The sequence below is a fragment of the Sporolactobacillus nakayamae genome, from assembly GCF_900113325.1.
Taxonomy (GTDB): Bacteria; Bacillota; Bacilli; order Bacillales; family Sporolactobacillaceae; genus Sporolactobacillus; species Sporolactobacillus nakayamae.
In genome coordinates this window covers 1-57,671 of sequence record NZ_FOOY01000022.1, presented here as the reverse complement: position 1 = coordinate 57,671, position 57,671 = coordinate 1, and the positions used below count along the sequence as shown (strand labels likewise).

General features: G+C 42.8%; 58 protein-coding genes, 2 pseudogenes and 1 riboswitch (1 of these 61 running past the window's edge). Of the genes and pseudogenes, 16 read left to right on the top strand and 44 right to left on the bottom strand.

Features of this window, described 5'->3' with window-relative positions:
• From BM003_RS13705 to BM003_RS13655, 11 genes are all read right to left on the bottom strand, one after another.
• A protein-coding gene (locus tag BM003_RS13705) for a methionine ABC transporter permease (RefSeq protein ID WP_177184800.1) crosses the window boundary here: on the bottom strand, positions 1–650 show its 5' portion. 31 nt of this gene lie to the left of the window's left edge; only the first 650 of its 681 coding nucleotides appear in the window; its start codon is at positions 648–650; its stop codon lies beyond the left edge, outside the window.
• Positions 643–1,689: a methionine ABC transporter ATP-binding protein gene (locus tag BM003_RS13700; protein ID WP_425441052.1), complete on the bottom strand. Its 1,047-nt coding sequence runs from the start codon at positions 1,687–1,689 to the stop codon at positions 643–645. Before BM003_RS13700 ends, BM003_RS13705 begins: the two co-directional genes overlap by 8 nt.
• Positions 1,690–1,742: 53 nt before the next feature.
• The gene (locus tag BM003_RS13695; RefSeq protein ID WP_093674029.1) at positions 1,743–2,858 is read right to left on the bottom strand and encodes an iron-containing alcohol dehydrogenase family protein; all 1,116 of its coding nucleotides are present in this window, start codon (positions 2,856–2,858) and stop codon (positions 1,743–1,745) included.
• Positions 2,859–2,899: 41 nt separating this feature from the next.
• On the bottom strand, positions 2,900–3,673 hold the full coding sequence (locus BM003_RS13690) for an SDR family NAD(P)-dependent oxidoreductase (protein ID WP_093674027.1): 774 nt from the start codon (positions 3,671–3,673) through the stop codon (positions 2,900–2,902).
• Between the two features lie 25 nt (positions 3,674–3,698).
• Positions 3,699–4,871, bottom strand: a complete 1,173-nt coding sequence (locus BM003_RS13685) for an aminotransferase class I/II-fold pyridoxal phosphate-dependent enzyme (RefSeq protein ID WP_093674025.1) — start codon at positions 4,869–4,871, stop codon at positions 3,699–3,701.
• A gap of 27 nt (positions 4,872–4,898) precedes the next feature.
• On the bottom strand, positions 4,899–5,375 hold the full coding sequence (locus BM003_RS13680) for a GAF domain-containing protein (RefSeq protein ID WP_093674023.1): 477 nt from the start codon (positions 5,373–5,375) through the stop codon (positions 4,899–4,901).
• Positions 5,376–5,622: 247 nt separating this feature from the next.
• A riboswitch (SAM riboswitch) is annotated at positions 5,623–5,723 on the bottom strand.
• A gap of 396 nt (positions 5,724–6,119) precedes the next feature.
• Positions 6,120–7,028, bottom strand: coding sequence for a class I mannose-6-phosphate isomerase (locus tag BM003_RS13675; RefSeq protein ID WP_093674021.1), 909 nt, complete (start codon positions 7,026–7,028; stop codon positions 6,120–6,122).
• Between the two features lie 67 nt (positions 7,029–7,095).
• Positions 7,096–7,920: a PTS system mannose/fructose/sorbose family transporter subunit IID gene (locus BM003_RS13670; protein WP_093674019.1), complete on the bottom strand. Its 825-nt coding sequence runs from the start codon at positions 7,918–7,920 to the stop codon at positions 7,096–7,098.
• 24 nt (positions 7,921–7,944) lie between these two features.
• A complete protein-coding gene (locus tag BM003_RS13665; RefSeq protein WP_093674017.1) occupies positions 7,945–8,796 on the bottom strand; it encodes a PTS mannose/fructose/sorbose/N-acetylgalactosamine transporter subunit IIC in 852 nt (283 codons plus the stop codon).
• A 28-nt stretch (positions 8,797–8,824) separates the two neighbouring features.
• Positions 8,825–9,319 carry a PTS sugar transporter subunit IIB gene (locus BM003_RS13660; RefSeq protein ID WP_093674015.1) on the bottom strand — a complete coding sequence of 165 codons (495 nt, stop codon included), beginning with the start codon at positions 9,317–9,319 and terminating at the stop codon, positions 8,825–8,827.
• A 24-nt stretch (positions 9,320–9,343) separates the two neighbouring features.
• Positions 9,344–9,763, bottom strand: a complete 420-nt coding sequence (locus tag BM003_RS13655) for a PTS sugar transporter subunit IIA (protein WP_093674013.1) — start codon at positions 9,761–9,763, stop codon at positions 9,344–9,346.
• Between the two features lie 204 nt (positions 9,764–9,967).
• Between BM003_RS13655 and deoC the strand changes: the two genes are divergently transcribed.
• The gene (deoC, locus tag BM003_RS13650) at positions 9,968–10,678 is read left to right on the top strand and encodes a deoxyribose-phosphate aldolase (RefSeq protein WP_093674012.1); all 711 of its coding nucleotides are present in this window, start codon (positions 9,968–9,970) and stop codon (positions 10,676–10,678) included.
• 69 nt (positions 10,679–10,747) lie between these two features.
• Here the strand turns inward: deoC and BM003_RS13645 are convergent, their stop codons facing one another.
• Entirely contained in the window at positions 10,748–11,494 is a 747-nt protein-coding gene (locus BM003_RS13645; RefSeq protein WP_093674010.1) for a GntR family transcriptional regulator, read from the bottom strand.
• Between the two features lie 310 nt (positions 11,495–11,804).
• Between BM003_RS13645 and BM003_RS13640 the strand changes: the two genes are divergently transcribed.
• Positions 11,805–12,107, top strand: coding sequence for a hypothetical protein (locus BM003_RS13640; protein ID WP_093674008.1), 303 nt, complete (start codon positions 11,805–11,807; stop codon positions 12,105–12,107).
• 225 nt (positions 12,108–12,332) lie between these two features.
• Here the strand turns inward: BM003_RS13640 and BM003_RS13635 are convergent, their stop codons facing one another.
• Positions 12,333–12,602 carry a hypothetical protein gene (locus BM003_RS13635; protein ID WP_177184799.1) on the bottom strand — a complete coding sequence of 90 codons (270 nt, stop codon included), beginning with the start codon at positions 12,600–12,602 and terminating at the stop codon, positions 12,333–12,335.
• Positions 12,603–13,010: 408 nt separating this feature from the next.
• On the opposite strand from BM003_RS13635, the gene BM003_RS13630 reads away from it, so the two are divergent.
• On the top strand, positions 13,011–13,364 hold the full coding sequence (locus BM003_RS13630; RefSeq protein ID WP_177184798.1) for a calcium-binding protein: 354 nt from the start codon (positions 13,011–13,013) through the stop codon (positions 13,362–13,364).
• 35 nt (positions 13,365–13,399) lie between these two features.
• Complete coding sequence (locus tag BM003_RS13625) at positions 13,400–14,032, top strand: DUF7986 domain-containing protein (RefSeq protein ID WP_093674002.1); 633 nt, start codon at positions 13,400–13,402, stop codon at positions 14,030–14,032.
• 125 nt (positions 14,033–14,157) lie between these two features.
• Here the strand turns inward: BM003_RS13625 and BM003_RS13620 are convergent, their stop codons facing one another.
• Both BM003_RS13620 and scrK read right to left on the bottom strand, forming a co-directional pair.
• Entirely contained in the window at positions 14,158–14,373 is a 216-nt protein-coding gene (locus tag BM003_RS13620) for a hypothetical protein (protein WP_093674000.1), read from the bottom strand.
• Between the two features lie 378 nt (positions 14,374–14,751).
• Positions 14,752–15,627 carry a fructokinase ScrK gene (gene scrK / locus BM003_RS13610; RefSeq protein ID WP_093673996.1) on the bottom strand — a complete coding sequence of 292 codons (876 nt, stop codon included), beginning with the start codon at positions 15,625–15,627 and terminating at the stop codon, positions 14,752–14,754.
• Between the two features lie 455 nt (positions 15,628–16,082).
• Between scrK and BM003_RS13605 the strand changes: the two genes are divergently transcribed.
• Both BM003_RS13605 and BM003_RS13600 read left to right on the top strand, forming a co-directional pair.
• Positions 16,083–16,580 (top strand): hypothetical protein, encoded by a 498-nt coding sequence (locus BM003_RS13605; protein WP_093673994.1) that lies wholly within the window; start codon positions 16,083–16,085, stop codon positions 16,578–16,580.
• Entirely contained in the window at positions 16,580–17,935 is a 1,356-nt protein-coding gene (locus BM003_RS13600; protein ID WP_093673992.1) for a DUF6056 family protein, read from the top strand. Before BM003_RS13605 ends, BM003_RS13600 begins: the two co-directional genes overlap by 1 nt.
• Positions 17,936–18,428: 493 nt before the next feature.
• Here the strand turns inward: BM003_RS13600 and BM003_RS13595 are convergent, their stop codons facing one another.
• The 5 genes from BM003_RS13595 to nadB form a co-directional block, all read right to left on the bottom strand.
• Positions 18,429–19,334, bottom strand: coding sequence for an ROK family protein (locus BM003_RS13595; protein ID WP_093673990.1), 906 nt, complete (start codon positions 19,332–19,334; stop codon positions 18,429–18,431).
• A 22-nt stretch (positions 19,335–19,356) separates the two neighbouring features.
• Positions 19,357–20,460: an APC family permease gene (locus BM003_RS13590; RefSeq protein WP_218143270.1), complete on the bottom strand. Its 1,104-nt coding sequence runs from the start codon at positions 20,458–20,460 to the stop codon at positions 19,357–19,359.
• Positions 20,461–20,916: 456 nt separating this feature from the next.
• Positions 20,917–22,017 carry a quinolinate synthase NadA gene (gene nadA, locus BM003_RS13585; RefSeq protein ID WP_093673988.1) on the bottom strand — a complete coding sequence of 367 codons (1,101 nt, stop codon included), beginning with the start codon at positions 22,015–22,017 and terminating at the stop codon, positions 20,917–20,919.
• A 25-nt stretch (positions 22,018–22,042) separates the two neighbouring features.
• Complete coding sequence (gene nadC, locus BM003_RS13580; RefSeq protein WP_093673986.1) at positions 22,043–22,885, bottom strand: carboxylating nicotinate-nucleotide diphosphorylase; 843 nt, start codon at positions 22,883–22,885, stop codon at positions 22,043–22,045.
• Positions 22,872–24,416: an L-aspartate oxidase gene (gene nadB, locus BM003_RS13575; protein ID WP_245734284.1), complete on the bottom strand. Its 1,545-nt coding sequence runs from the start codon at positions 24,414–24,416 to the stop codon at positions 22,872–22,874. Before nadB ends, nadC begins: the two co-directional genes overlap by 14 nt.
• Before the next feature lie 232 nt (positions 24,417–24,648).
• Between nadB and BM003_RS13570 the strand changes: the two genes are divergently transcribed.
• Positions 24,649–25,791 carry a cysteine desulfurase family protein gene (locus BM003_RS13570; protein ID WP_093673984.1) on the top strand — a complete coding sequence of 381 codons (1,143 nt, stop codon included), beginning with the start codon at positions 24,649–24,651 and terminating at the stop codon, positions 25,789–25,791.
• 63 nt (positions 25,792–25,854) lie between these two features.
• Here the strand turns inward: BM003_RS13570 and BM003_RS13565 are convergent, their stop codons facing one another.
• Positions 25,855–26,310: an Lrp/AsnC family transcriptional regulator gene (locus BM003_RS13565; RefSeq protein ID WP_093673982.1), complete on the bottom strand. Its 456-nt coding sequence runs from the start codon at positions 26,308–26,310 to the stop codon at positions 25,855–25,857.
• A gap of 249 nt (positions 26,311–26,559) precedes the next feature.
• Between BM003_RS13565 and BM003_RS13560 the strand changes: the two genes are divergently transcribed.
• From BM003_RS13560 to BM003_RS18270, 4 genes are all read left to right on the top strand, one after another.
• Entirely contained in the window at positions 26,560–27,960 is a 1,401-nt protein-coding gene (locus BM003_RS13560; protein WP_093673980.1) for an aspartate ammonia-lyase, read from the top strand.
• A 705-nt stretch (positions 27,961–28,665) separates the two neighbouring features.
• Positions 28,666–29,145, top strand: a complete 480-nt coding sequence (locus tag BM003_RS17975; protein ID WP_342742021.1) for a MarR family winged helix-turn-helix transcriptional regulator — start codon at positions 28,666–28,668, stop codon at positions 29,143–29,145.
• A 43-nt stretch (positions 29,146–29,188) separates the two neighbouring features.
• Positions 29,189–29,680: a glutathione peroxidase gene (locus BM003_RS13545; RefSeq protein WP_093673974.1), complete on the top strand. Its 492-nt coding sequence runs from the start codon at positions 29,189–29,191 to the stop codon at positions 29,678–29,680.
• A 40-nt stretch (positions 29,681–29,720) separates the two neighbouring features.
• Positions 29,721–30,053 carry an alpha/beta hydrolase gene (locus BM003_RS18270; RefSeq protein ID WP_425441053.1) on the top strand — a complete coding sequence of 111 codons (333 nt, stop codon included), beginning with the start codon at positions 29,721–29,723 and terminating at the stop codon, positions 30,051–30,053.
• 566 nt (positions 30,054–30,619) lie between these two features.
• Here BM003_RS18270 and BM003_RS13535 read toward each other — a convergent pair.
• The 6 genes from BM003_RS13535 to BM003_RS13510 form a co-directional block, all read right to left on the bottom strand.
• A complete protein-coding gene (locus BM003_RS13535; protein ID WP_093673970.1) occupies positions 30,620–31,384 on the bottom strand; it encodes a GntR family transcriptional regulator in 765 nt (254 codons plus the stop codon).
• Between the two features lie 103 nt (positions 31,385–31,487).
• Positions 31,488–32,393 carry an ABC transporter ATP-binding protein gene (locus tag BM003_RS13530; protein WP_093673968.1) on the bottom strand — a complete coding sequence of 302 codons (906 nt, stop codon included), beginning with the start codon at positions 32,391–32,393 and terminating at the stop codon, positions 31,488–31,490.
• Positions 32,386–33,462: an ABC transporter ATP-binding protein gene (locus BM003_RS13525; RefSeq protein ID WP_093673966.1), complete on the bottom strand. Its 1,077-nt coding sequence runs from the start codon at positions 33,460–33,462 to the stop codon at positions 32,386–32,388. Before BM003_RS13525 ends, BM003_RS13530 begins: the two co-directional genes overlap by 8 nt.
• 18 nt (positions 33,463–33,480) lie before the next feature.
• On the bottom strand, positions 33,481–34,467 hold the full coding sequence (locus BM003_RS13520; protein WP_177184797.1) for an ABC transporter permease: 987 nt from the start codon (positions 34,465–34,467) through the stop codon (positions 33,481–33,483).
• Positions 34,468–34,472: 5 nt separating this feature from the next.
• Positions 34,473–35,423, bottom strand: coding sequence for an ABC transporter permease (locus BM003_RS13515; RefSeq protein WP_218143269.1), 951 nt, complete (start codon positions 35,421–35,423; stop codon positions 34,473–34,475).
• A gap of 86 nt (positions 35,424–35,509) precedes the next feature.
• Positions 35,510–37,153, bottom strand: coding sequence for a peptide ABC transporter substrate-binding protein (locus BM003_RS13510; protein ID WP_093673963.1), 1,644 nt, complete (start codon positions 37,151–37,153; stop codon positions 35,510–35,512).
• Positions 37,154–37,453: 300 nt separating this feature from the next.
• On the opposite strand from BM003_RS13510, the gene BM003_RS13505 reads away from it, so the two are divergent.
• Positions 37,454–38,431 carry an SIS domain-containing protein gene (locus BM003_RS13505; protein WP_093673961.1) on the top strand — a complete coding sequence of 326 codons (978 nt, stop codon included), beginning with the start codon at positions 37,454–37,456 and terminating at the stop codon, positions 38,429–38,431.
• Positions 38,432–38,524: 93 nt separating this feature from the next.
• Positions 38,525–39,370, top strand: coding sequence for a PfkB family carbohydrate kinase (locus BM003_RS13500; protein ID WP_093673959.1), 846 nt, complete (start codon positions 38,525–38,527; stop codon positions 39,368–39,370).
• A gap of 276 nt (positions 39,371–39,646) precedes the next feature.
• On the opposite strand, the gene BM003_RS13495 is transcribed toward BM003_RS13500, so the two are convergent.
• The 6 genes from BM003_RS13495 to BM003_RS13470 all read right to left on the bottom strand — a co-directional run bounded on the left by BM003_RS13495 (position 39,647) and on the right by BM003_RS13470 (position 44,779).
• The gene (locus tag BM003_RS13495) at positions 39,647–40,498 is read right to left on the bottom strand and encodes a PfkB family carbohydrate kinase (protein ID WP_093673957.1); all 852 of its coding nucleotides are present in this window, start codon (positions 40,496–40,498) and stop codon (positions 39,647–39,649) included.
• A 47-nt stretch (positions 40,499–40,545) separates the two neighbouring features.
• Positions 40,546–41,277 (bottom strand): UTRA domain-containing protein, encoded by a 732-nt coding sequence (locus tag BM003_RS13490; RefSeq protein WP_093673955.1) that lies wholly within the window; start codon positions 41,275–41,277, stop codon positions 40,546–40,548.
• Positions 41,278–41,507: 230 nt separating this feature from the next.
• Complete coding sequence (locus tag BM003_RS13485; protein WP_093673953.1) at positions 41,508–42,476, bottom strand: SIS domain-containing protein; 969 nt, start codon at positions 42,474–42,476, stop codon at positions 41,508–41,510.
• A gap of 29 nt (positions 42,477–42,505) precedes the next feature.
• Complete coding sequence (locus tag BM003_RS13480; RefSeq protein ID WP_093673951.1) at positions 42,506–43,231, bottom strand: amino acid ABC transporter ATP-binding protein; 726 nt, start codon at positions 43,229–43,231, stop codon at positions 42,506–42,508.
• Complete coding sequence (locus BM003_RS13475; RefSeq protein WP_093673949.1) at positions 43,218–43,877, bottom strand: amino acid ABC transporter permease; 660 nt, start codon at positions 43,875–43,877, stop codon at positions 43,218–43,220. Before BM003_RS13475 ends, BM003_RS13480 begins: the two co-directional genes overlap by 14 nt.
• A gap of 92 nt (positions 43,878–43,969) precedes the next feature.
• Positions 43,970–44,779 carry a transporter substrate-binding domain-containing protein gene (locus BM003_RS13470; RefSeq protein WP_093673947.1) on the bottom strand — a complete coding sequence of 270 codons (810 nt, stop codon included), beginning with the start codon at positions 44,777–44,779 and terminating at the stop codon, positions 43,970–43,972.
• A gap of 273 nt (positions 44,780–45,052) precedes the next feature.
• On the opposite strand from BM003_RS13470, the pseudogene BM003_RS18265 reads away from it, so the two are divergent.
• Positions 45,053–45,229: pseudogene (locus BM003_RS18265) on the top strand (oligopeptide/dipeptide ABC transporter ATP-binding protein); the annotation flags it as partial.
• Positions 45,230–45,465: 236 nt separating this feature from the next.
• On the opposite strand, the gene BM003_RS13460 reads toward BM003_RS18265, so the two are convergent.
• The 10 genes from BM003_RS13460 to BM003_RS13410 all read right to left on the bottom strand — a co-directional run bounded on the left by BM003_RS13460 (position 45,466) and on the right by BM003_RS13410 (position 54,673).
• A complete protein-coding gene (locus BM003_RS13460) occupies positions 45,466–46,104 on the bottom strand; it encodes an HIRAN domain-containing protein (protein ID WP_093673945.1) in 639 nt (212 codons plus the stop codon).
• Between the two features lie 195 nt (positions 46,105–46,299).
• Positions 46,300–47,535 carry a YecA family protein gene (locus tag BM003_RS13455; protein WP_093673943.1) on the bottom strand — a complete coding sequence of 412 codons (1,236 nt, stop codon included), beginning with the start codon at positions 47,533–47,535 and terminating at the stop codon, positions 46,300–46,302.
• 630 nt (positions 47,536–48,165) lie between these two features.
• On the bottom strand, positions 48,166–48,870 hold the full coding sequence (locus BM003_RS13445; protein WP_245734279.1) for a bifunctional 4-hydroxy-2-oxoglutarate aldolase/2-dehydro-3-deoxy-phosphogluconate aldolase: 705 nt from the start codon (positions 48,868–48,870) through the stop codon (positions 48,166–48,168).
• Positions 48,848–49,993, bottom strand: coding sequence for a galactonate dehydratase (gene dgoD, locus BM003_RS13440; RefSeq protein ID WP_093673939.1), 1,146 nt, complete (start codon positions 49,991–49,993; stop codon positions 48,848–48,850). Before dgoD ends, BM003_RS13445 begins: the two co-directional genes overlap by 23 nt.
• A 28-nt stretch (positions 49,994–50,021) precedes the next feature.
• Positions 50,022–51,194, bottom strand: a complete 1,173-nt coding sequence (locus BM003_RS13435; protein ID WP_093673937.1) for a UxaA family hydrolase — start codon at positions 51,192–51,194, stop codon at positions 50,022–50,024.
• The gene (locus BM003_RS13430; protein ID WP_093673935.1) at positions 51,175–51,474 is read right to left on the bottom strand and encodes a UxaA family hydrolase; all 300 of its coding nucleotides are present in this window, start codon (positions 51,472–51,474) and stop codon (positions 51,175–51,177) included. The genes BM003_RS13435 and BM003_RS13430 overlap by 20 nt, the downstream gene beginning before the upstream one ends.
• A gap of 12 nt (positions 51,475–51,486) precedes the next feature.
• Positions 51,487–52,446 (bottom strand): phosphoglycerate dehydrogenase, encoded by a 960-nt coding sequence (locus BM003_RS13425; RefSeq protein ID WP_093673933.1) that lies wholly within the window; start codon positions 52,444–52,446, stop codon positions 51,487–51,489.
• 43 nt (positions 52,447–52,489) lie between these two features.
• The gene (locus BM003_RS13420) at positions 52,490–53,860 is read right to left on the bottom strand and encodes a PTS transporter subunit IIC (RefSeq protein ID WP_093673931.1); all 1,371 of its coding nucleotides are present in this window, start codon (positions 53,858–53,860) and stop codon (positions 52,490–52,492) included.
• A gap of 11 nt (positions 53,861–53,871) precedes the next feature.
• On the bottom strand, positions 53,872–54,171 hold the full coding sequence (locus BM003_RS13415; RefSeq protein ID WP_093673929.1) for a PTS sugar transporter subunit IIB: 300 nt from the start codon (positions 54,169–54,171) through the stop codon (positions 53,872–53,874).
• A gap of 22 nt (positions 54,172–54,193) precedes the next feature.
• Entirely contained in the window at positions 54,194–54,673 is a 480-nt protein-coding gene (locus tag BM003_RS13410) for a PTS sugar transporter subunit IIA (protein WP_177184796.1), read from the bottom strand.
• 201 nt (positions 54,674–54,874) lie between these two features.
• Here BM003_RS13410 and BM003_RS13405 point away from each other — a divergent pair, with 201 nt between their 5' ends.
• Both BM003_RS13405 and BM003_RS13400 read left to right on the top strand, forming a co-directional pair.
• Positions 54,875–56,887, top strand: a complete 2,013-nt coding sequence (locus BM003_RS13405; protein ID WP_093673925.1) for a BglG family transcription antiterminator — start codon at positions 54,875–54,877, stop codon at positions 56,885–56,887.
• Positions 56,888–57,026: 139 nt separating this feature from the next.
• A complete protein-coding gene (locus tag BM003_RS13400) occupies positions 57,027–57,227 on the top strand; it encodes a hypothetical protein (RefSeq protein WP_093673923.1) in 201 nt (66 codons plus the stop codon).
• 194 nt (positions 57,228–57,421) lie between these two features.
• Here BM003_RS13400 and BM003_RS13395 read toward each other — a convergent pair.
• A pseudogene (locus BM003_RS13395) lies at positions 57,422–57,671 on the bottom strand (group II intron reverse transcriptase/maturase); the annotation flags it as partial.

Genomic DNA, 57,671 nt, shown 5'->3' with positions numbered 1-57,671 from the left:
CCTAGTATTTGAACGATGCTGACAAAAATGAGTAAAACAATAATGGACACATACGTTGCATCTAGCTGATTTTGCTGATAGCCGTAACGAATAGCGAAATCACCAATCCCGCCGCCTCCAACAACACCGACAATCGCAGTAAGTCCGATCAAACTGATCACCGTGATTGTCGTCACCCGCACAATAGATGAAATGCCTTCTTTTAAGTAGACGGAAACGATAATTTGAAAAGATGATAAGCCCATAGCGATCCCTGATTCGATCAGTCCGTCATCCACCTCGCTCAAAGCAGATTCAATCTGTCTCGAGAAAAAAGGAGTAATTCCGACAATGAGCGGAAAAAGGGTTCCCTGAACGCCGACAGCAGTTCCAGAAATCAAACGGGTAAGCGGAATCAGAGCGGCAATGAGAATAATGAATGGGATTGAACGGAACAGATTGATTAATTTATCAAACAGGTTAAAGACAAAAGAATTCGCTAGAATGCCGCCCTTTCTTGTAGAAATGAGCACAATGCCGATAATCAGGCTGAGTACAAAAGAAATCACCCCTGATACAAAGACCATTTGCAGTGTTTGAATGATTGAGAGATAAAATTCATCCATGACTTGAGAGACATTCGGAAGCAAGAATTGCAACACGTTATCCATGATTCAACACCTCGACAGCAACATGTCTTTGTTTCACGTACTCAAGCGCACGATCAATAGCCGACTTCTGACCACTCAAAATAACAATGAGTCCGCCGAGCGGATTGCCGCTCAAAATTTGAATGTCGCCAAACACAATATTGGCGTCAACATGAAACGTTCTCGAAATATAGGAGATTAGCGGCTCTGAGACGCTGCTTGTCGTATAGCTTATTTTAAGCAGCAATTGTCCCGGCTGCAGCTGCACAACGGGAGACTGCGTTTCAATTAATGCCTTCACACTACCAAGCGCAGATGTTGTTTCAATGAATGACCGCGTCAGCTCCTGCTGCGGATTAGAGAAGACAGAATAAACATCGCCATGTTCAATGATCTTCCCCTTGTCGAGGACTGAGACCTTCTGGCATATCTCCTTGACCACAGACATTTCGTGCGTAATCACCACGATCGTTAAGCCGAGTTCCTTATTCAATTTTTTCAAGAGATAAAGGATCGATTTCGTTGTTTTCGGATCCAAAGCGCTTGTCGCTTCATCGCACAAAAGTATTTTCGGATGGTTTACTAGGGCTCGTGCAATGGCTACCCGCTGTTTCTGCCCACCGGACAGCTGTGAGGGATAGGCATCTCGTTTGTCCGGCAAATCAACAAGTTCCAGTAATTCGGTAATCCGTTTATTAATCTGCTGCTTTGACAATCCACTATGTTTTAGAGGAAGCGCTATATTGCCAAAAACAGTTCGAGACGGCATAAGATTGAATTGCTGAAAAATCATACCGATTTTCCTACGGATCGCTCTTAGTTCCCGCGATTTTAACCCGACAATATTTTGCCCTTCGAAAAAGATGCTGCCTTCATTTGCTTTTTCGATCCCATTAAAGCAACGGACAAGCGTTGATTTTCCGGCACCGCTGTAGCCGATGATACCGAAGATCTCGCCCGTTTCTATGGAGAGATTGACATCTTTTAGTACAGAGTGCGCTTTTTTATCAACAGTAAAGGTTTTAACTACATGTTCGGTACGTATGATTTCCGACGTCACCGGTTAGCGCCTCCTTTCATATATTTTCTAGTAGGATTACTTGGTTTTAAGACCTAGTTATTCCTTTCTGCAGAGTCAGCCGTATACTTATCAAGCTGCCTAATGGCTTCAAGAACCGAATCCTCCGTCACTTTAAAAGGGAGCAAATGAATGGTTTTATCCGGACTGACTGCATAAGCAGCTAACTGACGAATATCTTCCTCAGAACGTTTATTAAGATGCAAATCCTGTAAACTTGCCGGCAGCTTCAGACGACGGTAAAACGGCAACAGGCGATGGATTTCATCCCACTTTTTTTCAAGCGCTAACTGGACCATAATGCCATAAGCCACTTTTACTCCATGCAGCAGATGCACCGTTTCTGGAAAATAAGTGAGCGCATCATGTATGGAATGCGCCGCAGTCGCGCGTCCATAGGCATCTCCAAAACCGCCGACCAAACCACCCGCGATAATGTTCGTTTCCATGACAAGCTGCCAGGCGTCCGATAAAACGCCCTGCTTCATATCCTCAACCGCCTGCGCGCCGTGATTCAAAGGAATATCTCGGCAGATTTTGGCCGACTCGCGGGCGTACAAAAGCGAAAGATGATTGGTACCGACATGTGTCAGCAAGCTATCGGACTCATACCATTTCGCCAATGTATCGGCAATTCCCGCGATAAAATAATCCAAAGGCGAATCCAAAATCACTCTTGGCTCGATAAGAACAAGGCTGGACTGTCTCGGATAGAGTTCATGCCCAATCGAAATTCCGTTATCCTTATAAAGAACGCTGAGTGCCGACCATGCGGCACAGTTGCTTGCCATCGTCGGCAGGATCACAAGTTGAATTCCGCCCGATTTAACCGCTGCAGCTTTCGCCGTATCGATGACCTTTCCCCCGCCGATTCCAATGACCAGATCAATCCTCGATCTGTGAATCTCTTCAATGACTCGAGCAATCTCTTTGTGCGAACATTCACCGCCAAACGTCATGTCGAACACATCAAAGCCTGCCTGAGCTAGATCTGGGAAATACGGTGCCGCCTTTTGCCATGACTTGATGCCATGAAGAATTAGAATCCGTGTGGCAGACAATGCTTCGAGAAATTCCGGCAGATAATCATAGGCACCTTCTTCAGAACTATACTGCTGGGGTCCGACTCTGGAAACCACGTGAAAAGACATTGCTTTGAACTCCTTTAATAACAAAATGATAACACCGGTCTTTAATTCATGGTCATACCGCCAGTTACATTGATTGCTTGACCAGTCATATAGGAAGAAAGCGGACTAGCCAAAAACAGAGCAACATTTGCCACATCAGATGGAAGCGCCGTTCTTCCCAGCGGTACTTGCGAGCAATCTTCCTGATAGATCTGTTCCGGTGTCATAGTTCTGAGCTTGGCACCGTCAATCCGCTCCCGATGCTTCATACTTGTTTCGACAATGCCCGGACAGATTGCATTGACCAGAATCTGTTGATGTGCCAGCTCGACTGCCATGACCTTCGTGAATCCGAGTACCGCATGCTTTGATGAACAATAATTTCCCATGCAGCGGTAGCCGTTCTTGCCAGCCTGTGACGCAATATTAATGATCCTCCCTTCAATCCCATGCTCATTCATCTGACGGGCAACCGCTTGTGATACAAGAAAAGTTCCTTTAGCGTTGACATCCATAACGCGGTCCCAATCTTCTTCCTTAATGTCCACAGCATAATCCATCGTCGAGATGCCCGCGCTGTTCACGACAACATTTATTGGTGCTCCCAGAAGATCAGCAGCTGTCTTCACCGCTTGGTTGACATCCTTCTTATCCGTCACATCCAATTTGAGATGCACCAAACGACCGGATTTTCGTTCCGCTTTTTGTTCAAAAGCGACATCAGCGACAGCCACCGCGGCACCGGCCTCGAGAAAGAGGTCGGCAATCCCCTTGCCGATCCCAGAACCGCCTCCGGTAACGAATACATTTTGACCTGTTAAATCTATCTTTATCATCCTACACTCTCAATCTCCCAACCTATTAAAATAAGTGCAACGCATCAATTCGTCTGACCGCCTCCGCCAGCACGTCTTCACTGTGTACGAGACTGATCCTTATAAAGTCGTTGCCATTATTCCCGAATCCAATCCCCGGAGCCGTCACAATGTGTGCTTCGCGAAACAACATATCCGAGAAAGACTGACTGTTGTATCCTGCAGGTACCTTTAGCCAGGCAAAAAATGTGCCTGGCGGAGAAGCAACAGTCCAACCGATTCGACTTAACCCACCGATGAGCACATCACGCCTCCGTTGATAGATGTGAACCAGCTCGCGTGCACACTCTTGCGATGATTGCAGCGCGCATGCCGCGGCATCTTGAACCGCACCGAACACCGTGCTGCAGGCATGCATTTGAAAGTGATTCAATGCCTTGATAACTGAAGCATTGCCCACAGCAAACCCGAATCGCCAGCCTGCCATATTATATGTTTTCGATAGAGTATATACTTCGACCGCAACGCTCTTTGCTTGTTCAATTTGGAGCAGACTCAGCGGCTTATTATGATCAAATCCAAGTGAAGCATAGGCAAAGTCATTAACAACCGGAATGCGATGTGTCTGGGCAAAATCAATTGTTTTTCGAAAGAAATCCTTCGTTGCCAGTGCACCGGTCGGATTGTTCGGATAATTGAGCATAAGGAGCCGCGCGTTTTGCAGCACATCGTCCGGAATACTTCGATAATCAGGAAGATATCGATTCGACTCCTCAAGCGGCATAGCATAGGTTCTTGCCTGCGAGAGCATGGCCGAAGAATAATAGATCGGATAACAAGGATCCGTAATCAGCATATAATCGTCCGGATTAAGCAGCGCTTGCGGGATCCCGGTGATGCCGATATGCGCGCCATGGAAAACAGCAACCTCATTGACCGGATCCAATGTGACTCCATATTCCTTTTTATAAAAATCAGCAATTGCCAATCGTACCTTTTCTTTTCCGAGAAATGGGGGATAAGCATGATTTTCCGGCTGATCCACCGCCGACTTTAACGAAGCTACAATGTGTTCCGGAGTCGGCAGATCGGGATTCCCCTTAGATAAATTAATGAACGGTGCCCCTGTCTTTTCAATAGCAGCCAATTTATTATCCAACTGGCCAAAAAAATTAACAGGCAGCTTCCGAACGCGTTCGGAAGGCTTAAAATCAACCAAAGCCGCACCTCCTCCGACGATCCATGATTAGTGTTCATCCCCTTTCTGAATACCAAAAACCAATGGTGCCAGCTGTTCCAGATGCCTGGCATCTATGGCATCAAAGTGATTCACTAATGGGCTGTCTAAATCCAAAACGCCAAAGAATCGATTACTGTCCGGTTCAAAAACAGGAACGACAATCTCTGATTTTGAACGCTGATCACACGCAATATGACCAGGGAACTGATGAACATCCGGGACAATTTCCGTCTTTTTCGTAAAAGCTACCTTACCGCACACGCCTTTCTGAAGAGGAATATGCATGCAAGCAACCCTGCCCTGAAACGGTCCAAGAATTAATTCATCATTCTTCCATCGGTAAAAGGTCGTTCCGTTTAGCCCGGGAACCTTTTCAAAAATAAGAGAGACCATATTACTCATGTTCGCAACCAAATCAAATTCTTGATCAAACAGGGCTCGCATTTGTTGCATTAAATCATGATACACTTTCTCCTTGTCCATGCCGATCGTCCCATCTGTCTCTAATTAACACCGATGAAAATACAAAATTATTTTTCTTGTTTATGAATCATTTCTTCATTTTTTATTTTTCCTATATACAAACTATGATTTAATGATCACATATTTTGTCCTTGGGTAAAAAAACCTCTGTTGCATCACCCCTTAATCTAATTGAGAAATAAAAAAATTGCCCCCATGAGATAAGGAGACAATTTTATTAAACTCGCAATGAATTGAGTCAATTGGTCTCTTATCTTTCAGAATAAATCTGCAGGAATTAACACCATGCGTTCATGCGCTGGTTGTTGGGTTTCATTGGGCCGGTCCCTCCACCACTCTTGATAAGAAGATGACTATTTAATTATCAAAGTAATTGTATGAGGATTATTGTATATTAAATAAATCCTAACCGCAACATTTTTTATCACTCCCAATGTTTTCCTGAAAGTATCAAATCAAAATATGTTTTTATCATCTAAGTTTCAAGAAATCAATAACAGCCAAGTTTAGGATTGAAAAACTCTGTTCCGGCTCGCCGAACTGGTATCGGGTCACAAGGGTATTCTTCGTTATATTCATACTGCTTTATCTAATGGGATTCCCTTGAAAGTGGTTTTGTGCAGAATCGAAACTAAGCTGCGAAAGTTGAGTTATATAAGTGAGAAAAAGGAAAACCCCCATTTCTCAAATAGGGGGGGTCATCGAGTATTCATTTTTTGTAATCTAATTCATACCGCTTCTATCCTACCGCCAATATAAGTTCGGAGTCGCAATTACAACTTCTGCTTGATTTTGAATAACCACACTTTCATTTGGCATGACTAGGAGGCTACAACCTTGATTCACATTTTCATCATTGATGGTTAATTGACCTTTAATCACTGTAATTGATTGCGAGATTCGTTCGGTATTTTGGTAATTCCCTTTAATAATTGTTCGTTTGATGTCATAGGGATATTCCGTTTGAGTATTATCAAGCGAAAATTCTGTTCGTTTAACACGATTGTATGGTTGCAGTGCTTCGATCGCCTTTTCCAAATGGAGTTCTCTTTTTTCACCATCTTGATCAATTCGATTATAATCGAAGAACCGATACGTAATATCTGTGGATTGCTGAATTTCATAGACAAGTGCGCCTTTTGTTAGAGCGTGAAGTGTCCCTGATGGGATAAACAACAGATCATGTAATTGAATTTTACACCTGTCAACGACATCATTATATTTCCCTTCTTTCATCTTCTCTTTTATCTTATTTTTATCATTAATTTTGGAACCAGCATACAACCAGCCATCTATTGGCGCTTCAATAAAGTACCAAGACTCACTTTTCCCATAAAGTTGACTCTCTACCCTATTTGCATATTCGTCCGGCGGATGTACCTGAATACTGAGTGCTTCATCAGCAGCTGTCATTGACACAATAATCGGATAAGTTTCACCATTTCTAAGTCCAAAAAGATTCGGTTGTTCTTTTATAACGCTATTTAGATCCCTACCAATAAATCGGCCATTCTTTATGTTGTTACTGATTTCATCAGTGGCACTGACGGAATAAACTGATCCAATTCGATCAATTTTTTTATCCCCACTAAATTGATGCAATCGTTTCGTTCCCCAAATTCTTCTTTTTGAAATAGGTTCCAGAAGCAGCATAAACGTTCTCCTCTTTTATTAAATAGTGCCCATCCTAATTGGATAGGCGTATGTCGAACCATTATTATCAAAAGACGCCAACGATAACTCCTACTGCAACAATAGCCGACAGGATAAGAATTACTTTAGTCGGCGACATCCGTTTTGACGAAATAAGCCACCATGATAGCAATACCATAGATAACGGAAGAATCTGTGGGAAAATGCCGTCTAATAACTTTTGTAAAGGCTCTGAAGCAGTACCCATTGGTATTTTTAGTGGTGTCTTTAAGACAATCAATGAAGCGGCTAATCCACCAACTACCATAATTCCTACTACATTAAATGCATCCGTGATGCGCTTTGCATCCTCGCCAACGATGGTATCAATCGCACTTACCCCTAACTTGTAACCGCTTTTAAAAGAAAGATAAGATATCGTCGGTCCAATGATACCGTATGCAATCATATAGAATATTGGCCCCAGTGCGTTTCCTCCTGTTGCAAGTCCCATCGCGATCGATAAAAGTATCGGAACAATTATTCCTTGAATTAATGAATCTCCAATTCCGGCAATCGGACCCATTAATGAGGTTTTAATATTGGTCGGCATTTCTTCCGGAACGTTTTTTCCCTGTGCTATCTGCTCTTCAAGCGATGCAACAATCCCGTTAATCAACTGTCCAGTTTGCGGTTCTGTATTATAAAATTGAGAATGTCTGAGAAGTAGCCTGCGAGCTGCTTCTGGTTTATTCTTATAATATTTCCGTATAAACGGAATATAGGACCAAGCCCATGCATGTGCCTGTATCTTTTCGTAGCTCATCGAAGATAAGTGTGTGAATCCCCATCTTAACCAGATCTGCCGTAATTCTTTACTTTTTAAAGAGACATTATCCGATGCATCCTTCATAATTTCCACCCCATTTCAGCTCATTTAGAAAAGATCCTCATCTTCGAACACGTCTTCATCAGCTCGCTTTCTGTTCATTTCGACTGATTCTGGTCCTCCGACTGGAGCTACAATGGATTTTCGACTCGCTAGAAATACAAGATAAGCAACCAATGCCGATATGAACACCAAGGCGATCATATGCAAGCCAGCAAAAGCAAGTAAAACAAATCCTGCAAAGAAGAAAATCAAATGTGCTTTATTTTTGATTACTATATTCATCAGCATCGCGATACCTAATGCAGGCAGAACACCACCAAGAACAGATATAATATCAGTTACAACATGTGGAATATTTGCCAGCAACCAGTCAACTAATCCTTTTCCAAAATATACTGCTAAGAATATCGGAACGGATCGAAGGAGGAATGTCGAAATTTGGGGGTAGATCAAATGATTCAGTGTAATTCCCCGAGTATTAAGCGTCTCCGCAGCTTTTTCCGCACGTGCATTCCAGTAGGAATAAAAAGCCATACGCAAGTTATAAAAAATTAAACCGAAAGTTTGACCAACAAGGATCGATAGTGCCACGGCTACACCTGGATCTTTAGTTGTTGCCATGGCCAAGCCTATGCCGCCATAACCTGCATAGGTAATTTCGCTGTTTGTCGCACCACCAGTAGATAAATTAGCAATAAAAACCGCCTGCACTGCAAGCCCGCAGAGGACACCTGCTTTTACATCTCCAAAAGCCAACCCAACAAGCAGTCCTGCTACTAACGGCCTGCCAACGATATAAAAACCACCGGTCATTCCAAATAGCCAAGGTGATTCAATGGCTCCAAGATAGCAAAAGACTCCAGTCAAAATCGCTGCTAGTAAAAGCGCGTAATCCATAGCGCTCCCCTCCTCGTCATTTAACTTTTTATTTCAAAGCGTCAAACTTTTTTTTCAGTACTTTCCATGATTTCGGATCATCGTCGGGAAGAAGTTGAAATAAAACCTGAACACCATGTTCTTCTAGATAATTAAATGCTTGATAATCTTGCTCATCTATTGCAACAGTTCTACCAAGCACTTTTGCACCTTTACGAGTATTCATAGGTCCAATATTTAACTCTTTACCTATATAAACGCCTTTTTCCACAAGCCTAGCCATTGTTTGTGGCGAATTACTAATTAAAAAATAAAATTTATCGGATTCCACTGCCTTTTTTATTTTCTCCGGTGCTTGCTCCACCGTATAAACACCAAGCTTGATATCGCCTGCTGCAGCCTTCAGTACTTTTTTTCGAAGTGCATCATTGGCAATATCATCACCAACAGCTAAAATACCATAAACTGGCCTAGCTTTTGACCATCTTGTAGTCGTTTGACCATGAATCACACGGTCATCTACTCTAGCTAAGGAAATCGTCATTATTGCAGCACCCCTTTCACAAGATCAAAAGTCTAATTCATCTAACTCATTACTCTCATCCAAAACTTCCCCAACATTCTCAATCCCCGAACTCACCGCTATTTTTCCTAATTGTTGCAAGCTTTGTACTGAATTTAACGACATACCCGTTTCAATAACCATAGGTAAATTCATCCCATAGACCACGTTCACCAATTGCTTGTGACTTAAATAATATTTGTAGCTTTCGTTGAAGGGAGTCCCACCTTTCATATCGCACAGAATCAAAACTTGATCATCAAGAGTCAATTCATTTAATAATTCATTCAACTTATTGGAGAAAGATCTGATTCCCGCATCTGTTAAAGCCAAAGCGTAAATGTTATTTGATTTACCCGCTACCATGTGAAAACTATTCAATAACCCTGTGCAAAATTCTCCGTGAGATGTTAGCAAAATTTTCAACAAAGTCACCTCCTATCTATACATATAATTCAATAAAAAAATATGTCCTTATTTATTTAAAATAGTTAAGCTGTTTACACCACTATAGTAGTTGTTTATGTAAACGCTGTCAATAGTGATTTTACTAATTACCTTCAAACTATTTATTGACACATACAGTTTAAGGATATATATTATATGTAATGACATATGGAGGTGTTGGTTATGACTCAATATTCGCTTGATACGCTAAGTCGATTCATTGATCACACGAATCTGAAACCGGATGCAGCAAAAGAGGATATGGAAAAGTTATGTAAAGAAGCAATGAAGTATCACTTCAAAATGGTCGCTATAAATCAGACACAGACCAAGCTTTGCGCGTCCCTTTTAAAAGGCACTGATGTTCATGTAGGAGCTGCGATTAGCTTTCCACTTGGTCAAACGACAATTGAGGCCAAGATTGCGGAAACAAAAGATGCGCTTAAAAACGGAGCGGACGAAATTGATTATGTCATTAATATTTCGGAATTGAAGAACAAAAACTACGATTATATCAAAGAAGAAATGTCGCAAATTGTGTCTGTTTGCCGTGATCATCATGCAATCTCTAAGGTGATTTTTGAAAACGCTTATCTGACCAAAGACGAGATCATTAAGCTCGCAGAAATAGCTAAGATTGTTAAACCCGACTTCATTAAAACATCAACGGGATTCGGTCCGAGTGGCGCAACGGTTGAGGACGTCCGACTTATGAAACAGACGGTCGGATCATCTGTTAAAGTGAAAGCGGCAGGTGGAATCCGCGATGCACAAACATTTATTGAGATGATTAAAAACGGAGCGGAACGTATTGGCTGCAGTGCAAGTATCCGAATCATTAAAGAGATTAAAGAACAAATGGACGCAGCAGGAAAAGACGTAATTGACGTATAATCGTTCGCTTGAAAATGAGCACCGTAAAACGAAGCATTGTGATTTTCACAATGCTTCGTTTTTCACTGATTATGGATTATCCTGAGTAGTATTTGAGATCTCAAATACAAAAGAATTCAAGTCTCCTCTATACTTAGAGATCGAATATTCAACAGGAATATGTTGATCAGAATAACCAATCGTATGGAAATAGAAAATCGGGTCATCAGCATCGATATCAAGTAAAGCCCCTACAGTCTCACCTGCTTTGAGAACCTCCAATTTTCTTTTTACTGAACGAACAGGATAACCTTGCTTAGCTAGCGCGCTGTATAATTGTTGTTTTGAGAAATCAACATCCATGAGATCCTTTAACTGTTTGGCAGGTAAATAGGTAGTCACGAGCACAATAGGATCTTCCTGTGCAAATCGCAACCGAATTAGCTTTTGAACGTTTTCTCCCTCTTTGATTTCAAGATTTTCTGCGACTTCCTCGCTTGCTGGCTCCGTCTTAAAGGCCATTACCGTTGTCTTAGGATCAAGTCCTTTTCGATCCATTTCTGTAGTGTAACTTTCAATGATGTGCGTAAATTCTTGATTGATTTTTCTTCGTTGAACAATCGTACCTTTTCTTTTTTTTCTTTGTAAATATCCTTCATTAACCAGAGCCTGAATGGATTGACGAATAGTAGGACGACTGACACCATAAGATTCTGCAAGTTCAATCTCCTTTGGAATCAGTTGGTTTTCTTTATAAAACCCGGAACGGATCTTTTGCAGCAAATCCTCTCTTATCTGAAGATGCATAGGCTTTTTCGAACTGGAGTCAATCGTCATACTTGCACACACTTCTTTCTATGTCGATTTACTAATCAAGTTTATGTACTTACATTTTAACATAATGATTAGTTAATGATATGCATTCGAAGTGATCCCGTCCCTTGTCAAATGTGCTGCAATACCCTTTCCAATTCCTTATCCTGCTCCTGTAATGACTGCTGTACCCTTTATTCAAGTGCTTTTCCCCAAATCCCACAAAAATTGACAGCTCCCGCACAGTCGTAAAATTTTATATACACACCCTACGTTTCCATATATAATTAAATAGGATAATCCCAATACAATCATTAAAGGAGGAATGAACGAAATGAACGAGGAACTCCAGTTAATTCTCACAGAAATGCGACACGGATTTAAAGAAATCAACCAGAAATTTGAGGCCATTGACCAGAGATTTGAGGCCGTTGATCAAAAGTTCGATGGAATGAATGAACGCCTCGATCGAATTGAGAGGAAAGTAGATGGCATTCAAAAACAAGTTGTTAAAAATTCAGAAGCGATCACCAACCTAAATGGGAAAGTTGATAAACAAGCAACGATTCTAACTACCCTTTCCGTACGATCGATCGCCCATGAAGGTGAAATAAGAAACCTAAAGCAAGCCCGCTAATATAAGCCGAATAATCCTTAGCTACTCCTATACGATTCGTTTGCTCCATGTGTACCCCTTTTGATTCTTGAAGATCGCAAAACTATATACAGATCAAGCCCACTCTGCTATCTATAATCCAATAACGGACAGACAATTCGCCTTTTGGATCGGAAAGCCTACTCCTTTTCTTATCGAGCCTATTTGAACCATCTTTTTCTATCTACATCTTGATTCATAAGCCCATCATTCACTTATTTCGCACTCAGGATAGATTCCCGCTTCAAAATGGCAGATTTTCGTCATCTTCTTCATCAGCATCATATCTTTCAAAATCCAAATCAAAAATTTCAAAATCGTTCCCAAATACATCCCGTAAGCGAGTCGGCATTGTTTCTGCCAACGATAGGAGTTCAGGGGAAAAGTGTTCTTCATGTTTGCTGTTCTTCTTCGCTTTTCTGCGGGAACAGTCTTTACAGATATGATTTCGATGCCCTTTCCCCGAAAATTTTTCATTGGCCCGTGTTCTTCCGCATATTCTGCAATAGTGCCCCATGTTTAAATTCCCTCCACTATGAAACTATTTTCTTCCGCTGCTTCACGAATCATTCATCTTCATTAATTAAATCTGATTGCCTTTCTAGAAGATGAAACCAAACTTATTATATAATATATTGAGACAGTAATAAGATTTTGCTACTAGTGCACGTATCTAAGATTTTGATTAATTGTAATGCTTTTTTTTAAAAAGTGAAATGATGCGTCCAATAAAATAGAGTGTTGCTTTAACTGACGACGAAGTTGCCCGGCTTGTCGATCAAGGGGCAATTTACCACACCCGATGCCCGCATCAAGTTACATTCGTTGTATCCTAAACGCACGATGCACTAGGTAGCTAATTAGTGACGAGAGGAATTGGTTTCCGTGTACTGGGATAATATTAACGAGCAAGAGAAAAGAATTCAAAAGGTAATACAAAATTTGAAAACTGAATCTGATATACAGGATGCATGGTTGTCACACACTCAACACGTTGTTGCGTTCCCTTTTAAGGCCAAAGTTGTCGAATCACAAGAGCCGGATTCAATAATTCAAGAAGGTGACGTGCTAAACGTACACATGTTGGATTTCATTGACGACAAATATGGTATCATCGCAAATTCAAGGCTGAGCAGGAAGAAAATTCTTATTCCACTATGTGAATTAGATGCTGTCGCTTTAAATGAAGAAGGAAAGAATGCGATCATGGATTATGCAACATGGTTTGCAAATCGATGATTTATTTCAAAATAAATAGTGATAGGAGTATCGAAATGGACAAGCTAGAAGAATATCGGAAATATAGAAAGGAACTTGTCTCTTTGCACTCCAAAATTTTAAAGTTAAGCAGCATCAATTTCAAGCAGTCTGTTACACTTTTGGACATCCTTGAAGGAAAAGATATTGTGCTTGAATCCGGCATTGAAAAGGATGCTATTCTTGATTTCAATGTTTATCGGAAAATAAAAAATGAGCAGAATGCAGCATCTCTATACAGGGAACAAGAAAATGAAACAAACGAGAAAGAGGCGATACTATTAAGCGCGATGGAGAAAGCAGACGGTCTGCTTTATGAAATTGTCAAAATCAATAAAGAAAAAAACAGTATTCTCCTAAAGGAAGCAGAAAATGATACTGAAGCTGTCGAGGTCATCGATGTGGGCTTAAGTGAAACACTAAACAAGAATACACTCATATTTGCACGGCTGATTCATCTCAGTCAATTTAGTCTGACCTCCGGTATGGAATTTCTCTTTTTAAAAGAACATAAACACTATTTAAAACAAAGAAGCCGCAAGCTAATGAAGAAAATAAACAGCGGCAACATCTCGGATGACCGTTTCATTGCCTACTTTAAGCTTAATCGAACAGATGGATTACCGGCATTCACTCAAGAGATCACATAAATTTATAATGTGGACGTATTGATCGTCCGGTAATCGAGGGTTATTCCAGATCTTTTCTTTTAAAAAATTATCCTCAACACGAAACGTCCACCTGCTTCGACAAGTGGACGTTTTTATATAATCGTTCATTCATTCCCTTGCTCTTCATTTCCCGCAGCACTTCTTAAAGTTCTTGCCGCTTTCATGATCTGTTTTCTCGTAAACGGATAGTCCTCCACATCCGGCCGCATGAGATATTCTTCAACAATTTTTCCCGCATCGAAAACCCGGTTGTCTTGAAAACCATAAGTGGAACGACGTGCTTGTCCGTAGAAACCACAGGCAAAGACCATCACATTCATAAAATCAGATCGATCAATGCGCTACCCAGCAAGCGTTTCAATCTTATTCACCAGATGCCATGCATCCATCACCCCAAAGTTATGAAGCAGCCCATGTGCAAGTTGATCCACTCGGTATTGCGTTGAACACTCTTTTTCAGTTCACTGCCGTCCCTCTGTTCGTTTCCAAAGCTGCTTCTCTCTCCTATCCCGCAGCTTTTGCGTATGGTTCTTTGCATTTTCCATCGCATGCAGCACTGTTGCTCTTGTTTTCTTATCCATTACTTGTTAAAAAAGCCGAAAAGAATGAACAATCTTCGGCTTGTCTGTATATCTTGAGGTTGTGTATTTACTCCGGCATTCAAAAGATGTGACTGTACTCGATGAACCCTACGTCGATTAGTTACCTAGTTCTTTGAATGCCAATGCAAAGTTTCCTAGTGTCGCTGATCCGTTATCTTTAATTCGTGGCATTCTGATATAAGTCTTTAGATCCGGAACTTTGATGTAATTTTGGTTTAGTTCCGCAAAGTCGCGTCTGACTTTCTCTAGAAAAGCCTCACTGACCACGCCGCCGCCAAACACTATATTGTCCGGTCTAAGGATCATTGTTTGCTGAATAGCTGCTTGTGCGACATAGTACGACATAATATCCCAAACATGATGATCAATCGGAATATCTTTTCCTTTAAGACCCGTTCTGGCTTCAAATGTTGGGCCGGATGCTAAGCCTTCGAGACAATCTTTATGAAAGGGACAGATGCCTTGGAATTCCAAATCATCAGGATGTCGTTTGACATAGACATGCCCCATTTCAGTATGCCCGGCTGACCCTAGTATCGTTCCGTCTATTACGGCGCCACCGCCAACACCTGTTCCGATAGTTAGATAGACGAGAGATTGTATTTTTTCATTAAATAGTTGCGCCATAACGTATTCCCCGTATGCCGATCCATTAACATCGGTTGTAAAGAATATGGGAACAGTTAATTCCTTTTTGATCGGTCCTACAAAATCAACATTGCTCCACCCTTTCTTAGGGGTGTCGGTGATATATCCGTACAATTTGTTATTTTTTTGTATTTCGATTGGTCCGAAAGAGGCTATCGATAATGCAGCCAAATCCTTAAATGGTTTGAAAAAGTTGATCACCTTAGTGAACGTGGTCCCTGGATCTGTCGTAGGGATCGATACTTTTTCAAGCACTCGATAGTCTTCATTTCCTACGGCGCACACAAACTTAGTCCCGCCTGCTTCAATACTCCCTAATAACATAGCCCTTATCTCCTCTTCCTCATTGGTTCATAGCGCACCAAACATATGTTGAATTTGCCCGTATTGTTCCTTTTTCTTACTTTTTTTATCGTGATCTCTTGAAGACAACACTAGTGTACATTAACTGAATGAACCTAAGAACATTATGAAAGCGCAGTCAATCTTTGTCAAGGACAATAAAATCGAGAGAATGGCCGGCGAAGTTCACTAGTCCTGATACCCCCTCCTGTAATGGGTGCTTTCCGCAGTTTTCCCATCTTTTTTCGCGCGAGTTTCTTTTATAAGCAAACCCGACTGAAGCCAAATCAGTGTTTGCTTGTCATCAGCCTTTGAGCTATTCTTTCTAATGATGAATCTGATTCCTCATGGGTTATTAGGAGCGTTGCCTAGGGTTAAACGTCACGCACTTTGGGTATTTTGGTTAGTGATGTAGATTAAAAAGGATGCCCATAATAATGGAAACAAAAACATTGAAACAGATTACATACCTTAGTCTCTGTGGCGGATTGATTCTATTTGTGCTCTTTTCTGCCAGCTTAGCAACAAGTATTGGCAACATGAAGCGAGTCACAATAGCAGAGGCTCAGACGCGCGCAAAACTGAACTGGAAAATTGACCAGATAAAGATGGGATCAAGTAGCGACATAACCGGATGGGCCTTTTACCCGGGAGAATCCATAAAAGTTTACGGAACACATGTGCTTTTAAAAGATTCAGAATCAGAACAATTTTATCAAATCCCTACAAAGATGGTGATCAGAGCGGATTTAAACAAACAGTACCCGTCATCCCATGACTATTCATCCGGCGGTTTTTTTGCACGTGTAAAGATGAGTCAGCTTAAAGCTCCGCCGTCACACTATAAGCTGTATCTTTCGTACACGACCAACGACAGGCGGACGATTGTCGTGAAAACAAACCTTCGATTGCCAAATGCAGGGAGCGAAAAGTAATGAGAAAAGTAAGTCGGCAGCTGAATGATTCCCATTACATGCCGTTCCTGTACTTCATTCTGTTCTCTCTTGTGATCCACTTTCCAATGACACTGAACTACAGCGATGATGCTCGATTTAAAGTCATTCTAAAGAATAATGACCTCTTTCAGTGGTTGCATGCGCGCTATTTCACTTGGACATCCAGGGTCCTGCTTGAAGCGGTAATGGTACCTGTGCTTCATGCCGGTGATTGGCTCTGGAAATGGATTGATGTGCTCATGATCGCAGTATTTGTACTCGCGCTCTCAAAACTCTTTGTAAAAAGCCGCTTCGCTGCGTGCAACTGGTTGATCATCCTGCTTTTTCTGCTTATTCCTGTACGCGCATTTAACAGTGCAGGTTGGGCAGCCACCACCTGCAATTATCTTTGGCCAATGACCATGGGACTGATCGCATTGCTTCCATTGAAAAAACTGCTGAATGGACAGAGACTGCCCTACTATGCGTACATCATCTGCATTCCGGCACTGATTTACGCAGCAAACCAAGAGCAGCTATGCGTTGCCTTGCTGATTGTCTTTGGCGCATTTATTGTCTTCTTCGCTTTTCAGCATCGGTTTTACCTATTTCCAGTCATCCAATTTCTGATCACCATGGCCAGCTTTATTTTCATTGCCAGCTCACCTGGAAATCATGCACGATTAATGGTACAGGTCGTCCGATCCAACCATCATTTCTTTATGCTGTCCGTAGCGAATAAACTTGAGATTGGCGCCTTTTCATCGACCTTGAACCATTTCATCTTCACTTTCGACCCAATCTTTCTTATTTTGTGCATCCTAATCACCGCAGCAGTGTACGCAAAAAATCGTGATCCATTCTTGCGCATGATAAGCATCCTCCCGTTATTCTGTACGCTTGCCTTCGGTGCATTGCGTCCAGTAACGAAAACACTGTTTCCACAACTCGCTCATGTCCTCTATGATGTTCGCGTGATCCCATATGGCTACGTGCAGCTGGAAAATGTCTGGGCGTTAAAGAGCTACCTGCCTCTAGCCATCTTAGGACTTGTATGTCTGTGCATCCTGCTTTCATTGCTTTACCTCTTTAGTGATCTGCGGACGTTTCTCTTTGCTGCACTCGTTCTTTTCGCAGGTTTAATGTCGCGCATCGTCATTGGATTCACACCAAGTGCCTGGGGATCCGGAGTCCGAGCCTTCTTCTTCATGTATGTTTCACTTATTATTGTCATTCTTTTAGTCTTTCAAGAACTACTTCGTCTCGATAAGAAGCATTTTCCGCAAAACGTTCTTATCTTCACAGCACTCTATACGGGGCTTACAGTCCTAAACGGGTACTTACTGCATGGCTGAGCACCCATCGTTCGAACCTGAGTGCTATGCCTTCTCAGATGCCGCACCACTTTCCCGGCTACCCTAAAAGGGCGGCTCATTTTTCCTTTATTTTACATTTGACCTCTTCTCCACTTGTTAAGAAAAACAGGGCAAAAAGCACCCGGTCCTTAATCTCCAACCATGTGTGATGGACTCGTGTCTTTTCGGTGCTGAATCGTTACTCCGATTGCTCGCTTGCCGCGGGCGCACCGCGAGCCTCCTCAGACAAACAGAAATCTACGGGGTCTCGCTGGCACCTGATCCCGCAGGCGCCAAAGCATCTCCGCTTTGATTCTTGGCCAAGACACTGGTTTATTGGTTTGAAAACAGGGCAAAATCATGTACTTTCTTTATCTATAAGAAAAGCGGAGAGAATTAGGATACCATTCTCTCCGCTTTTTGTTTTCTGGCTCTCTATTTTCTTGTACAGGCAAGTCTTCCGAATAGTAACGCTCACTCAAGTCTTTTATCATTATTGATTGCTGCACTTCGCGCGCGCTGCGATCAATCCGAGTTCCACTGCACCGTATAATCCAGCGTTTTGCTTGAAATGTGAGCGTACCAGTTTCGGCGGATAGGGCACGCACTGCTTCAGGCGTTCTTCGATTACTGCTCGAAGCAGAGAAAACGACGCGGCCATCCCGCCTCCAACGACAATTTTCTGCGGGTTCCAGAAGATTGAAAGATTGGCAATTTGATAGCCAATCTCGCTCAGCGCTTCATCAACGAACGCGCGATATTCTTCGTTTTTCTTTGCCAGGTCAAAAACTTCTTTCGTTGTTAATGGGGTTCCAAAGTGTTCCGTCGCACGTCGGGCAATACCAGATCCGCTCGCAAACTCTTCAAATGACGCATGTCCGGATTGATACGTCTTGTTATCCTTTCGATTCTGCATTAAGTAAGCAATTTCCCCGGATGCACCATTGTGTCCGCGCATGACTTGATCACCATAAGTCATGCTCACAGAAACACCGGTCCCTAAATTGACGTATAATCCGTAGTCCGTATTCGCCAACTCACCGCGATGTAGTTCGGCAAGCGCCGCTGCTTTTACATCGTTTTCCATACGCACCGGTACATGGAATGCAGCAGTCATAATCGCGCAAAGATTCACTTTCTCCATCCCATACAAATTTGGCGCTAATTCGATCTGATCCTTGGTGACCACACCACACATACCGATACCGATGCCCACGAGATGCGTTTCCTCACGACTTGCCAGCAAATCTTGTCCACAAGCGATTACCGTCCTTAGAAAATCCATTCCGCCGCTTTTCACCGATCCAACCTGATTCTCAGCCAACACATGCCCATTGTGATCTGATAAAGCAACGGCAACCTTGGTCCCGCCAAAGTCAAAAGCTAAAACACCATCCATCTGTCCGAACCACCTTCAAAAATTAGATCTCTTTATTTGTCTCAACAATAACCGGTTTACTGAACGGCCAATCTTGATGTTTCCGTGCCCAGAATAGATAAATGATCGCACCGATCACGGTCCAAACAACAGCTAAACCGATCGCCGACCAACCCGAAGAATAGAACACAAAGGCCCAACCAATAAATGCGAGAATGCTTGGCAGCGGATAAAGCCATTGTTTATAAGGCCGTTTTAAATCCGGACGGCGCTTGCGAAGAACGGTCAGCGCCACAATCTGTCCCATGAATTGGATCACGATCGTCAGTGCCATCAACGCATTGATAATCGTCGTCAGATCGAAGAAGCAGCAAATCGCCATGATAGCGCCTAGAATGAGCAGCGACACGTTTGGAAAATGATACTTTGGATGCAGTTTCGCAAAAGGCTTGAAAAACAATCCATCTTTCGCCGCATTGTAAGGGAGACGCGATGCACCCAGCAAGCCATTGAAGACCGAAGCAAAGCAGGTCCATACGATCAAAATCGTAATTATGACTGCGCCTGGCGTTCCCCAAATGCGTTCCATAAACAAAGTTCCGATATTACCGCTCTTCATCGCCTCTTGCCACGGAACAACACCAATAATGCCAATATTCATTAAAAGATCGATAAGTGCAACGAGCAAAATCGATAAGGTCACGACCCGAGGAAGCGTACGTCCCGGATCCTTCACTTCATCACCGAGATAGCAGCTTGTAAAATAGCCGAGATAATCATAAATCGAAAGCAACATCCCTGCACCAAGTCCGGTAAAAAATGAGGCAGGTTCAAATGCATTTTTTGGAAAATCGAAAGCCAGACTTGGATTGAAATGCATGAGTGCGGTTCCGATGATTAGCACAACGGTCAGAATCATTCCGCCCCACAGGATCGTCGAAATTTTAGCGACCGAATTAATGCGCCGATAAAGTAAGATCACCGTCAACACCGTCACACCAACAGCTATAAACTTCGTTTCAAGCGGTGTACTATGTGGAAAAAAGTAGCTTAGGTAGTTAGCCAAGCCGATCGCTCCGGTCGACATCAAATGCGGTTTTGAATCATCAAGCTTGTCTTGAACAAACATATCTTTTTCATAAATCATTTTGAACCTTAATTAAGTTACGCGGCCGGAATAAAATAAGCGGAGATTTTCCGCTTATTTTACTACTGGCGCTTGTTTCACAGGTAAATAAGGGTAATTTTTCCGCTTATGCGCAGAAAAACCCTCCTTTTTCACGTTTTTCGATTCGATAAGCGGAATTTTTCCGTCTATTTAAGCAATTTTATCGTTCATTTTCAAAATAAACGGAATTTCTCCGTCTATTTCTCAGATGGGGCGCTTACCTGATCGCCCAATCGGGTCTCATGACCTTATCGTCGTACCGCTAAGGCAAAACGATAAACTTTCTTACCAGTGTTAAAAAAAAACGTCAAACGAGCCGGATCCAAAAGATCCGGCTCGTTTGACGTCTTAATCAATCGCATATTAGTCAATGAAAACGTTCAACCCCATCATCATTGACGTTTTGTCCCATACGAGCCACACGAGGACACCTGCTCATGATTGTGCAAGCATCCGTTCAAGCGCTAAGACAGCATCACGCGCAACCGCATCAGGGACAGAGATGATATTGTCCGGTGTGCCTGCCGCAATCTGCGCCAGTGACCAGACAAAGTGCGGCAGGTCGATGCGATTCATCGTCAGACACGCACACATCATCGGATTCAGTGAACGAATGTGCAAATGCGGATGACTGTGCTTCAGACGATTCACCAGATTCATCTCCGTACCGATCGCCCAGTGCGACCCGTTCGGTGCATGATCAATTACATCAATAATATATTTGGTTGATCCGGCAAAATCCGCCTGACGTACAACCTCATAGTCACATTCGGGATGAACAAGAATCTGCACATCCGGATCCTCACGCCGGCAGTCGGCAATGTTCTCTGCGGTAAACCGTTCATGCACCGTACAGAAGCCCTTCCAAAGAATGACCTGTGTATGCTCGCCTGCATCGCCTTCAAAGCTTTCCCGCACCGGATCCCAGACCACCATATCGTTCAGCGGAATACCAAGCTGAACGCCGGTGTTGCGTCCCAAATGCTGATCGGGAAGAAAGAGAATTCGTTGCTTCTGCGTCAGCGCCCATTGCATCATTTTTCCCGCGTTGGACGAAGTCAGCGTTGCCCCGCCATGCCTGCCGCAAAACGCTTTGATTTCCGCAGTCGAGTTGATATAAGTCATTGGAAGGATACTATCGCCGAACCGCGTCTGCAAATGGTCCCACGCACGCTCAAGCTGGTGAATCGTCGCCATATCGGCCATCGCGCAGCCCGCCCGGCGATCAGGCAAAATGACCTTCTGCCTTTGATCTGTGAGTATGTCGGCCGTTTCCGCCATAAAGTGAACCCCACAAAAAATAATATAGTCCGCTTCTTTTTTGGCAGCTGCAAGCTGTGCCAGCCGAAGTGAATCACCGCGATCATCCGCAAATTGAATCACTTCATCGCGCTGATAGTGATGGCCGGGAATATAGATCCGTGAACCGAGCTGTTCTTTGAGTCGCCATCCTTCTTCGGTCAATACATCTTTAGATGCATTCCGATAGGTCTCCGGAATTTGCGTCTGTTTTAAAAAGGTTTCTGCCAAACCCACTGTTCACTCACTCCTTCCCTTTTGATTATTGATTATCCATGTGTAAATTAAAGCTGATGTCGAGCGCTTTGACCGAATGGGTCAGGCAGCCAAGTGAAATATAGTCCGCGCCGCATCCGGCATAATCCTTCAATGTCGTTAAATCAATGCCGCCGGATACTTCCGTGACGATGGTGTCCGGGACTTCCTGAACATACATGCGAATCTCACTCGGCGAACAATTATCAAACATAATGATGTCTGCTCTTGCCTGAACAGCCTCCCTGACGGTCTCAAGCGATGTCGTCTCGACCTCAATTTTCACTGTATGGCCAAGCTCGGTACGAACCTTCTGTACGGCGCGGCTGATTGATCCAGAATGCACAATATGATTATCCTTGATCATGACCGCGTCATAGAGACCAAACCGGTGGTTAAAGCCGCCGCCGATCTTTACTGCATATTTTTCAAACAGGCGCAGACCGGGCGTCGTCTTTCTCGTATCACAGATTCGTGTTCCGCTGCCCTTCATGAGGTCCGCTGCTGCAGACGTCATAGTTGCAATCCCGCTCATATGCTGCAGCAAATTAAGCAGCACACGTTCAGCACTGAGCAACGTGCGCACCGGACCGCTGACCGTCAGCAGATCAACACCTGCCTGAACATGATCGCCTTCGGAAACGTGAAAATGAATGGTAATTTCCGGGTCGAGCAGCCTGTAGCCCTCGATCAATACCGGCAGTCCGCAGATGGTTCCCGCCGCTTTCGCAGTAAACGTACCGACGGCCGTGTCTTCAAGGGCAAAAATTGTTTCACTGGTTAAATCCTGGTGACCAATGTCCTCATTGTAAAAAGCTTCGAGCGCTTGACGTACTTTAATTTTGTTCAACAGGAGTCACCTCGCGCAGGATGTTTTTTGTCCGCCAAGCTTCAATTTCCTCCGGATAATCAATCCGTGTATGGCCACCGCGGCTTTCAGTGCGTTCCAATGCTGAGGTGGCAATCAGCCAAGCAACGGTCAGCATGTTCAGTCTCTCCAGTTCGTCCTTCGTGCCGTCCAGCCGTTCCGAGCGGTTAAAGTCAATTTTCCAAGAACGGCACCAATCGAGCGCTGTGGTGAGCGACTGCTTGGTACGCCAAATCCCGACATGCGCGAACATCATCTTCTGAATTTCTTTTTTGGCAGGGAGCGCCGGCACCGGCTTGATGCCTGGTTCAACAGCACTATCCTCCACAGGAACCGCTGTTTCGTTCATTATGCTGGAAGCAGCTGTCCCCGCATAAGTGATCGCTTCAAGCAGTGAATGACTGGCGATTCGGTTGGCTCCGTGTACCCCGGTGCATGCGCACTCGCCAACGGCATACAGCCCGGGCAACGTTGTGCGTCCCTCATGATCCGTCTCGATTCCGCCCATAAGAAAATGGGCGCCGGGCGCAACCGGAATCCTTCCTTTTGCTATATCGACACCGGCCTCGCGGCAAAGCCCGGTAATGGTTGGAAAATGGTCGGAAAAATGGTCGATCATTGATATATCCAGATAAACTTTTTTGACCTGACCGGTCTTCTGCGCTTTAAACAGAATCCTAGACACCACATCGCGAGGCGCCAGGTCTTCGAGTGGGTGCTTCCCGGCAAGAAGCCGATTGCCATCCTGATCGATCAGCTTCGCACCCTCGCCGCGAACGGCCTCAGAAACCAGCCCGTAAGCGTGGTTGTTCTCTATCAGCAAAGTCGGATGGAACTGAACAAACTCCATATCTTTGAGCGTGGCACCGGCCCGATAAGCAAGGGCCAGCCCATCACCGGTTACTGCAGGGTCTGCAGAAGTCGGCGCGTAAAGCTGACCGCATCCGCCGGTCGCAAGCACGATATTCTGCGCTCGATAAAGAACCGTTTCTCCTGACGGATCCTTGGCAAGAGCGCCGACACAGCGGCCGTTTCGAACCATCAATTCGACGACCTGCGTCTGTTCATGAATGACGACCTGCTGCTCGACGTAGCGCTTAACAAAGGTCGTTAGCTCGCGACCGGTCGCGTCGCCGTGCGCGTGCAGGACGCGAGCGGCAGAATGCCCACCCTCTCTTGCCAGCAAAATAGTCCCGTTTCGATCACGGTCAAACTTCATGCCCAATCGAATCAGCTCATCCACTTGAACTTTGCTTTCTCGTGCAAGATAAGCAGTCTCATCGACATCATTGTGATAGCGTCCTGCCCTCAATGCATCTTCCAGCTGCCGATGCCAGTCATCATCCGGAGCGTATGCCGCCGCGATCCCGCCTTGAGCAAGAAAGGAATTGCTTGCCTGCCATTCCCTTTTTGTCAGGACAATCACTCGCTTCTCTTTCATGAGCTTCGCTGCTGTGTAAAGCGCAGCCAGTCCGCTTCCAATAATAACGATATCTGATTGAAATGTTTTCAATTGTTTACACCTGTCTTTACACTTGTCTTGACAACTATATTGTCACATTATTAAACTTACAGCAAGTAGGAAAACACATATTGTTAAAAATTTACTAAGGATAACGGTTTACCGAAGTTATTTAACGAAAACAGCAGCATGATAACTACCATTTTTTCAACAAAAAAAAAATGTCGCAAAGCCTCTGACGGACAAAAAATAAAAGCTTAGCACTAAAAGGAGCGCAGTACCGATGATTTATCTTGACTATGCAGCGACAACACCCATGTCTTCAAGAGCTCTGAAAACTTATACAGATGTCGCTCAGCACTGTTTCGGCAACACCAACAGCCCACATGACTTTGGTGACGCGGCAGACCGACTACTCGCTTCTTGTCGAGAACAAATCGCCCGCCATCTCCACGTTGAAGCAAACACCATTTTCTTTACTTCCGGAGGCTCGGACAGCAACTTGCTGGCGATTGACGGCATAGCGCATGCCCGAAAGAACAAAGGAAATCATTTAATTTATGTACAGGGACAGCATTCATCCGTTGTGCTTGCCTTTGAAAAACTGCGCGAGGAAGGTTTCTTAGTCACTGAACTGAAGCGCCGCGCGGATGGCGAAGTGGATCCGTCAACAATTGAACAGGCGCTCAGAGAAGACACAATTCTTGTCAGTGTTGACCATGTCAATAACGAAATGGGGAGCATTAATAATATAAACACAATCGGCAAGCTGCTGTTCAGCAAAAAAATTGCCTTCCACTGTGATGCCGTACAGTCCTATGGAAAATTGCCGATCGATGCCGAAGCGGCGCATATTACCGCTTTGTCAGCCACCGCCCATAAAATCTACGGACCCAAAGGAGTTGGACTCTGCTACGTGCATCCGCGCGAAGCTTTTCAACCGCAGCTGCCCGGGGCACCTAAGCAGGGGCTTAGCCCAGGTACCGTCAATCTTCCCGGCATAGCCGCCTTCGTTACGGCATCCAAGGTAGCTTGCCAGCAGGCTGAAGCAATGCTTGGCCATGTCACTGATTTGCGACAACAGTTCATTGCCGGCATTCAAAAGAAAGGCATTTCTTTTAGTGTTGAAGAATCCGCGCATCATCAACTGCCGCATATTCTCGCACTCCGCATTCCCGGCATTGAAGGGCAGCAGATCATGCTCGCCGCCAATCAGCGCGGCTTGTCGATTGCCACAGGAAGCGCCTGCAGCAGCACAGCGCATCAGCCTTCCCCGACGCTGCTGTCGATCGGCCGTTCCGCTGAAGAAGCGCGGGAGCTTGTGCGCCTGTCTTTCGGCGAAACAACAACAAAAGAAGAACTGGATCAAGCGATTGATTTATTTGCCGCAGCTGTTTCAGAGGTGCAGGCGGCCACGCGGGTGTAAGAGGCGCATGCTAACAACCGAATTGAGCATTTACCTCACAATCTGCCGCAGAGACAAGGATCATTACGGCCGATCCTCTTTCTCCTCACTCAGACTCACGCCGCGTACGTCCACCGGGGTTGAAAAAACAATTTGCGTATTCGTTTTGCCGAACCGCTGAAGCAAATTAATAAATGAATCCAGTAGTTCCGTACTTTCGAAAATCACCTTAATCACCATCGAGAACTCGCCGGACACACAGTCACATTCAAGGACATTGGGAATTGATTCAATATATTTATAGAAATCCAATTTGTCTTTAGGATCGACTTTGACATGAACATAGGCTTTTATGTGGTAGCCGGCTTTCTTATAATCAATCAATGTATAATAATTTTTGATAAGGCCTAATTGTTCCAGATGATGCATTCGGGCGGAGATGGTTGGTGGAGAGATGTAGCATTCCTGTGCCAGCGCTTTAAGGGACACGCGCGCATTTTGCTGGAGCCGATTAATAATCTTCCGATCTATAGAATCCATTCCGATACGTTCCTCCTTCTTCTGTCGACTTTCATTATAGGCAACTTCTGAAAGAATGCAAAAATAGTTGTTAGATTACATGACACGCACATTTTGTTTTTGTTATATTTTTTAACTCAATAAATTATTTAATTAAGAATCCGGGCGAAAAAAATTTTTATCGAACGAGTTGTTCGAAAGTCGTCGCCTTTTCATTCATTTCGGATTATCTTAGTCGTATCCAGTAAACAAGGAGGAATCATCACCCCTATGAGAACGGAAACAGACGCACTCGGCACAAAAGAAATCCCGCAAGCCGCCTATTATGGTATCCATTCGCTGCGCGCGAAAGAAAATTTCAGTGTGGCTGCAGAAACGATCGATTCAGAACTGATTCATGGACTTGCCCTGATAAAGAAAGCTGCCGCAATCGTCAACCATGAAGAGGGTTCACTCAGCAAAGAAAAAGCCACGGCGATCAGTCGCGCTTGTGATGAAATCCTTGACGGAAAATTTGATCAAGAGTTTATTGCGCCCGCCATTCAAGGAAGTGCAGGCACATCAATAAATATGAATGCCAACGAGGTCATCGCCAATCGCGCCATCGAACTGCTTGGCGGAGCGAAAGGCGACTACACCCTTGTGCATCCCAATGACGACATCAACCGCTGCCAATCAACAAACGATGTCTTTCCATCCGCAAGCAAGCTTGCCCTGTTGCGGCTGAGCAAACGCCTTGCCCTGGAAATCGATCAATTTCTAGATAACTTGGTACAAAAAGCAGACGAGCTGCAAGATGTCGTCAAACTCGGGCGGACGCAGCTGCAAGATGCACTGCCCACAACAGTTGGCAATACATTTCAGGCATTTGCATCGGCAATCGCTCGCAATCTTAATGAACTTAATCACAGCCGCGATGCATTAAAAACGTTAAATCTCGGCGGAACCGCCATCGGTACAACCGTCAACGCTTCCGAGTACTATGTCCGCCGGATCGTTCCCGAAGTCAGCAAACAATTTGGCCGACTGCTCTACCAAGCAGACAACTTAATTGATGCAACCCAGCATGTTGATGCGTTTATCCAGCTCTCCCATGCCTATAAATTATTAGCTGTCACACTGTCTAAGATGGCCAGCGACCTCCGCCTGCTCTCCAGCGGCCCGCAATTCGGCTTTAACGAACTCTTTCTGCCCAAAAAACAAGCCGGTTCATCGATCATGCCCGGCAAAGTCAATCCCGTCATCCCTGAATTAGTCAATCAAGTCGCGTTCCAAGTCATCGGCTTCGACACAACCAACACGCTTGCCGCTGAAGCCGGGCAACTGGAACTCAATGCATTCGAACCCATTATCGTGCGCAACTTAATCACCGCATCCAGGCTGCTGCAAAAAACATTACGAACGTTCCGAATCAACTGTATCAGCGGCATACAAGCCAATAGCGCGCAATGCGCGAAAGAAGCGAATCAATGCGCCATTCTCGCAACCGCATTGACCCCCTATATCGGGTACAGCAAAACATGCAAGCTGGTCAAACAATCACTGGAAATGGACATACCCATCCAAACATTAGCTGCACAACTGCCCGATGTGCCGGATTCAGTGATAAAACTGCTTGATCCTAAAACAATGATACCATTTTACGAAACTCAAGAGGTAAAAGCGAATTGAATTGATTTTTCTGTTAGGTCGTATAGAGCAGCCCTTAAAATAAGACAGCGAACACTGCGTGCAATTCTGCAGAAAACGATGCCCTTCATAAAAAAAGTTATGTATTTTCTCGGCAATTGCCATCCGGATTGGAAACGAATGGTGAATGCCGAGATTTTTTATTTAGTCGAAGATGCCACGTAAGAAATGATCTTAAGATGAATAACCGTGCGTTCCACTTCACGTTTTGTTACACTTACCGAATCGTATATCCGTTCAGTAAAAACAAAGTTTTCAAGTAAAAAGATCCCGCACTTTTCAAATGCATCATGAATCATTGTTTCTAATCGTTCCATTGAATCTGTTCAACTGTATGGTATTTTCACAAAGCCTTCCTCTTTATCAGAAATCTTTTCGTTATATAAATTACTGGAGAGTGAAAAATTCTGTGTAAATAATACAAAAGGATAGTCTCCTGGGTATCTGAATTCCTTGATCAGCCAATCCTCTGATATAGGCTCCTGCTTCAATGGGAGGGATTTTTTGTGCATAATTCAGGAAGAACAGTAAGCCTCATGTTTTGATAGATTGAATTGAATGAATTTGATTTTGCTTTTGACCAAATTTAAAAATTCTCTACTTCACAAGCAGATGACTTGTCGGAAAGTGGTGTCTGTGTTAAAGTAAATCCGAAATCAATCGTGCACGATTGAAACAGTTGTATGACTGGGGGGCTCAGCAACGATTCCGGTTAATGAATCCATCAGATTAGATAATCAGCTTTGTTTTGCGGTTTATAATGCGAATCGCCTGTTTAACAAATTCTATCAGCTTGCACTCGCACCCTTTCATCTGACGTACGCTCAGTATGTTGTCCTGCTGGCACTCTGGGAAGAAGATGAGCTGATGCTGCATACACTCGGTCGAAGACTGCACTTGGAAAGCAACACGCTAACGCCGCTTCTCAAACGTTTGGAAAGCACTGGTTGGCTTGTGCGCCGGCGGTCACCTGAAGACAAAAGGCAGTTGTTCGTTCACCTGACGGATTTTGGACGACGAAAACAATCCGAAGTCCTTCAGGCAGTGCAAAACTGCGGTCAACAAACGGACCTAACCGAAGATCAGTACAGACTCTATCTGAAAAAGATTCAAGATCTGAACGCAGCATTAAGAAAATCGATTACGGACATAGTAGCAGAACATTGAATGCCTTTGGCCATATAATTTACAAATAAAGGGATGATCGAAAATGAGTATTTATGAATTTACTGTCAAAGATTTGAATGAAAACTCAGTATCATTGGCTAATTACAAAGGAAAAGTACTGTTGATCGTCAATACGGCGACACAATGCGGATTTACCCCTCAATATGAAGGGATTCAGAAACTGTATGAAAAATATCAACCAGAGGGTTTCGAAATTCTTGATTTCCCGTGTGATCAGTTTGGGCATCAGGCGCCGGGAACAAATGAGGAAATCAATCAATTCTGCTCCATGCGCTATCATACGACTTTCCCCAGATTTGCCCGAATTGACGTCAATGGCGAACATGCCGACCCACTCTACACCTATCTGAAATCACAGAAGGGCGGCATACTCAGCTCCAATATCAAATGGAATTTCACAAAATTCCTGATTGATCGTTCCGGGGCAGTCGTTCAGCGCTACGCAGCCACAGTGAAACCGGAAAAAATCGCTGATGATATCGAACGTCTACTGAAACAGCCGATCAACAGCTGAATCAAAAAAATGGCATAAAAACAGGACGGATTAGTAAAGAATAGACACCCTTGCCTTCATCCGACTGACTCCGGAGAACCCTTTTCTCAATGGATTAAAGGATTGTATGGGCGTCATTAGCTGGGTAAATCATCACGCTGATAAATTGAGAATCTATAAGAATGATATTTCATTAGTTCGTGATAGTGCAGAAGGTAATTTAGCCATTGTGTGCGCACTTAATGACTCAGCTAAGCAAATAACACAAGTCAGTTCTATTTACGGAGCACTTGATCTAATCAATCCCAGTCAAACATTTTATCACTGGAATTTATCATCCTACCCGATGAATAGGTCACAAAAAGCCTATATTACCTCTATAATTAGGCTTTAGAAAATTGACGGAGATATGTCGAATGCCACATCTAAAAAAGAACGACAGCCTAACAGATCCCAATATTTGTCCATTGTATTCGGATCGATTAGCCAGTCTCTCATCACTTACGTTAATCGAAAATGAATTTGACTATATCAGAATTTGCAATGATGTATTTTGTCAATTGGTAAAATAATCCTGATATCCTGGTATCCTGGTATCCCGTTAATTCAATTTGTTAGAATGGATCTTAGTTTCTTTGATCATCTTGGTGAGTATCCTCAGACAGAAGATTGCATCCACGAAATTGTGAATTTGGTCGTTTCGAAATAGAACAACTTACGCAACATGCCCTGATTAAATTTTTTATATTGCTGAACACTTATGTCATAAAGCGTCTAAATCCCTTACGTTCAACGGATTCAGACGCTTTATCAAATTTCGTAAGGGTAAGCACGGTATTTCGCTTAGCATGCAGGCGAATAAAATGCCCCGTCTCATTAAAGACGGAGCGGTCATTTTAAATTTAAAGGTTCCATTACCAAAGTTTCTGATGTTGTACACAAAAGATTCTAAAAATATGTTTAAGACTGAGGGTCAACCGTGTGATTCATATAGGAACTACCCTCAATTGACTCAATAGAATATGTGACCCGTGTTCCCAGTACCTTCATATTTGAAACTTGCACCGGATTATCGTCGACATCATATACGATCTTGTGAATATAGAACAGCGGCTCGTCAATTGAACAATTTAATTCCTCTTGTACCAACTTATCCGCAACAACAATGGAAATTTCTTTATACGATTTTGCAAGACACGTTTGATAATCTTGTTCCAATAATTTATAAGTTGACGATTTGTTATTGATTTTGTCAAATAACCCTGGAAACTTTTTTGCAGAATAAAAGGATTCATCGATCATATAGGGTGAACCACCATCAAGCAATACCCTTTTCAGATAAATAATCAGCTCATCAGCATCGATTTTCAGTTCACGCCTGATCCGTTCGTCAGGACTCTTATAACTTTTTTCAATAATAATTTTTCTTGGCCAGCGTCCGTTTTTATTTAGTGAATCAGTGAACCCATGAATAGAGTCTAAACGATCCTTAATTTTCACACTTTTGACAAAGGTTCCTTTACCCTGCTTCTTTTCTAGCAGGCCGTCCTTGCATAGATTATCAATAGCCTTTCGAACAGTAACCCTGCTTATACCAAATTTTTCCATTAACGTTTTCTCACTTGGTATTTTTTTTCCATAAGAATAGTCGCCACTAATAATATGGTTTCGGATTTCATTTTCCAGCTGTTCATATAATGGTTTTGGTATATCCGGGAGTACCATAAAATTCCACGCCCTAATTTTTTAGTATCATCCAGTTTATTTTACCACATTTGCCAATATAATCACCTGTACAAGGGACATACCACCGAATTATCCTCTTCTTCTATGGCTGAAGGACATAGTGTGTCCCACTAAGTTTCGACCAATTTGCTTTGCCATATTCTTCACGAGCATTTGTATTTTGATAACTTTGTATCGTGCGTGATTTCTCATATTCCGGATTGACTGTCGGTATCGCAGAGAGGAGACTCTGCGTATAAGGATGTTGGGCATGATGAAAGATCTCATCAGATGTTCCAATTTCGACAAGGTGCCCTAGATGCATCACACCAATACGATCAGAAAGATAACGTACCATAGACAGATCGTGCGCGATAAATAGATAGGCGGTTCCCGTCTCCTCCTGAATATCTTTCATCAAATTCACGATCTGGGCCTGAATCGAAACATCTAAGGCAGAAATCGGCTCATCAGCAATAACCAGCGGAGGTTCCATGATCAATGCTCTTGCAATCCCCACACGCTGTCTCTGCCCGCCCGATAGATCCTGTGGATAGCAATAAGCATAATCCTCGGAGAGACCCACTTTGCGAAGCATCTGAAATACTATATTCTTACGTTCTTTGTCAGAGCATCCAATATGGTGAATTTTCAGGCCGATCTCAATACTTTTCAGCACGGTTCGTCGTGGATTTAACGATGCCATCGGATCTTGAAAAATCATCTGGATTTTGGAACGCAACCAGCGTTGTGTCTGCTTACTCAAATTTCCTGATAAGTCTTTACCAAGAAAGTTAATATCACCTTGAGTTGGCGTTTCCAAACGAATAATTGAACGACCTGTCGTTGACTTTCCGCTACCTGACTCCCCTACAAGCCCGAAAGTTTCCCCAGGATATATACAAAAAGATACCCCATCAACGGCTTTATTAATCTGTTTGTGACCGGTTACGTAATATTTCTTTAAGCTGCGGACAGTCAATATTGGCTTTGCATTTTCCTTAGCCATTTCTATTTTCCTCCTTCATCAAGTCAATCCGTTTACGAAGAGACTCAGGAATGCGAATCTGCGGCGCCTTAGGATGAAGAAGCCAAGTTGCAGCGAAGTGATGATCATTTACTTTAAAAAATGGCGGTTCCATGCGAAAGTCAATGTTTAAAGCATAACGATTCCGCTCTGCAAATTGATCGCCTTTTACATCCCCGATCATCCGTTTCGGTGTTCCTGGTATGGAGGCTAGCCTTTCTTGCAAATAGGCCATATCCGGAGTGGACTCCAAAAGTCCCCAAGTATAAGGATGACGGGGGTCATAGAAGATATCATTACACGTTCCATATTCCACTATTTTCCCTGCATACATCACGTACACTTGATCTGCGATTCTAGATACAACGCCAAGATCATGCGTAATAAAGATAACGGACAAGTTGCGTGCTTTTTGAATTTTTTTAATTAAATCGAGTATCTTGGATTGAATCGTCACATCAAGTGCTGTAGTCGGTTCATCACAAATTAACAGATCCGGTTCACAAGAAATAGCGATCGCAATGACGATGCGTTGTCTCATCCCCCCTGAAAGTTGATAGGGATAAGCATTCATGACCGCCTTAATATTTTTTATTCCAACCGTCTCCAAAAGCTGATGCACTTGTTCTACCGCGGCCTTTAGTTTTATCTTTTTATGTGCAAAAATAGCTTCCAGAATTTGTTTGCCTATTTTCATAGTCGGATCCAGTGAAGTCATCGGATCTTGGAATATCATCGCAATTTTTTTACCCTTTATCTCTCTTTGCATATGTTTATTAGATAGCTTAAGCAAATCGATTGGTACGATTTCGTTATCCCTTTTGTTGTTAAAAACAATTGATCCACTTTCTATTTTTTCGTTCTTACTCAAAATGCGCATGATGGTCTTTACTGTAACTGATTTACCACTTCCTGATTCGCCAACAATCGCAATGGTCTTTCCACGTACAACATCTATAGTAACGCCTCTTAAGGCGCGCACACGACCAGAGAAACTTTTGAACGATATCGCTAAATTATTGATGCTAAGAATTATGTCCTCATGAGTCATGACTTCCCCACCTCCAAATTATTTCTCGTTAATTTCTGGATCGATGGCATCACGCAGTCCATCTGCAAACAAATTAAAGCTCAACATCAATAATACAAGTAGGATAATCGGGAAGAAGATCATGAACGGATAACTCATCGCTGAACTGAATCCATCATTAATCATCGATCCCAGGGATGCATAAGGCTCAGGTACGCCTAAACCAATAAAAGCCAGAAAAGCTTCAAGAAAAATAGCACTTGGAATTGAGAACATAAACGTTGTAATAATCGGACCTATTAAATTGGGCAAGATTTCCTTCAAGATGATCGTAACTGTCGACTCGCCAATCGTGTAAGCAGCCATCACGAATTCCTGTTCTTTAATTTTCAACACTTGGGCGCGAATAATTCGGGACATATTAATCCATCCCGTCAATATCATGGCCACAATAATACTGGATAGGCCCGGCTTTAGAACAACTAGTAAAAGCGTTACGACAATAATCGTCGGAACAATGCTGAGGACTTCCGTAATGCGCTGCATAGCAAGGTCGACCCGTCCACCATAATAGCCTGAAATCATCCCATAAATGACGCCAATCAGCAAATCAATTAGCATCGCCAGGCAAGCAATATAGAGCGATAATCTTGTCCCAGTTGCACAGCGTACCCATATATCACGCCCTAAATTATCCGTACCGAAATAATGGTAACGCGTACTGACCGCATCACTATAGCCATTAAATATCCCTATTTTTTCCAAAAGTGGGATACGCGGTGATAAGTTTGTTTCATCCGGACGAACACCTGTTGACGAATATGGGCTAAAGATAGGCGCAAATAGAGCAAAGAGCACAATCAATAAAATAACAACAAAGCTGGCGACTGCCCATTTGTTTGAAATAAATCCGCTCCAGACGCGTTTGATATAAGGAATATGTTTATTGTTTGAAGACAGTTCCATTCTTTGTTTATTTGCCAATTGAAAATCATTATCTAATAATGAATCATTTTGGATTAGCATGGGTGTCATTTCCCCCTTTTTGCAATTCGAATACGCGGATCGATCAGTCCGTACAAGAGATCGACAAAAAACATCGTTCCAATAAACATCAAGCTATAGATGAAGCTTATTCCGATGACTACATTATAGTCATTGGCTTGTATAGCATTTATATAGAGACTGCCCATGCCTGGAATAGAAAAGGCCTTCTCAATAACCAAACTCCCCGCCATTAAATCAACGGTCAAAGGTGCAAGGACGGTAATAATCGGGATCATCGCATTGCGAATAATATGTCTGCACACAAGTTGGAAACGTGTAATGCCTTTAGCATCAGCAAGTCGTATATAATCTTTCTCCATTACTTCAATCATTTCAGAACGTGAATACCTTGCAATACTTGCCAAAGTAAAGAAGCATAATGAAAGGGTTGGTAATATTGTTGATCTAAATGCCTCACTTGAACTATAGAGCAACGGAAACAGATTATATTTATAAGAGAAAATATAGGAGAAACATAGTGCAAGAACAAAGCTAGGGACGCTGACGCCAAGGATGGAGATACCTGTAGCCATCGAGTCAAAGAAACTGTTCTTACGTAATGCGGCAACGAACCCAAGCACAATGCCAATAAGCGAACCTACCACTGATGCTTGTAAGCCAATCTGAACAGAAATTGGCAATGTATGTGAGATCATGTTCGTAACTGTGGCATTTGTTTGTAAGGAATAGGAAACACCTAGATTACCAGTGAGCATTTGTTTCACATAAATTAGAAATCTTTCCGCAAGTGGTCTGTCCAGCCCGTACTCATGATAAAGAATTTTAAGCTGTTCATGAGACATTTTTGTATCATTGAACGGAGACCCAGGCATAAAATTCAACATCAAGAATAAGATGAAAAGGATAATAAAAAGAGTAATTAATGATAGAATCGTTCTTTTCCCTATATAGCGGATCATATGAATCACTTCCATTCTTAAATGCTCTAACTAAAGATAAAGTTTTTCACGAATAATCCGTGAAAAACTTTATAAATGCCTAAACTCAACTTACTATTTTGTCATTTGATGTATACATATTTGAAAAAGAGTGGAACACCACATGAATGATTAATAAAATTGTGCACCTTACTATTTAACAGGTATGCATTGGCTGTTTGATAGAGTGGAACACTCGTTGCAGAATCCATCAGGATATTCTCTGCCTTAATTAATGCATTCCACCGAACTTCAGACTTATTCACAAAGATCGTATTCGCTTGATTATATAAAGAGTCGAACGTTTTATCTGACCAAGCGCCATAGTTACTTACCATATTAGTCGTATACATGCTTAAGATAGCCGTCGGGTCCGCATAATCTGGTGCCCAGCGTGTCAAGGCTACTTGATAAGTGAAGTTTTGCATTTTGGCAAGTCGTGTTTTTTTAAGCATCGTTTGAAGATTCACATTCAGGTCCGGAAGCGTCTTCTCAATTTGTGATTTAATATAAGCCGCAACATTCCCCATATTATCTTCATCCTTACCATAGATGAGCGTAAAGCTTCTCAAGTTGGTTTCTTTCTTTGCCTTATTCCAATATTTTTTCGCAAGGTTTGGATTATAGGAATAAGGATTATTCGTCTGATCAGCAAAATCTTTATGATCCGTCGGCGAATAGGCGAAGCCTTTAGGTACAACCGATTCAGCTGGAACAGAACCATCTTTCAGAATTTTCTGTGTCAGTTCTTTGCTATCAATACTATAAGCAATCGCCTTTCGTAAATCCTTATTATCAAGTCCTTTAATCTTGCTATTGAACATTAAATACCAGTTGAAAGCACCAATATCTGTTCTAAAGTCCTTGCTGCTTTTATTCTGATTCACAAGGTTACCGGTCAGTGCTGCGTAGTCCACATCCCCATTCTTATACGCCATTACCGCTCGTTGAGTATCCGAAATTAGTTTAAGTTCAATCTTTTTTACTTTAACATTTTTCTTGTTGTAGTAGTTCTGATTCTTTGCGAGTGTGATTGAATTATCGCCGTTTTTCCAATTCTTAATTACGTAAGGACCATTATAAATCAAGTTCTTTGATGTCATCGAAAATTTCTTACCCTGAGCCTTGTAGAACTTCTCATTAATCGGAGCAAAGGAAGCGAAAGACAATAAGCTCGACATGAATGGAACAGGGCGGTTCAACTTAAGAACCAGTGTTTTTTCTCCTTCGGCGTAAACGCCTAAAGTCTTCGGGTCCTTCTTTCCTGCAATAATTGCGTCCGCATTTTTGATTTGTGCTTCGCTCAATTCAAAGCTAAAGCCAGATGCAAGTTTCGGATCAACCACTCGTCTCCAGGCAAACACAAAGTCACTCGCTGTAACTGGGGCTCCGTTCGACCATTTGGCATCCTTTCGAATTGTATATATCAGTGTTTTTCCGTTATCCTTTTTTGTCACTTTTTCCGCCATCGCTAATTGTGGCTTATTGTTCGGAGAAACTGTATAAAGTCCTTCATTCACATTGCCGACAACTATTGTCGATGATGTGTCATAGCTTAGAGCCGGATCCAATGAATCAATCGATGTGGGCTGCTGGAGCTTTAGCGTCTCACTATTGATCTTATCCTCTCCATTTGATGATGAACAGGCCACTAATGATAGAATGATAGATACACCAATTACAGAAAATAGTAATAATTCCATCGTCTTTTTCACTTTCGACAACATTTTTGGATCTCCCCCTTGTGTTTTGTCACAGTTACCACTGATATTAGGATATTTTAAAACGTATTAAATTTATTGAGTAAAATTTAACATTTCAAAAAAACAAAGTCAAATATATTTTCAGAAAAAAATAAAATTAAAATATAATATAGTGTTATTTTTACTATATTATCAGCATTTTTAAAGAAATTAATTTACAAATAATAAATTAAACATTGTAAAATAATTAAATTGATTTATAATTCATACGTAGTAATACGTTTTAATACGTTTTATTGAATCTACCGATTTGGAGGAATGAAAATGAAAGATTGCTACAGAGATCAAATCTCAGCTGCCATTGATGCTTTAAAGAAGAAAAAAACGATTAATCACTTCTACTTTGTCGCATGCGGAGGTTCCAAAGCGTTCTTGCAAGTCGCCAGCTATATCTTCGACAAAGAGATTGAAACTCCAAGCAGTATCTATTCGGCTAATGATTTTAATTATCGATCACCCAAAGCTTTAAATGAAAATTCCATCGTGATTACCTGCTCACATTCTGGAACAACTCCTGAGACTGTAGAAGCAACCCGAATCAGTCGCCAAAAGGGTGCGCTCACGATCGCGTTATCCAATCAACAGGATTCTCCATTATGGCAGGCAGCAGAGTTTCCTATTCAATATGAATGGGGACCCGAAGTTGATGTGAGTGATTTGAACAAGGGTATTCTTTACGGGCTTATTTTCAGTATTCTAAATACGCTTAATCCATGCGAGAAATACGAACACGCCATCCAGGCAGTCGATCAACTTAACACTTGGACGGTAAATGCTAAGGAGAAATTTGCCGAACGCACAAAAACATGGGCTAAAGAACTTAAGCGTGAATCGCTCATCTATACAATGGGTAATGGGGCAAATGAAGGCGAATGTTACTCCTTTTCCATCTGCTGGATGATGGAAATGCAGTGGATCAATTCTTCATTCATCCATTCCGGCGAATATTTTCACGGACCATTTGAAATTACGGACTTTGATGTGCCATTCCTGATCGTCAAAACACTTGGTAACAATCGTAAGCTCGATGACCGTGCTTATAATTTCTGCTCTAAATTCAGTGAAAAAGTCTACCTCGTTGATGCAGAGGAGCTTGACCTTACAGGGCTCGATGAATCACTGAAAGAATATTTTGCAACACCTATTTTGGCCGCCGTACTAAGACAACTCGTTGAAGCTCTCGCCTTTGAACGCGGTCATTCATTGAGCGTCCGGCGCTATATGTGGCAAATGAAGTATTAATGCCCCTAAACCGGTGGTATTCTATTGAAAAGATCAATTTTTAATAGATACCAATCATGCATTTAATTGCTCCAAGGGAGGAGGATTCCAACAATGGAAGCGAAACGTTTAATTGCCATTGGAGATAACGTAACAGACTGCTATGTTGAGAAACAGATCTATTATCCCGGTGGCAATGCTGTGAATGTCGCCGTCAATGCACGTAGAGACGGCTTTGATCATGTCGCGTATATCGGCATCTTTGGCAATGACAGCCACGCTGCACATATCAAAGATGCGCTGACAAAAGAAGACATTGACTTTCATTTGTCACGACAAGTCTACACCCATACAGCTCAGCCAATTGTAACCATTGATAATCATGGAGATCGTTTATTTAAAGCGGGACCGTTTCGAAGCGCACAACATTTATTTAAAATTTGCTTAACATCGGACGAACTTGAGCAACTTGCCAATTTCTCTGTTTGCCATACGAGTTGCTATTCACATTTGGAAAATGAGTTGCCAAATATTAGTTCTCGATGTGCTCTATCATTCGATTTCTCAACAAACTATGAAATAAGCTACTTAAAGAAAGTGTGTCCTTATCTTACTTTCGCCTTTTTCTCAACATCTGATTTAACTTCCGATCAAACCAAACAATTGCAGGAAACCTGTCATCAATTAGGTACTCAATTCATTTGCTGCACGAAAGGTGAACAAGGAAGCACACTTTACGATGGGACTCATTTCTACCATCAAGGAATTAAATCTGTAGATATTGTGGACACAATGGGTGCTGGAGATTCTTTTATCGCTGGATTTGTCACTGCCTTCGTTGCAAAGAATATGACTCTTTCGCAATCGCTTGATTTTGCAGCATCAGCAGCGGCACAAACGTGTACGATTGACGGCGGCTTCGGCTATCCGCACCCCTTCTCAGACGATACGCTTGTCTGAGAAACAAGTTTTTTTTGCAAGACTTCCCCTTTTATATAGATTAACGTTATCAGCTCTGTGTCTATCACGAGCTGATTTTTTTAATTATCTACTGAATGACTTCGCCTTCAAATTCCACGCACAATAGACACCCTTGCTTTTAGCTACCAGTTCCTACTACCAAACCTGTAGCGGACTTTCACTGCCTAGCTATCGTCCATGCTGAGCGCACGCAAAAAAAAGCTGACTGCATCGCGCAATCAGCTTTTTTTCGCTTCAAATTTCTTTTTTAGATGATTATTCTTCGGTTGTGTCAAGCTTTTTCCCCATACCGAAGGACCCCTCAACCAGGCACTGTTGCGCTGAGAAATCAGCGGCCAACTCCAGTGCCTTTGTTATCGCTTCTTTCTTGCCGGCAGCATTGCCAAGCTCCTTATAATAGTGAACTAGGAAGCAAGTGATGAAAGCATCTCCGGCTCCCATGGTATCTAGAGCTTTAATATAATGGGCCGACTGACGATAACAGTGACCTTCTGTAAAAAGGAAGGCACCGTTTTCGCCTTGAGTACAGAGCACACACTCGCAGCCGTAACCGGAAACGCGTGAAGCTAGGTTTTTCAGTTCGTCCTCAGTCAAATGACTACATGAAAAACAAGCGATATCAATGTACTTGGCGACGCGCTTAATATCTTCTTCCGTAAATTCGCTGGAGAAATCATAAGAAATTGGAATACCTAGTTGGTGAATCGATGGGAGCGCATCATCAGAAAAACCATTGATATTGCAATGAATCAAATCAAAGGTTTTTAAATAGTCCACATCTTTGTTAGAAATCGTTAAGCCATATTGGCTTAGGACGCCGCCGCGATTGCTTCCCAGGAAAATCCGATCGCCGTCTTTGAGCGTTACTCTGGCATAGCCGTTTTCGCCTTCATAAGTGCGGCAGTGGGAGAGGTCCACCCCGTAAGCCTCAGCGGATGACTGGACATGTTCAGCAATCTGATCCGTTCCAAAAGCGCCGAGAAAAGCGGATTCGAACCCAAGCTTTCTCGCGAATACCGCGAAATTCAAGGCATTGCCGCCGGGATACATCGTCTGTCTCGATTCATAGATATCAACGACATTATCGCCAAGTCCTAAAAAACGCACATCTGAAACCTTCTTCCATTTGAGATTTAATGTGGTTCTTTTTAGAATCACTCGTCATTCTGGTCTTCGATTACGAAGCTAACCCGATTCACATCATAGTACATCAGTGAATGATAGACTGCTGTGTTGTATTGGTTAAACGCCGTTTTGTCTAGCTGGTAAACGGGCGCGCTGACGTTACAGTTTAAGTAATTGGCGGTTTTTTCACTTGCAAGCAAAACGTTCAACACCTTATAAGCATTTTTTAAGGTTACACCATATTTTTCTTGCAAGACTTCATGGGTTGAAACACGATCATCGATATACGCTTCCAAACCATTAAAACGCATGATTGGATAGCTATTCACCTCATAGCCAAGTGGAACGTCTTTAATATAGAGAATTCGGCATAGTTCCAATACTTCACTGTCTGGCGGGATCGATAGACGTTTCGCAATAAATGGAGAACAAGGCTTGATCATTTTTTCAACGATCTTACGCTCCGGCTTCTGGCCTGTCTCTTTCATATACTCTGTGTAACCCTCTGCCGAAATTAAGCTTCGCTTGATCTTCCCTCTTTTTACAAAGGTGCCTTTCCCCTGTTTGCGAACGAGGTAACCACTATCCACCATATCCTGTAGAGATCGTCTGATTGTAATGCGGCTGACCGCGTATTTTTCACACAGCTCTGCTTCAGAGGGTAACCGTGAGCCTTCCGTATACGTGTCGTTGTGAATATCCTCAATGATCTTTCTTTTGACTTGGATATAGAGTGGATATAGGTTATCTTTGTTTAGCATCATCTGACTTCCAATCATTTAATAGTTTGAACGAACCTATTCTATAATGATAGCGCATAACTCATCGCTGTACACCTTTTTGTATCAGATAGTCAAACTTCGTATTTTAATAGAAAAGATCACCGGCCCGATCAGAAATGAGGAACGCGATGATCCTAATAAATACAGTTTATTGTCTATCGGCAATGGTATTTCCGTGAAGATGCGCCGACTTCTGTTTTTGCAGAAAATTAATACGACATCTTCCACATATATCTTCTTTTTGTCAACGGGTGCTTGCGGGCAATCGCTAATTGTTCTGCAAAAACACGAAGCACACCTTCGATTAAAATAGGATTGAAATAATCAATGACATCTTCGGCGATATAATTGAACAACCCGAAATCCTTTGCATCGACTACTGTTGTTTGCGCATCGAAACGATTTAGGAATTCCAAGGCCCGTGAATCCATTGGACGCGTGCTGCCCTCGTTCATCAGTAACAGGAATGGTTTATCTTTTTCAACGATTTCAAAAGGACCGTGGAAGAATTCACCATCACTGAATGAGCTAGAATTGATCCATTGCATCTCAAGCAGCAGACAAATGGAGAAGGAATAGGCGACTTCTGTTGTCGCTCCACTGCCCATGACATAAATGACCGGAGCATCCTTGTAGGCTTCACCAAACTTTTTCGCCTGAGGAAGCAATGATTCTGTCGCGTCATCGATCACATCATAAATTTTCCCTAAACCTTCGATGAAATGATCGTAGGCATCGTACCCTTCGAAAGTGTTCAAAATTTCTACTGCCAGCGTCAATACTTTGGTCATTTTTGATACCTTAGCCGAATAGCTCTCATGAAATCCGTGCGTTACCACATAGTCTGCATCTTTCGTCAAAGGCGATTGAGGTTCATGAGTCACTGCAATCGTGTGCGCACCAAGTGATTTCGCAAGGCTCGTTGCCTGAACGGTTTCCGGAGTGGTCCCGCCCAGCGAGCACGTAATCACGATACTGTGTTCGCCAACTGCAGCAGGCGTATCGTAGTTAAATTCATTCGCTGTAAAATGACCGGCAATCAGCTTCTTTGCATTCTTTCGCAGAAAGTAGAAGCCCGGATAGAGATCCGCTTTTGATCCTCCGCATCCTACAAAATAGACACTGCTAATTTCACTTTGCTTGCTCTGAATGGATTGAATGATTTGATTAAGTTCCAACGATTTTTCCTCCCAAGAATTACAATTAGTTAATGAAGAATTTTAGACAGAAAATTTTGCGTGCGTGCATGTTGCGGATGGCGAAACAATTCCTCCGGCGTATTTTCTTCGACGATTTGGCCGCCATCCATGAAGATAATCCGATCACCAACTTCTTTGGCAAACCCCATCTCGTGGGTGACGATCACCATGGTCATGCCCTCTTTAGCCAAGTCTTTAATAACGGCCAGAACCTCGCTTACCATTTCGGGATCCAACGCCGATGTCGGTTCGTCAAACAGCATCGCAGTCGGCTGCATCGCCAGTGCCCGCGCAATTGCAATTCTTTGCTGCTGGCCGCCGGAGAGGGTAATTGGATAAACATCCTTTTTTTCTCTCAATCCAACTTTACTCAGTAAATCCATGCCCTGCTGTTCTGCATCACCCCTTTTCATTTTTCTCACACGGATGGGCGCATGACAGATATTCTTAATCACCGTTTTATGAGGAAAGAGGTTAAATTGCTGGAAAACCATGCCCATTTTTTCCCTGACTTGATCAATGTTGACTTTCCGATCCGTAATATCCTGCCCATCAATAATGATCGACCCCTGAGTCGGTGTTTCCAGCAAATTGAGACAGCGCAATAGTGTACTTTTTCCGGAACCGGAAGGACCGATAATGACAATCACTTCACCGTCATGAATCGTACAGTTTATATCACTCAGCACTTCATGACTATTAAAGGACTTGTACAAATGTTTAACGGTGATCACTGCTTTTTAACCTCCTTTCAACGAACGTGAGCAATCTTGTCAACGTTAAGGTCAGAACAAGATAGATCAAGGAACACACGATAATGGGTTCAAGTCCAAGGGCGGTTGTTCCGCGTACCGTGGTTGTCTCATACATGAGCTCGGCGATCCCGATCACGGACACCAGGGATGAATCTTTAATGTTGCCGATAAACTGATTGCCAAGAGCCGGCAGAATGTTTTTAAAAGCTTGCGGAAGAATAATGTCAAGCATTGTCCTTCTGCTGTTCATTCCAAGACTTCTTGCGGCTTCTGACTGACCATAGGGCACCGCTTCAATCCCTGAGCGCATCGTTTCCGAGATATAAGCCGAGGCATGGATCGTAAGCGCAATAGCCCCCGTTGTAAAATCGGGAATATTAAGTTGGAGAAGCATGGGCAAGCCAACATAGACAAGATACACTTGCGCAAGTAATGGAGTCCCTCTGATAAATTCAACGTAAGCAATACTGATCCAGCGAACCACTTTAATTTTGGAACGTCTCATTAAAGTTAATAGGACTCCTAAAATCGTACCGGCAATCACTGAAATAATTGCCAGCAATACAGTTACATACGCCCCTTGTAAAAAGAAGCTGTAGTATGATCCCAAAAAAGAGAAATTCAAGAATTCCAACCCCAATCCCAATTATTGGAATTATATAAATACTGAAAAGACACTTTCGTACGGCTCATTATTTGACGAGTGTAATCTCTTGTTTATTCCTTAACATACTTCACTTGTTCGATAATCCATTTTTCATACTGCCCTTTGTATTTCGTGATCGCGGTGTTTACCGCATCCTTCAAATCTTTGCTTGAGTGATTCGGCATTGCGATCGCTGCACCGGCAGTATCGTCATTGTATTTTAAATTTGTTTGCGCAAGCGACGGATTCGCTCGAATGAGCAGTTCAGCTGTTGGCACGTCAACAAGCATGGCATCGGCCTTATTATGGGCAACAGCAAGCGCCAAGTCATTCGATTTTCCGAATAGTTTTAAATGGGCTTTTGGAAAATACTTTTGAGTAACCGCCTGCTGAGTCGAGGAATTAATCGTAGCCACTGTCGCATTTTTCAATGCGGAAGGCTTCGCGTATTTACTCAATTCACTTTTCTTTACAACAAACACATTGGTGCTTTTATAGTAGACTTTTGAAAAATCCGCTGCTTTCTCACGTTCCGGTGTCGGACTCATTGCAGAAACGATCATATCTATTTTTCCACTCTGCAAAGCCGGCAGCAATCCATCAAAGTCCATGTCCTTAATCTCGTATTTAACATCCATTTGCTTTGCGATGCGCTTCACCAGTTCAAGATCGGCACCTTTAAGCTCATTTTTGCCGTTGTTACTGTAATGAAATTCATACGGTGGAGTCGCTGCACTGAGGCCAACAACAAGTGTTCCCTTCGCCTTGATCTTTTCCAAACCCGTCTTCTTGTCCCCATTGCTTCCACAAGCAGCTAGCGAGAACATCATAATGAACACAAAAGACAATGCTGAAATGATTTTAAATACCCTTTTCCCCAACTCAATACATCTCCTTTAACGATAGATTTATATCAACTCATTTTGAATAGTGAGATAATATCAATACGTATTATAATGTTATATCCTTCAATGACTAAATGATATATTCAAAATATTTAAATGTCAATATAATATTTTAATATATCTTAACATTGTGTCATACTATCTGACATAAAAAACTAGCAAATGATTGATAGATCAATCATTTGCAGGGCTGTACAATCCACGAAAAAAAATTCCGATCCCTGATCCGAAAACAGCAAAACAAGCGAATGGACACTTTTAAAAAATGATCCACCAGACCTAGCAGGCCACACATCAGGATGCTCGTTCTATCCGAGATGCCCGATTGCAAAAGACTACTGCAAAAACCATGATCCGGAATTGGTCAAGCTTTCTGAAGATCATGAGGCCGCTTGTTTCTATCCGATGAGTCAAGAGACGCATTAAATAACGCAGCTACTGATTTTGCATCGCAAAATACGTCACGAATACTAAATTGCAATTAGGACACACATTCGATAAAAAAAATCAAATGAGAATTAACATGAAACCGACCGGATGTACAGGGTGAAAGATGGTGACAAATAAAGAAAGCAAAAATCGACCAGCTGGCATAACGTATGCTTAGCTAGTCGATTTCTTTTGTAAAATAAATTGATAGGACAATGGCTGCTCATCGGCTATCACGGTGTAGTACCAACATAATAATTTTCAATTTCTGATGAACTCTTGTTTAACGAACCAAAAAACGAAACATGCACTTGTAATTGCGGCATTGCAAATGAGTCAAGTCGGTCGATTTCAAGCTGGAATCGACATTGGTGATCAATTACTTTGGTGACAAATTCACTATAAAATGCCGGAACAAATCCTAACATTACCCCATCACACAGTCTAATTTTTACTGCAAATGGATCATATTTATTTTCAGGATCCTTCTCAAGCAACAATTTATTTTTAAAAGAAAGATCATGAACCGCTCCTGAATAATAGTGTCTTAAACCTGCAATGTAAAAGTTCAGCTTAAAGTTTCCATCATTGATCAGAATCGGGGAAACAAATTCATAGGTATCCGTAGCTAGTCTCCCTCCTGTTGCCTGAAGAAGATCCATATCATCAAAAGCTTTTGGTAGCCCTAATTTAATGAGTAATGATGAAAAATCTGGCCTTTTGGTATTAGGTATTCTTCTTAAAAACGGTCCAAATAATTTATCTGAAACGTAAAACTTTTTCAGATCATGAAATGCAATATGTGGGTAATATCCATTTGATAATGCATCTTTTAATCCACGATGCTTATTTGTCCGATCATATCCGATCATAATAGAAGATATAGTGACCGTTAGATTTGATTAAGTTACCCACATGATATCTCTGCCTAGTTTCCGCATTTTGCCAAATCAGCCAAAGCAAATTCAACTTAGACATGATCCGTCTCTCCTTTAAGCAAATCCAATAACCATTTTTTTCGATACACGAGTGGACGTTTTGTATAACAGATCATTTATTTCGTTCCTTCATTTCCCGCAACACTTCTTATATTTCTTGCCACTGCCACATGGGCAAGGATCATTGCGGCCGACCTTAGCATGGGTTACCGAGTTGCTGGTGGTCGGCAGTTGGGAACGAACGGGCGCAAGAGATTGACCCGGCACGGCTATCAGGTGTTCCTTTTCTTTCTGAAACAACTCATGTGGTGTATGCCCCTTTAGCACCCACTGACGTGTATGATTGTTAACCTCGGTTACTTCGGCCAGTAACTGCTGCACAAAATCAAACGAGGGAAATTCCATCTGCATCTGCAGAAATTGAATCACCTTTGTGGGGCTTGCATCCGATTGAATGATCGAGCTGATCTGCAACATGAGTTCGTCAATTTCTCCCTTAGGCAATTGATAATAGTCCAATAGGAGTTGGATTAATCGATTCATCTGCGGAGATCGCTCAACGTAACCTGGATCGGCGGCTTTCATGAGCTGATTTTTCGTAAACGGATAGTCCTCCACATCCGGGTGCATGAGGTATTCTTCAACAATCTTTTCTGCGTCAAAGGCTCTGCAATCGCGCATACCCGTAGCAGTTAGGCTTGCCTGTCCGTAAAAATCACAGGCGAAAGTCATCACACTCAGAAAATCATGGATACCAACGGAATGCCCAGTCAGCCTTTCAAGCTTATCCATAATGCGCCCTGTATCCATCACACCAAAGTAATGAAGCAGGCCGTGCGTTAATTGAATCCACTCTGTATTGCGGCGAACAACTTGCTGCAGCGCGTCGCCACCGCTTTCTTCAAAGATGCTGATTAACTCATGCGGCATAAAGAGAACCTTTTTATCTTCATAACTTCCGGGAAAGAGGATACTGTGCTTCATCAATGTCTCGATCTTCGAATCTGACAGTCCGCAATCAGCAATCATGCCTGAATGGCTCACGATGTCTTTAATCAGGGCAAACCTGCCTTGATCCAAGGTGTTGAGAACATTGTGAAATACTATAGGAATGCCACGGGACAGCTCTGAAGCCAATTCTGCTTTCTTAAGTGCACTAAGACCTTTAAATTGATAGGTTCTGCGTATCTCATCCAGCTTATCCTTTGTCAGTCTGCATAGCGCGTCAAAAAGGCTGCATGGAACATCAACCGGTTGCCACAGTCGCTTGTCTCTGCCTTCCCGCAACTTCTGCGTATATGCCTTCGCATTTTCCAGCGCATGCAGCAGTGCCTTCTCCGTTTTCTTATCAACTTTGTCACTCATTCAAATTTCCTCTTTTCAAAAGGGCAGATCCTCATCGTATGGTTCATCTGCGTCGTGTTTATTAAAATCACAATCATTAAGTGCAAGATTATCATCGCCAACGTTTTGCATGTGAGGCGGCATTGTGTCGATCAACGATTTAAGTTCAGCTGAAACAGCATCATTCTCATGCCTACTGTTTTTCATCGGTTTTTTGCGAGAACACTCTTTACAAATATGCTTTCTATGCCCTTTCCCTGAAAACTTTTCATTTGGTCGCGTTCGCCCGCAAATTCTGCAATAATGGCCCATATCTCAATCTTCCTTTCCAAGGATGCCATTTTTCTTGCTCAATAATGAAAATAAACCGTCACTTCATAATAGATTTCACCCTTCATTATATAATAGAATAGAACGAAAAATCTTTAATCCATTTAATAGCTAGTACGTAAAGAGAGGGAGGATGCTGTCAATTTAAACGATGAAGAAAAAAGTGTAATCACTGACTATACAACATGGTTTGCTAACCGATGAGGAAATTTCAGGTGAGCAAAAAATAACCATTGAGTTGACTGGAAAAACCAATAAAACCCCACAGTCCAAAGTGATCCGTGGGGTTTTAGTACCTGTTGAATTTTCTCATTTATTTAATCAAGCACTTTGTACAGCACCTTGAAATACCTTGACAAAAGAGGCTGCTCGCTCAGTAATGGTCTTAAAATCATTTGCTTCAACGAGCTTCTTATTAACTAATTCCCCGCCAATGCCTGCAGACGTTGCACCTGCTTTAATGAAATCTCCAAAATTTTCTACATTGACGCCCCCTACTGCCATCATTTCGATCTGTGACAACGGTCCTTTTAATTGCTTAATATAATTAGGTCCAAGCACACCGGCCGGGAAGACCTTCACAATACGTGCCCCGTTCTCCCATGCAGTAAGCGCTTCAGTTGGTGTCGTTACTCCTGGAACCGGAAGCACACTATAGCGTTGACATGTTTTGATCATCTCGACATTCAGGGTTGGCGAAAGGATAAACGATGCCCCTGATACGATCGCTACCTTTGCCGTTTCTGAATCGAGAACCGTCCCTGCGCCAATGAGCATGCGATCACTATACTTTTGTACAAGTTCCTGAATCATTTCCGCTGCTCCCGGTGTATTAAAAGTGACTTCAATCGTCGTGACACCACCTTCAAGCAGCGCATCGGCGATCTTGCACATCTTGTCTGACGTCGTCCCTCTGACAATTGCACAAATACCATTTTCTTTTATTTTCTGAAGCACCTCGTAATCGTTCATAATCAGCACCGACCCTTTCGTTCCTGATTTTTTACCATTCAGCGATGGTTCCATCATCGTTCCGCCATTTTGGATTTTGCCAATTGAGCCCCTCAAGACTGACTTGCTTCACCTTTTCTTCATCCATTTCCAGTCCCAGTCCTGGACCTTTGGGAATAGAAACATAACCGTTTTCATAGGTAAAAATCTCTTTGTTCTTAACGAAATCAAGCAAGTCGAATCCTCGATTATAATGAATGCCTAGGCTCTGTTCCTGAATGAATACATTTGGCGTACAAACGTCAAGTTGCAGCGTTGACGCTAATGCAACCGGTCCATAAGGCGCATGCGGGGCAACAGCCACATCAAAGGCCTCAGCCATTGCCGCAATTTTCTTCGCCTCAAGAATTCCTCCGGTCAGGGCAAGATCGGGTTGAACGATGTCTACGTAACCGTTCTTAAATACATCTTTGAAAGCCCAGCGCGTATAGAGCCGTTCACCCGTCGCAATGGGTATGGAAGTATGTGCAGAAATCTCTGCAAGTGCCTCATTATTCTCCGGAAGTACCGGTTCTTCGAGAAACATCGGTCGGTACGTTTCCAGTTCTGCTGCCAGCACTTTCGCCATTGCTTTATGGACACGCCCATGAAAATCCACACCGATTTCCAGATCATTGCCGACTGCTTTTCGGATCGAGTCCACACGCTCCAGCACGGCTTCAACCTTTTTATACGAATCTATATAGTGAAGTTCTTCAGTCGCATTCATTTTAACTGCTTTAAAGCCTTTCTCTTTCCGAATTAACGCTTCCTTTGCGACGTCACTTGGGCGGTCTCCGCCGATCCATGAATAAACCATAATTTTGTCTCTGGCTTTTCCGCCGAGAAATTCGTAGACCGGTAGATTATAGTATTTTCCTTTAATATCCCAGAGTGCCATTTCGATTCCTGATACAATTGTCATATCAATTGGTCCGCCGCGAAAGAAAAAACGATAGAGCAGCTGCCAGAGATCTTCGATTTGGCGAGGATCTTTGCCGATAATGTATTGCCCCATCTCCTTACAGCCTGCAGCTACGGTCTCTGTCCGTGTACCGGATACGAGTTCGCCCCAGCCACTGATACCCTCATCCGTATTTATTTTGACAAACAGCCATCTCGGTTTGACTTTATAAACGTCAATGGATGTGATTTTCATCACCGGTCACTCCCTATCTGCTCATGATTTATAGACAGTTGCACCACACCTCATCATTGTGATAGACGCTTAATTCACCAAAACCATAGGCTTCTGCTTTGGTCTGCTGTCCTTCACAGACGGATATCAATACATCGAATAGTCGGTCACCGCATACGTCTATACTCGCTTCGCCGCTCACAATTTCTGAACAGTCAAAATCAATATTGTCTTTCATTCGCTCAAAAGTAGTTTTGTTTCCTGTTACTTTTATGACCGGCATAATCGGATTGCCAATCGGCGTACCTCTGCCCGTTGTAAAGATACAAATTTGTGCGCCGCCGGCGGTCATGCCTGTAATCGACTCAATGTCATAGCCCGGTGTATCCATAATGACGAGACCTCTTTGTTTAGGCTGTTCGCCATACCGGACAACCTCATTGATCATTGTGGAACCGCCCTTGGAAATGCCTCCGAGCGCTTTCTCTTCGAGCGTGCTTAAACCACCTTTCATATTCCCCGGCGTCGGATTCGCACCACGTACATCAATGCCTAATTGAGAAAAATTAGATTCTAAACCATTGACTATGGTCAAAATATCTCTTTTCACGTGATCGTTGCGTGCCCGCTTGACAAGTAAATGCTCGGTTCCAATCAATTCTGTCGTTTCGCCAAGAATAACCGTTCCTCCAGCTTCGATGAGACGATCACTGCATTTGCCTAATGCAGGATTTGCGGAAAGACCTGAGGTTGCATCGGATCCGCCGCAATTCGTCGCGAGAATGAGCGAAGATAGATCCGTTTCCACGCGCGTTTGTTTCGACATCACTTCGGCCATTTCACGAATGATCCGAGCCCCTTTTTCCACTGCTTTCAATGTGCCGCCTTCTCCTTGAATGGTGATCACATGCACAGGTTTCGACGTAAGTCCTTTGATCTCTGTACATAACGACACAGGCCTCATCGTCTCGCATCCGAGACCGACAATGAGTGTGCCAAACACGTTTGGATTCAGTGCTAAACCAATTAACGAACGCTTCATTAGTTCAACACCTGTTCCAATTTGACCGCATCCTTTGGCATTTGCTGCAAAAACCGCGCCATGAACACGCTGTGCAATTAATCGGGCCGTTTCGTTCGCGCAGCCAACCGTCGAAAGTACAAGTAGTTTATTGCGAATACCATAGGTTCCGTCCGGACGTTTATAAGCGTTTATTTTCATGATTCATCACGCTCTCTAAGTTAAAGACATGCACCCACTGACCCTTTTTTATAAATTTTCCGGCGCGTCCGATCACTTCGCCATACTTGTTCACCGGTTGCATGGGCTGAATATCCTGAATTGCGATTTTGTGATAGACATCAATGGTTTCGCGCACGGTAATCTGGTCAATTTCGCTCTTATTATGGATAATCGTTACCCGATCTCCGGGCGCAACCGGACAAAGCAGTGTTGCGACGTGATCCTTACGATGAATGAGCAGCGCTTGTTTCTTATTCATGTTCGCCCTCCTTCACCGCAAGAGAACTGGGTTTGGTGGCGCGCTTCCTTGCAGTACAGCTAACACATTAGCAACCGCCGTATTCCCCATTCGCAGATTTGATTCAATTGTTGTACCGCCTAAATGCGGCGTGAGCAGAACATTGGGCAAATCAAACAATGGCAAATGGTTAGGCGGCTCGTAATCATAGACATCTGTAGCGTACCCTCTAATTTTTCCTTCTTTAAGTCCGGCGGTAAGCGCTTCGTAATCAACCAATTGACTGCGCGCTGTATTGACCAGTACGGCGCCATCCTTCATCAAAGCGATTTTTTCAGCATTGATCAGATTGCGTGTTCCATCATTAAGCGGCAGGTGTAAACTAATATAATCCGATTCGGCCAACACTTTTTCCAGAGAAGTATAGTGAACGCCAAGCGCTGCTGCTGCAGGATTTTCTTGAAGATCATATCCGAGCAGATTCATGCCAAAACCTTTGGCACGTTTCGCTGTCGCTGTACCAATTGTTCCGAGACCAACAATGCCCAAAGTCTTTTGGTAAAAACTAATGCCTGTCGGCTTGATCCAGTGATCTGCCTTTGTGTCCGCATTCGCTTGATAAAGTCCGCGGGCAATCATAATCATAAAACCGAAAGCAAGATCAGCCACTTCCTCCGCATTTGTTCCCGGCGCATAAGTCACAGCGATGCCCTGTGCATATGCTGCTTGAGCATCGATACCATCGACACCAACTCCGTGTTTGGCAATCACTTTCAGCTTGGGACAATGCTTAATAATATCGGCGGTTACCTTATCATTCCCAACGATAAGCGCATCCGCATCAGACGCAAAGTGCAGAAATTCCTCTTTTGTAAAGGGTCTGCCGAAAGGATTGGTCATCACCTCACAGTCATTAGCCACTAAGCGCTCTAGTGGTTCTTTGTTGATTTTTCCAAAAGTGACGGTTGTCGCTACAACTTTCCATTTTCCCATGATATCTTCCCGCCTTTCTCCTTTTATTTATCTATCGAAAACATCAAGACTCACCATTTTTCTTAAACCCAAGCTTAGCCAAGTATTTCGGCTGTTTGCGCAGCCAAGCTGCAATAAGAGTTAGTGCAATGACACCGACAAGAACAAAATAGTTCTGACCAACGTAATAAAAGATTCCGTGAAGTGGACGCATATCTGCACCAACCATGGCTGCCCCTGTATCCGGGAGCTTCATCCCTACTTTTTCTGTAATGGCGAAGAACTCCGGTGAAATGGCACTTGAAAAGTAAAGCGTAATCGCGATGTTGATCACATTAGTAATATACGAACAAATAATATTACCTCTGAAAATAGCAACCGTGGCAGAGGCTAGGAAAAACGGTGTAACGCCAAGATCTGCCAACATCAAGAATCGATTGCCCGGCAGAAAGAAAATAAGCGGAACAGTCGAGATCATGCCGAGCAAACCAACAGTAATCACATCAGGATGACCAATAGTTAAGGCACCATCCATACCAAAATTAATTTGCCGCTTCACACCTTTCTTTGTCAGCAGTGTCCGAACTTTATCATTCAACACAGCAAAACCTTCGAGCAATGCTGCAGTCGCTTTTGGATACAGATAAATGAATGCACCTGTTCCGACACCGAGTGTCAGAATGCCGCTCCATGTTTCCATCGCGCCGAGATTGCGAAACCACGCAATAAATCCAATCAACACAGCCACCAAAAAGCCGATAACCACCGAATCGCCGAAAATGCCGAACTTCTTGCGAATCGTTGTTGAATTCACTTGGATCTTCGTTAATCCAATTCGTTCAAACACCCATTTCAGTAAAAACGCAACAGGAGCGCCGCCTTGCGCGCTGGCATGTGGGAACGAGATGCCCGGTAATTTAAAATGTGCTTGAAAGGCGGGTGCGGTAATATCAGCAAGAACAAGCAGAAAGATTTCAACAGCAACAGAAGTCAGAATTCCTGCAATCAGACTGCCGGTCACAAAGTAAACCATGCTTCCGATAAATGCCCAATGCCAGAAATTCCAAATATCGAGATCCAGAGTATCCGTCAATTTGAGCCACAACAGAATCAGATTAACAACAATGCCCAGCGGAATGATTAACGCCCCAATCGTTGTCGAATAACCTAACGCTGCGAGCAGCGCCCATCCGGTATCCACATACGGTAGTTGAAACCCATTCGACGTCACCATTTCCGAGACCGCTTTACCCATCAAGCCGAGAAAGTACGGATTAAGGATCGACACTAATCCATTCAAACCAATTCCGATGAAAATAGCTGAACGGAACGCCTTCGTGGGTTTGACACGCAAACATAATTCAAAAATAAAAATAATAATTGGTAACAGGATCGCAGCACCAAACGTACTCATGACTTGTTGAAAACCGGACATGGTGATCCCCCCTACTTCTTCTTGTTAATAATTTCCGCAATTTGTTCAAACGCTTGTTCTCGGCCAATCCCGGTCAGAAAAGGCACACCACTTAAAATGGGAATATCCGACTCAATATCAAGCTCCATACCTGCTGTTGAAATAATAAAATCAAAATCGCCCGCTTCAATGGTCATAGCTGCATCGGCAACACGTCCTTGCGAAAAGTCCGCTTGAATATCCAATTCTTCAAATGCTTCACGCAGCGCCACCAAAGCAATAGTTGACGTCGCCACACCATCTGCACAGAGCACCAATACCTTTACACTCATCCCATCAAATCCCTTCTTATGTTCATTTATTGGAATTGAATTTCTTAACTTCTAAAATCGCTGAAAATAAAGACTCTTGATCGTTTGCATCAATTAATTTTTTGATCAGCGCATCATTTTGAATGATCGATGCGAGCTGCTTCAATGCCAAAAGTTGATCTTCTGGCTTGTTGAGCGCCAGCATGAAAACAAGATTTACCGGAACGATCGTTTTAAGATCTTCCATGCTTTTGAACAGCACCGGCTCTTTCAATGTCGCAACGGCAATAGCCGGCGTAATGACATGTTCCAAATCAGTATGCGGCAGTGCACACCCAAATTGAGTCAACTTTAAACCTGTTGGAAAATGAGCTTCTCGATCAAGCACCCCTTGAAGAAAGGTTTGCTTGACACAGCCCGCATCTTGCAATGCGGTAAACATAAAACGAAATAATTCTTCATGAGTGTCAACCCGAATATTAGGGAAGACCAACTTCTTCTTTACAAGCTCCAAGATTTCCATAGATGTCATCTCCCTTCTGTGAACAGGCCCTCAAAAATGTAGCGCTTACATATTTTTGTTATATAACACATACACCTTTGATTGGCTGTGTAAATCATAACAAGTCGCTTCTTCAACATTCCATACTCTGAACGATGTGCCTTTTTCAACATTTCATCCTTTTATGATAAAAACAAGCTAATCTTGGTGAGGAGTGATCCTATGAGTCAACCACGTCACATGCAACTTATCCGCTTCTTGTTAGAACAGAACACGTTTATTTCCGCAAAGAAAATAGCAGATTCACTACATGTCTCAACGCGTACCATTTACAACGATATAAACGATCAGGACTTTAAAATGTTGCTAAAAGGGGGGACGATCGAAAAGCGGCAACATGAAGGCATAAAAATAAACGTAACTGAGTTGCAGAAGAGCAAGATCTATCAGACACTTGAGCAAAATAACGAAATGGCGATCAACAGCCAGAACATGGATGAATTAAACCATCTTTTGTTTCTTTTGATGGCACAAACGCAGCCGGTGAGCATCGATTCAGTAGCCGCACAACTTTTTCGATCCCGATCAACTGTAGGTGTGCTGCTGGAACAAGCAGACAAATGGCTGAATACTTATCATGTAACGATTAATAGTATAAGGAATCGCGGCATTCTTCTTTCAGGAGATGAGCGAAGTATTCGCCTTGCGTATAAGGATTTATGTTTCTATTCATGGAAATGTTCGGTCACGACAACAGGTTCTGCACACACCAATGATCGTGAACTTTTTAAGGAGCACCTCTCACGTATTTTTTCGGTAACAATCGTTAGCGAGGCGGCCGCCGCAGTCGAAATGTCCGAAACTAGTTTGAATGAGCGCTATACCGAACTTGACTTCATGCGAATGATTGCCTTACTCTGCATTTTAGTTCAAAGAGTCCAATTAGGTAAAAGGATTGGATGCGCGCATGCATTCGGAAAAAATCTTCGAGAAAAACTTGTGGCGCAACTGATTAAGCTGCACCTAGAATCAACGTTGCATGCACTCATTTCGCAAGAGGAACTCAATGAGATAACCTATTATATTTTAACAACACGACGAAATTGCGAATCGCTGACACATAAAGTCTCATTACATTCCAAAAAATTGATTGATAAATTTACCAAGATTCTTAGCATGAGTCTGTCTGTCGACCTGAACACCGACCAAGAACTTAAATTAAACTTGGCTAATCATTTGTACCCTGCAATAAAACGCATGCATTACGGAATAAAAATTGATAACCCGCTTCTCGATCAAATTAAATATGAGTATACCAATATCTACATTGCAGTTATGACTTCAATAGAGGAAATTGAGAAAAACGAAGCTATTGCCTTTGATGAAAATGAACTCGGCTACATCTGCCTGCACATTGTTGCCGCCATCAATAGATCCGCTAATAAGCGGGGTATCCATACTTGTCTCGTTTGTGATGGCGGTCTCAGTATCGAATCGTTTCTCAAAAGCAAGGTGGAACATCAATTTAAAGAACTATCTGTTGACGCATGTATGACCTATGATATCTTCCAAACCATACGCTCTGAATCGTTTGATCTGATTCTTAATGCTTCTGGTCGGCCAGTTCCCAATCCCGAAAAAACCGTGCACATCCATTCGCTCCTGAACGAGATGGATCAGGCATCTATACGTTCTTGGATTCTCCAAGAAGAATATCAGAAAATCGTGCGTCATGACGCAAGTATCAGAAAGCATATCCTCTTCTTCAAAGATCACGTCAACAACAAACAAGCGCTGATCAAGAAATACGGAAAATTTCTTGAAATTGAAGGCTTTGTCCGGAGGGGATTTATTCAATCAGTCATTGACCGCGAAAAACGCGCGTCAACCGCACTCGCGCGAGGGATTGCCGTTCCTCATGGATCAAAAGAACTGGTGAAGCAATCCGTCATCCTCGCTGTATTACTTGATAAGCCTATACTTTGGGATCAACAAACTATAGACCTAATTTTTATGATTGCCATCAACGCACATGACACCGAAAACTATCACTATTTTTTTGAGAAACTCTTTTATATAATCTCAGATCGCACGCTTATAGAAAAAATGAAACATATCTCTCAGGCTGAAGAAATGGAGCAGCTTATATTCGCTGACGATCAGGGGCATGAATTGCCAAGTGAGCACAATAAAAGTTCTATTAAGAAGAAAAGAGATCAATCAACTTCTCATTAGAAACTCGTAAATGATTTATGTCACTGAAATCGTTCAGTTTTTGTCTATTTATTCAAAGTAATATAAAAAGAAAGATGATTAGATCCTCAATCAGACATTCACCATTAATTAGCTTTGGAGCCGAAAGGAGAGAAAGTCATTGTTAGCCAAATTATCGTCCGAATCAAAACAAGAAATCATTTCGAAGTTACAAAGTGACAACAAACAACTTGACCTCCAGATACTTGCGATAAAAAATGAACTGTGCCGTATTCATGTTCACTATGAGGAAGATATGAAAAGACTTCAAACCATACAAGAACACATCGACCTTTTTGATAACGCTGAAGAATACATCTGAATGTCCATTTAATAGAAGGACAGGAAAAAACATTCACCCTTATGCACGAATTGGAAAAGAATTGAATCTTCCATCTCATATTCTTGCTCGATGCAGACAATGGGTTTGTCCCTAATCAATCGCCATATCGAGTAGGAGGAGATAATTTCTCCGACCTCTCACACCACCGTACGTACGGGTCCGTATACGGCGGTTCAATAGCTTAAGTGTGCATGCTCGAACAGATGGACTAGATTTTTGAGTCCCACCTGTTCGAGTATTTTGTTTGTGATCGACCGATGTAAGATATGGCTACAGGCGATGCGCCAGTAGCCTTTTCGTGTATTCGCCCATTCCCATGCTTTTGGTTTTGGAACGTTAAGTTTCATGAGACTTTTATATCTCGTCTTGACTTTCTTCCAACGTTTCCAAATGATCTGGCGAATTCTTCGCCGGAGCCACTGA

Coding starts and splice junctions, on each gene's coding strand:
- BM003_RS13695 (WP_093674029.1), bottom strand. CDS start 2,858: ATGTCTTTTCACGTGGTTTCCAGAGTCGGACCCCAGCAGTATAGTTCT.
- BM003_RS13690 (WP_093674027.1), bottom strand. CDS start 3,673: ATGATAAAGATAGATTTAACAGGTCAAAATGTATTCGTTACCGGAGGC.
- BM003_RS13680 (WP_093674023.1), bottom strand. CDS start 5,375: ATGGACAAGGAGAAAGTGTATCATGATTTAATGCAACAAATGCGAGCC.
- BM003_RS13675 (WP_093674021.1), bottom strand. CDS start 7,028: ATGCTGCTTCTGGAACCTATTTCAAAAAGAAGAATTTGGGGAACGAAA.
- BM003_RS13670 (WP_093674019.1), bottom strand. CDS start 7,920: ATGAAGGATGCATCGGATAATGTCTCTTTAAAAAGTAAAGAATTACGG.
- BM003_RS13665 (WP_093674017.1), bottom strand. CDS start 8,796: ATGGATTACGCGCTTTTACTAGCAGCGATTTTGACTGGAGTCTTTTGC.
- BM003_RS13660 (WP_093674015.1), bottom strand. CDS start 9,319: ATGACGATTTCCTTAGCTAGAGTAGATGACCGTGTGATTCATGGTCAA.
- deoC (WP_093674012.1), top strand. CDS start 9,968: ATGACTCAATATTCGCTTGATACGCTAAGTCGATTCATTGATCACACG.
- BM003_RS13645 (WP_093674010.1), bottom strand. CDS start 11,494: ATGACGATTGACTCCAGTTCGAAAAAGCCTATGCATCTTCAGATAAGA.
- BM003_RS13640 (WP_093674008.1), top strand. CDS start 11,805: ATGAACGAGGAACTCCAGTTAATTCTCACAGAAATGCGACACGGATTT.
- BM003_RS13635 (WP_177184799.1), bottom strand. CDS start 12,602: ATGAAAAATTTTCGGGGAAAGGGCATCGAAATCATATCTGTAAAGACT.
- BM003_RS13625 (WP_093674002.1), top strand. CDS start 13,400: ATGGACAAGCTAGAAGAATATCGGAAATATAGAAAGGAACTTGTCTCT.
- BM003_RS13620 (WP_093674000.1), bottom strand. CDS start 14,373: ATGAATGTGATGGTCTTTGCCTGTGGTTTCTACGGACAAGCACGTCGT.
- scrK (WP_093673996.1), bottom strand. CDS start 15,627: ATGTTATTAGGGAGTATTGAAGCAGGCGGGACTAAGTTTGTGTGCGCC.
- BM003_RS13605 (WP_093673994.1), top strand. CDS start 16,083: ATGGAAACAAAAACATTGAAACAGATTACATACCTTAGTCTCTGTGGC.
- BM003_RS13600 (WP_093673992.1), top strand. CDS start 16,580: ATGAGAAAAGTAAGTCGGCAGCTGAATGATTCCCATTACATGCCGTTC.
- BM003_RS13595 (WP_093673990.1), bottom strand. CDS start 19,334: ATGGATGGTGTTTTAGCTTTTGACTTTGGCGGGACCAAGGTTGCCGTT.
- BM003_RS13590 (WP_218143270.1), bottom strand. CDS start 20,460: ATGATTTATGAAAAAGATATGTTTGTTCAAGACAAGCTTGATGATTCA.
- BM003_RS13570 (WP_093673984.1), top strand. CDS start 24,649: ATGATTTATCTTGACTATGCAGCGACAACACCCATGTCTTCAAGAGCT.
- BM003_RS13565 (WP_093673982.1), bottom strand. CDS start 26,310: ATGGATTCTATAGATCGGAAGATTATTAATCGGCTCCAGCAAAATGCG.
- BM003_RS13560 (WP_093673980.1), top strand. CDS start 26,560: ATGAGAACGGAAACAGACGCACTCGGCACAAAAGAAATCCCGCAAGCC.
- BM003_RS13545 (WP_093673974.1), top strand. CDS start 29,189: ATGAGTATTTATGAATTTACTGTCAAAGATTTGAATGAAAACTCAGTA.
- BM003_RS13535 (WP_093673970.1), bottom strand. CDS start 31,384: ATGGTACTCCCGGATATACCAAAACCATTATATGAACAGCTGGAAAAT.
- BM003_RS13530 (WP_093673968.1), bottom strand. CDS start 32,393: ATGGCTAAGGAAAATGCAAAGCCAATATTGACTGTCCGCAGCTTAAAG.
- BM003_RS13525 (WP_093673966.1), bottom strand. CDS start 33,462: ATGACTCATGAGGACATAATTCTTAGCATCAATAATTTAGCGATATCG.
- BM003_RS13520 (WP_177184797.1), bottom strand. CDS start 34,467: ATGCTAATCCAAAATGATTCATTATTAGATAATGATTTTCAATTGGCA.
- BM003_RS13515 (WP_218143269.1), bottom strand. CDS start 35,423: ATGGAAGTGATTCATATGATCCGCTATATAGGGAAAAGAACGATTCTA.
- BM003_RS13510 (WP_093673963.1), bottom strand. CDS start 37,153: ATGTTGTCGAAAGTGAAAAAGACGATGGAATTATTACTATTTTCTGTA.
- BM003_RS13505 (WP_093673961.1), top strand. CDS start 37,454: ATGAAAGATTGCTACAGAGATCAAATCTCAGCTGCCATTGATGCTTTA.
- BM003_RS13500 (WP_093673959.1), top strand. CDS start 38,525: ATGGAAGCGAAACGTTTAATTGCCATTGGAGATAACGTAACAGACTGC.
- BM003_RS13490 (WP_093673955.1), bottom strand. CDS start 41,277: ATGCTAAACAAAGATAACCTATATCCACTCTATATCCAAGTCAAAAGA.
- BM003_RS13460 (WP_093673945.1), bottom strand. CDS start 46,104: ATGATCGGATATGATCGGACAAATAAGCATCGTGGATTAAAAGATGCA.
- BM003_RS13455 (WP_093673943.1), bottom strand. CDS start 47,535: ATGAGTGACAAAGTTGATAAGAAAACGGAGAAGGCACTGCTGCATGCG.
- BM003_RS13445 (WP_245734279.1), bottom strand. CDS start 48,870: ATGGAACCATCGCTGAATGGTAAAAAATCAGGAACGAAAGGGTCGGTG.
- dgoD (WP_093673939.1), bottom strand. CDS start 49,993: ATGAAAATCACATCCATTGACGTTTATAAAGTCAAACCGAGATGGCTG.
- BM003_RS13435 (WP_093673937.1), bottom strand. CDS start 51,194: ATGAAAATAAACGCTTATAAACGTCCGGACGGAACCTATGGTATTCGC.
- BM003_RS13430 (WP_093673935.1), bottom strand. CDS start 51,474: ATGAATAAGAAACAAGCGCTGCTCATTCATCGTAAGGATCACGTCGCA.
- BM003_RS13425 (WP_093673933.1), bottom strand. CDS start 52,446: ATGGGAAAATGGAAAGTTGTAGCGACAACCGTCACTTTTGGAAAAATC.
- BM003_RS13420 (WP_093673931.1), bottom strand. CDS start 53,860: ATGTCCGGTTTTCAACAAGTCATGAGTACGTTTGGTGCTGCGATCCTG.
- BM003_RS13415 (WP_093673929.1), bottom strand. CDS start 54,171: ATGAGTGTAAAGGTATTGGTGCTCTGTGCAGATGGTGTGGCGACGTCA.
- BM003_RS13410 (WP_177184796.1), bottom strand. CDS start 54,673: ATGGAAATCTTGGAGCTTGTAAAGAAGAAGTTGGTCTTCCCTAATATT.
- BM003_RS13405 (WP_093673925.1), top strand. CDS start 54,875: ATGAGTCAACCACGTCACATGCAACTTATCCGCTTCTTGTTAGAACAG.